Annotated in this window: 45 protein-coding genes and 1 pseudogene (1 of these 46 only partly in view); 30 read left to right on the forward strand and 16 right to left on the reverse strand. The window is 62.9% G+C overall.

What is annotated here, in order from left to right:
• A protein-coding gene (gene parC / locus FJ934_RS12700) for a DNA topoisomerase IV subunit A (protein ID WP_140609962.1) crosses the window boundary here: on the forward strand, window positions 1-248 show its 3' end. The gene continues 2,005 nt to the left of window position 1, outside the view; the window shows 248 of its 2,253 coding nt (coding positions 2,006-2,253); the start codon falls outside the window, past its left edge; the stop codon is at window positions 246-248.
• Window positions 249-486: 238 nt separating this feature from the next.
• On the forward strand, window positions 487-1,701 hold the full coding sequence (locus tag FJ934_RS12705; protein WP_140609963.1) for an AI-2E family transporter: 1,215 nt from the start codon (window positions 487-489) through the stop codon (window positions 1,699-1,701).
• Window positions 1,702-1,737: 36 nt separating this feature from the next.
• Here FJ934_RS12705 and FJ934_RS12710 read toward each other — a convergent pair whose 3' ends face one another.
• The 3 genes from FJ934_RS12710 to FJ934_RS12720 all read right to left on the reverse strand — a co-directional run bounded on the left by FJ934_RS12710 (window position 1,738) and on the right by FJ934_RS12720 (window position 4,136).
• A complete protein-coding gene (locus tag FJ934_RS12710) occupies window positions 1,738-2,634 on the reverse strand; it encodes a DMT family transporter (protein ID WP_140609964.1) in 897 nt (298 codons plus the stop codon).
• 128 nt (window positions 2,635-2,762) lie between these two features.
• Window positions 2,763-3,527 carry an arginyltransferase gene (locus FJ934_RS12715; RefSeq protein ID WP_140609965.1) on the reverse strand — a complete coding sequence of 255 codons (765 nt, stop codon included), beginning with the start codon at window positions 3,525-3,527 and terminating at the stop codon, window positions 2,763-2,765.
• A gap of 138 nt (window positions 3,528-3,665) precedes the next feature.
• Window positions 3,666-4,136, reverse strand: coding sequence for an RDD family protein (locus FJ934_RS12720; RefSeq protein WP_140609966.1), 471 nt, complete (start codon window positions 4,134-4,136; stop codon window positions 3,666-3,668).
• A 217-nt stretch (window positions 4,137-4,353) separates the two neighbouring features.
• On the opposite strand from FJ934_RS12720, the gene sthA reads away from it, so the two are divergent.
• Window positions 4,354-5,739: a Si-specific NAD(P)(+) transhydrogenase gene (sthA, locus tag FJ934_RS12725; protein WP_140609967.1), complete on the forward strand. Its 1,386-nt coding sequence runs from the start codon at window positions 4,354-4,356 to the stop codon at window positions 5,737-5,739.
• A 3-nt stretch (window positions 5,740-5,742) separates the two neighbouring features.
• Here the strand turns inward: sthA and FJ934_RS12730 are convergent, their stop codons facing one another.
• From FJ934_RS12730 to FJ934_RS12750, 5 genes are all read right to left on the reverse strand, one after another.
• On the reverse strand, window positions 5,743-6,849 hold the full coding sequence (locus FJ934_RS12730; RefSeq protein ID WP_140609968.1) for a substrate-binding domain-containing protein: 1,107 nt from the start codon (window positions 6,847-6,849) through the stop codon (window positions 5,743-5,745).
• Complete coding sequence (locus FJ934_RS12735; RefSeq protein WP_140609969.1) at window positions 6,849-7,463, reverse strand: 5-bromo-4-chloroindolyl phosphate hydrolysis family protein; 615 nt, start codon at window positions 7,461-7,463, stop codon at window positions 6,849-6,851. Before FJ934_RS12735 ends, FJ934_RS12730 begins: the two co-directional genes overlap by 1 nt.
• An 8-nt stretch (window positions 7,464-7,471) precedes the next feature.
• The gene (locus FJ934_RS12740; protein ID WP_140609970.1) at window positions 7,472-9,043 is read right to left on the reverse strand and encodes a substrate-binding domain-containing protein; all 1,572 of its coding nucleotides are present in this window, start codon (window positions 9,041-9,043) and stop codon (window positions 7,472-7,474) included.
• A 10-nt stretch (window positions 9,044-9,053) separates the two neighbouring features.
• Window positions 9,054-10,133: a toxic anion resistance protein gene (locus FJ934_RS12745; protein WP_140609971.1), complete on the reverse strand. Its 1,080-nt coding sequence runs from the start codon at window positions 10,131-10,133 to the stop codon at window positions 9,054-9,056.
• 124 nt (window positions 10,134-10,257) lie between these two features.
• The gene (locus FJ934_RS12750; RefSeq protein WP_140609972.1) at window positions 10,258-10,926 is read right to left on the reverse strand and encodes an alpha/beta hydrolase; all 669 of its coding nucleotides are present in this window, start codon (window positions 10,924-10,926) and stop codon (window positions 10,258-10,260) included.
• A gap of 201 nt (window positions 10,927-11,127) precedes the next feature.
• Here FJ934_RS12750 and FJ934_RS12755 point away from each other — a divergent pair, with 201 nt between their 5' ends.
• Complete coding sequence (locus tag FJ934_RS12755; RefSeq protein WP_140609973.1) at window positions 11,128-12,306, forward strand: OpgC family protein; 1,179 nt, start codon at window positions 11,128-11,130, stop codon at window positions 12,304-12,306.
• A gap of 12 nt (window positions 12,307-12,318) precedes the next feature.
• On the opposite strand, the gene FJ934_RS12760 is transcribed toward FJ934_RS12755, so the two are convergent.
• Window positions 12,319-13,395, reverse strand: a complete 1,077-nt coding sequence (locus FJ934_RS12760; RefSeq protein WP_140609974.1) for a substrate-binding domain-containing protein — start codon at window positions 13,393-13,395, stop codon at window positions 12,319-12,321.
• A gap of 370 nt (window positions 13,396-13,765) precedes the next feature.
• On the opposite strand from FJ934_RS12760, the gene FJ934_RS27975 reads away from it, so the two are divergent.
• On the forward strand, window positions 13,766-13,915 hold the full coding sequence (locus FJ934_RS27975; protein ID WP_181165594.1) for a hypothetical protein: 150 nt from the start codon (window positions 13,766-13,768) through the stop codon (window positions 13,913-13,915).
• A gap of 15 nt (window positions 13,916-13,930) precedes the next feature.
• Here FJ934_RS27975 and FJ934_RS12765 read toward each other — a convergent pair whose 3' ends face one another.
• Together FJ934_RS12765 and FJ934_RS12770 are read right to left on the reverse strand one after the other, a co-directional pair.
• On the reverse strand, window positions 13,931-14,296 hold the full coding sequence (locus FJ934_RS12765) for a DUF423 domain-containing protein (protein ID WP_140609975.1): 366 nt from the start codon (window positions 14,294-14,296) through the stop codon (window positions 13,931-13,933).
• A 38-nt stretch (window positions 14,297-14,334) separates the two neighbouring features.
• Window positions 14,335-15,588: a multidrug efflux MFS transporter gene (locus tag FJ934_RS12770; protein WP_140609976.1), complete on the reverse strand. Its 1,254-nt coding sequence runs from the start codon at window positions 15,586-15,588 to the stop codon at window positions 14,335-14,337.
• 117 nt (window positions 15,589-15,705) lie between these two features.
• On the opposite strand from FJ934_RS12770, the gene FJ934_RS12775 reads away from it, so the two are divergent.
• A complete protein-coding gene (locus FJ934_RS12775) occupies window positions 15,706-16,371 on the forward strand; it encodes a GntR family transcriptional regulator (protein ID WP_140610006.1) in 666 nt (221 codons plus the stop codon).
• A 100-nt stretch (window positions 16,372-16,471) separates the two neighbouring features.
• Entirely contained in the window at window positions 16,472-16,732 is a 261-nt protein-coding gene (locus tag FJ934_RS12780; protein WP_140610007.1) for a DUF982 domain-containing protein, read from the forward strand.
• 51 nt (window positions 16,733-16,783) lie between these two features.
• Here FJ934_RS12780 and FJ934_RS12785 read toward each other — a convergent pair whose 3' ends face one another.
• On the reverse strand, window positions 16,784-16,930 hold the full coding sequence (locus tag FJ934_RS12785; protein ID WP_140609977.1) for a hypothetical protein: 147 nt from the start codon (window positions 16,928-16,930) through the stop codon (window positions 16,784-16,786).
• Window positions 16,931-17,125: 195 nt separating this feature from the next.
• Here FJ934_RS12785 and FJ934_RS12790 point away from each other — a divergent pair, with 195 nt between their 5' ends.
• From FJ934_RS12790 to ppk2, 3 genes are all read left to right on the forward strand, one after another.
• Entirely contained in the window at window positions 17,126-18,097 is a 972-nt protein-coding gene (locus FJ934_RS12790; RefSeq protein ID WP_140609978.1) for a glycosyl transferase family 90, read from the forward strand.
• Between the two features lie 155 nt (window positions 18,098-18,252).
• Window positions 18,253-19,224 (forward strand): glycosyl transferase family 90, encoded by a 972-nt coding sequence (locus FJ934_RS12795; RefSeq protein ID WP_140609979.1) that lies wholly within the window; start codon window positions 18,253-18,255, stop codon window positions 19,222-19,224.
• A 169-nt stretch (window positions 19,225-19,393) separates the two neighbouring features.
• Window positions 19,394-20,314 (forward strand): polyphosphate kinase 2, encoded by a 921-nt coding sequence (ppk2, locus tag FJ934_RS12800; RefSeq protein WP_140609980.1) that lies wholly within the window; start codon window positions 19,394-19,396, stop codon window positions 20,312-20,314.
• Window positions 20,315-20,396: 82 nt separating this feature from the next.
• Here the strand turns inward: ppk2 and FJ934_RS12805 are convergent, their stop codons facing one another.
• The 4 genes from FJ934_RS12805 to FJ934_RS12820 all read right to left on the reverse strand — a co-directional run bounded on the left by FJ934_RS12805 (window position 20,397) and on the right by FJ934_RS12820 (window position 24,294).
• Window positions 20,397-21,041, reverse strand: a complete 645-nt coding sequence (locus tag FJ934_RS12805; protein WP_140609981.1) for a dihydrofolate reductase family protein — start codon at window positions 21,039-21,041, stop codon at window positions 20,397-20,399.
• Window positions 21,042-21,225: 184 nt separating this feature from the next.
• Window positions 21,226-21,768, reverse strand: a complete 543-nt coding sequence (locus tag FJ934_RS12810; protein WP_140609982.1) for a glyoxalase superfamily protein — start codon at window positions 21,766-21,768, stop codon at window positions 21,226-21,228.
• A gap of 270 nt (window positions 21,769-22,038) precedes the next feature.
• Window positions 22,039-23,070, reverse strand: coding sequence for a porphobilinogen synthase (gene hemB / locus FJ934_RS12815; RefSeq protein ID WP_140609983.1), 1,032 nt, complete (start codon window positions 23,068-23,070; stop codon window positions 22,039-22,041).
• 129 nt (window positions 23,071-23,199) lie between these two features.
• On the reverse strand, window positions 23,200-24,294 hold the full coding sequence (locus FJ934_RS12820; protein ID WP_246671500.1) for a DUF2066 domain-containing protein: 1,095 nt from the start codon (window positions 24,292-24,294) through the stop codon (window positions 23,200-23,202).
• On the opposite strand from FJ934_RS12820, the gene FJ934_RS12825 reads away from it, so the two are divergent.
• The 20 genes and pseudogenes from FJ934_RS12825 (at window position 24,209) to FJ934_RS12920 (ending at window position 43,995) form a co-directional block, all read left to right on the forward strand.
• Window positions 24,209-25,252 (forward strand): enoyl-CoA hydratase/isomerase family protein, encoded by a 1,044-nt coding sequence (locus FJ934_RS12825; RefSeq protein WP_140609985.1) that lies wholly within the window; start codon window positions 24,209-24,211, stop codon window positions 25,250-25,252. The genes FJ934_RS12820 and FJ934_RS12825 overlap by 86 nt on opposite strands.
• Complete coding sequence (locus FJ934_RS12830; protein WP_140609986.1) at window positions 25,249-25,671, forward strand: DUF6163 family protein; 423 nt, start codon at window positions 25,249-25,251, stop codon at window positions 25,669-25,671. The genes FJ934_RS12825 and FJ934_RS12830 overlap by 4 nt, the downstream gene beginning before the upstream one ends.
• A gap of 238 nt (window positions 25,672-25,909) precedes the next feature.
• Window positions 25,910-26,425: a winged helix DNA-binding protein gene (locus FJ934_RS12835; protein WP_013896002.1), complete on the forward strand. Its 516-nt coding sequence runs from the start codon at window positions 25,910-25,912 to the stop codon at window positions 26,423-26,425.
• Between the two features lie 351 nt (window positions 26,426-26,776).
• A complete protein-coding gene (locus tag FJ934_RS12840; RefSeq protein ID WP_140609987.1) occupies window positions 26,777-28,030 on the forward strand; it encodes a murein L,D-transpeptidase in 1,254 nt (417 codons plus the stop codon).
• A gap of 191 nt (window positions 28,031-28,221) precedes the next feature.
• The gene (locus FJ934_RS12845) at window positions 28,222-29,865 is read left to right on the forward strand and encodes a Na+/H+ antiporter (RefSeq protein WP_140609988.1); all 1,644 of its coding nucleotides are present in this window, start codon (window positions 28,222-28,224) and stop codon (window positions 29,863-29,865) included.
• A gap of 204 nt (window positions 29,866-30,069) precedes the next feature.
• Window positions 30,070-31,383, forward strand: coding sequence for a serine hydroxymethyltransferase (gene glyA, locus FJ934_RS12850; RefSeq protein ID WP_140609989.1), 1,314 nt, complete (start codon window positions 30,070-30,072; stop codon window positions 31,381-31,383).
• Window positions 31,384-31,462: 79 nt separating this feature from the next.
• Window positions 31,463-32,041 carry a hypothetical protein gene (locus FJ934_RS12855; protein ID WP_181165597.1) on the forward strand — a complete coding sequence of 193 codons (579 nt, stop codon included), beginning with the start codon at window positions 31,463-31,465 and terminating at the stop codon, window positions 32,039-32,041.
• 205 nt (window positions 32,042-32,246) lie between these two features.
• On the forward strand, window positions 32,247-32,726 hold the full coding sequence (nrdR, locus tag FJ934_RS12860) for a transcriptional regulator NrdR (protein WP_010915593.1): 480 nt from the start codon (window positions 32,247-32,249) through the stop codon (window positions 32,724-32,726).
• Between the two features lie 2 nt (window positions 32,727-32,728).
• Window positions 32,729-33,859: a bifunctional diaminohydroxyphosphoribosylaminopyrimidine deaminase/5-amino-6-(5-phosphoribosylamino)uracil reductase RibD gene (gene ribD / locus FJ934_RS12865; RefSeq protein WP_140609991.1), complete on the forward strand. Its 1,131-nt coding sequence runs from the start codon at window positions 32,729-32,731 to the stop codon at window positions 33,857-33,859.
• Window positions 33,859-34,476, forward strand: coding sequence for a riboflavin synthase (locus FJ934_RS12870; protein WP_140609992.1), 618 nt, complete (start codon window positions 33,859-33,861; stop codon window positions 34,474-34,476). Before ribD ends, FJ934_RS12870 begins: the two co-directional genes overlap by 1 nt.
• Before the next feature lie 74 nt (window positions 34,477-34,550).
• Window positions 34,551-34,805: a ribbon-helix-helix domain-containing protein gene (locus FJ934_RS12875; RefSeq protein ID WP_140609993.1), complete on the forward strand. Its 255-nt coding sequence runs from the start codon at window positions 34,551-34,553 to the stop codon at window positions 34,803-34,805.
• Window positions 34,805-35,079 (forward strand): annotated as a pseudogene (locus FJ934_RS12880) (type II toxin-antitoxin system RelE/ParE family toxin). The gene FJ934_RS12875 and the pseudogene FJ934_RS12880 overlap by 1 nt, the downstream one beginning before the upstream one ends.
• A gap of 81 nt (window positions 35,080-35,160) precedes the next feature.
• Window positions 35,161-35,655, forward strand: a complete 495-nt coding sequence (ribH, locus tag FJ934_RS12885; protein WP_140609994.1) for a 6,7-dimethyl-8-ribityllumazine synthase — start codon at window positions 35,161-35,163, stop codon at window positions 35,653-35,655.
• A complete protein-coding gene (gene nusB, locus FJ934_RS12890) occupies window positions 35,652-36,152 on the forward strand; it encodes a transcription antitermination factor NusB (protein ID WP_140609995.1) in 501 nt (166 codons plus the stop codon). The genes ribH and nusB overlap by 4 nt, the downstream gene beginning before the upstream one ends.
• A complete protein-coding gene (locus FJ934_RS12895; RefSeq protein WP_140609996.1) occupies window positions 36,149-37,387 on the forward strand; it encodes an MFS transporter in 1,239 nt (412 codons plus the stop codon). The genes nusB and FJ934_RS12895 overlap by 4 nt, the downstream gene beginning before the upstream one ends.
• A gap of 156 nt (window positions 37,388-37,543) precedes the next feature.
• A complete protein-coding gene (locus FJ934_RS12900) occupies window positions 37,544-38,455 on the forward strand; it encodes an ABC transporter substrate-binding protein (protein ID WP_140609997.1) in 912 nt (303 codons plus the stop codon).
• A gap of 312 nt (window positions 38,456-38,767) precedes the next feature.
• A complete protein-coding gene (locus tag FJ934_RS12905) occupies window positions 38,768-39,931 on the forward strand; it encodes an ABC transporter permease (protein WP_140609998.1) in 1,164 nt (387 codons plus the stop codon).
• Window positions 39,928-40,866, forward strand: coding sequence for an ABC transporter ATP-binding protein (locus FJ934_RS12910; RefSeq protein WP_140609999.1), 939 nt, complete (start codon window positions 39,928-39,930; stop codon window positions 40,864-40,866). The genes FJ934_RS12905 and FJ934_RS12910 overlap by 4 nt, the downstream gene beginning before the upstream one ends.
• Complete coding sequence (locus FJ934_RS12915) at window positions 40,863-41,612, forward strand: ABC transporter permease (protein WP_140610000.1); 750 nt, start codon at window positions 40,863-40,865, stop codon at window positions 41,610-41,612. The genes FJ934_RS12910 and FJ934_RS12915 overlap by 4 nt, the downstream gene beginning before the upstream one ends.
• A 241-nt stretch (window positions 41,613-41,853) precedes the next feature.
• The gene (locus FJ934_RS12920; protein WP_140610001.1) at window positions 41,854-43,995 is read left to right on the forward strand and encodes a sodium-translocating pyrophosphatase; all 2,142 of its coding nucleotides are present in this window, start codon (window positions 41,854-41,856) and stop codon (window positions 43,993-43,995) included.
• The last annotated feature ends 125 nt before the right edge of the window (window positions 43,996-44,120 follow it).

The following is a 44,120-nucleotide window of genomic DNA, read 5'->3' on the forward strand; positions in this document are numbered from 1 at the left end:
TGCTGGTGTTCCCGCTCTCCGAGATTCCGGAGATGGGCCGCGGCAAGGGCGTGCGGTTGCAGAAATACAAGGATGGCGGCTTGCTCGACCTCAAGCCGTTCACGCTGGAGACCGGCTTGTCCTGGCAGGATTCGGCTGACCGCACCTTCACCCGTTCGCGCGAGGAACTGGCCGAATGGATCGGCGCCCGTGCGTCGGCCGGGCGCATGGTGCCAAAGGGATTCCCGAGGACGGGCAAGTTCGGATGACGCGCTGATCTCCCCCCTCGAGGGGGAGATGTCGCCGAAGGCGACAGAGGGGGCCGGTACGACCTGCCGTGATGCCCTCTTTGTGGTAAAAGAACAGGCCAGCACTTCCGCGTGGCCCTATGGCCTGCCGGCCATCTCCGCCCCGACGGGGCGATTTCCAATCATTTTGGAGTATCGTCACGATTGCTGCACTATATCAGTGCATAACTGACCGGATGGGCCGGGGAGAGCAGGGCATTTGAAGGAAGCGAGAATCCAGAAACCGGAACGGCAGCAGCGCCTGTTCGGCCTGTCGACGCCGCTGCGGTCAGCTGTCATTCCGCCGCTGTCGGCGGCACGCTGGCTGCTGGTGCTGATCGTCGCCGCCGGCGTCTATTTCTTCCACGGCTTCCTGTTCCCAGTTCTGGCGGCGTTGGTCATCGCTTTCGCAAGTTGGCCGCTCTACCGACGCCTGCTGGCCGGCGTTGGCGGCAACCGCACCATAGCCGCCACCTTTGCCATCCTGTTCATCCTCGCCTTCCTGGTCATACCGATCGCCCTTGCCGGCACCTATGCCATCAACGAGGTGCGCGAATGGGTCGGCTGGGCCATCGAAACCAACCGCCATGGGGCCGTGACGCCGCACTGGATCGCCACCATGCCTGTCGTGGGCGAATGGCTGAACGAGCAGTGGACCACCAATTTGGGCCATCCCGGCGGCATCGGCGAACTGATCCAACTGGTCAGCGGCGCCAATATCGGCAGCATCTATCGCGGCGCGCTCGCCGCCGGCGGCAGTGCCTTCGGGCTGCTTTTGACGCTGCTGTTCATGATGATCGCGCTGTTCTTCGCCTACCGCGACGGCGAGCATTTTGCTGGCCAGGTCGACCGTCTGGGCGAGCGTATCTTGCCGACACGCTGGGAGCGGATTTCGCGCGTCGTGCCCGCGACCATCTCGTCGACCGTGACCGGCATGACCGTCATCGCCATCGGTGAGGGGCTGGTGCTGGGCATCGCCTACTGGCTGGCTGGCGTACCGTCGCCGGTCACGCTCGGCGCCTTGACCGGCGTCATGGCGCTGATCCCCGGCGGGGCCCCGCTGTCCTTCACCCTGGTGTCGATCTACCTCGCCGCCAGCGGCTCGCCGATGGCCGGCCTGGCGCTGTTCATATGGGGCACGGTCGAGCTGTTTATCGTCGACAAGACGTTGCGTCCGAAGCTCGTCGGTGGACCGATAAAACTACCCTTCCTGCCGACCTTTTTTGGCCTGATCGGCGGCGTCAAGACCATGGGCTTCCTGGGTCTCTTCATCGGCCCGGTGCTGATGGCGCTGCTGGTCGCGATCTGGCGCGAGTGGCTGCGCGAGGTGGAACTTTCCGACGAGATGGCCGCCGACTCGGCGGCCGAGATCGAGGCCGGTCCACAGATCGAGATCTTGCCGGAAGCTGGCGCGGCCAAGAAGGCCAGCGCCTGACCCAAAGCCAGATACCCTTATACTGGCCCGGTTCTCCTACACCGGATGGTGCACAGCGAAGTCTACGCGGCGCTTGCGGCCGTCATGCAGCTGCCAGAGCGAATGCGCGACCAGCGTGACGGTCAGGATTCCGCCGCCGATCAGGCTGTTGCGGGTCGGCGTCTCGGCAAAAATCATCCACACCCAGACTGGCGCCAGCACGGTTTCGAGCAGGTAGAACATCGCCACTTCCGGTCCTGAAATGTATTTCGGCCCGGCCGCGAGGCAGAAGAACGAGATCGGCATGATGACGGCGCCGTTGAAGATGATCCACCATGGCGCATTCACATGAAAGCCTTCGCCGGTGACCATGAAGGCTGCCAGCCCAAGCGGCAGAAGGACGCCGACGAGTGAGGTGAAACCCATGTCCTTGCCGCTGGCGCGCGAGATGGTGATGGCCACCGCGACGAAGAAAGCCGAGCAAAGCGCCATGAAATCGCCGAAGAGGTGACCGGTGCCGATCGAGCCGCCGACGATGACCAGCACGCCGAGGATCATGACAGCCATGGCAATGATCGTCGCCAGCCGCGGTGTTTCCCCGAGGAATATCCACGACAGCAGCGCCGCGAAGACCGTGTTGAAGGCCAGGATGAACACCAGGTCGGCGGTTGATGTGTGGTACACGGCAGTGATGAAGGTAACGCTGGTCAGCCCATAGCATATTGCCACGATCAGCCCCGACCAGCCGGGGATGAGCGGCGGGGCGTTCCGGCTCAGGGAGCGCCAGACCGACCAGATGATCATAGCCGCGACGAATGTGGTGCCGGTGCGCAGCAGCATGATCGTCCATGCGCCACCGTCGGCGAGGCGGATCAATGGTATGTCGACAGTCAGTGTCAGGCCGCCGATGGCGGTTATCAAAAGACCTTTCTGGTGATCGTAGGGAGAGGACATGCAGGAACTTTCGCAATGAAATACGGGCTGGTGGCTGGCCGGTGCAATGGCGCACTCTCTCCAGCCAACCGGCTGAAAGACCAGCATCGCCCGCGTTGAAACAGTTTAAGCGTGGATCGTGGAAAAACTCAGCGTGAAACCGCTTCGTTGGTGTAGCGTTCCCAGCCTTTCGGGCCGAGATGCTCCTGCGGCATGAAGCGCATCTTATAATTCATCTTGCGCGAGCCATTGACCCAGTAGCCGAGGTAGACATGGGGCAGGCCCATCGCCTTGGCGCGGGCAATGTGGTCGAGGATCATGAACGTGCCGAGCGAACGCTCCTCGAAATCGGGATTGAAGTAGGAATAGACCATCGACAGCCCGTCGGCCATCTTGTCCGTGAGCGCCACCGCGATGAGTTCGCCCTGACCCTTGCCGGTGATGAAGGTATCGGGTCCGCGCCGCCGGTATTCGATCACCTTGGTGTCGACATGGGTGTCCTCGACCATCATGGCGTAGTCGAGCACCGTCATGTCGGACATGCCGCCGCGGCGATGGCGGGCGTCGAGATAACTGCGGAACAGCGAATATTGTTCGGTCGAGGGCTCGGCATCGTGCATCGCGCCGACGAGATCGGAATTGTGCTGCAGCACGCGCTTCATGTTGCGGCTGGCAACGAATTCCTGGGCGAGGATGCGCACCGAAACGCAGGCGCGGCAGGTCTCGCAAGCCGGCCTGTAGGCGATGTTCTGCGAACGCCTGAAGCCACCTTGCGTCAGGAGGTCGTTCATTTCGGAGGCCTTGTCGCCGACCAGATGCGTGAACACCTTGCGCTCGAACTGGCCGTCGAGATAGGGGCACGGCGACGGCGCGGTCAGGAAGAACTGCGGCGACTGGGTCGGATGCTGCGTCATCGAGCCTTGGAAACACTCCTTCGAGTCGCTCTACCTTTGGCGCGGAAAGCGAAAAATTCAACAGGATTGTGAAGGCGCGGGCAAGCGGACGCCTTCACATTTGCGCTGACGCGACGGGAGCGCTTCCGAAAAATGCCTTTAACGGCCGGTGCGGCTGACCACCGTGCCGAGCAGAAGGTCATGTAGCGTGCGCTTACGATCAGCGACCAGGGTCACCAGCAGGACCAGCGGCGACAGGATGACGTTGCCGGCCCAGAACAGCACGGAGTGGACGACCGCGGTGAGGCCATCGATCGGCCTGCCGTCGAGTCGGTCGAGGCGAATGCCCATCATCTTCATGCCCGTGGTGGCTTGGTCGGCGCTGCCCAGCGTGTTCCAGATATAAAGGATGGCGACGGCCGGCACCAGGATGCCGAACAGCATCCAGCCAAGCCCGAGGGTCAAAAGTCCGAGGAAGAACACCAGTATGGCGAAGGGAATGGTGAGCAATGCGACAATGACGTAGTCGAGCACGAAGGCCAGCACGCGCCTCGTGCGCACGCCTTCATAGGCCCTGACATCGTCGAGCCGGGTATTGATGATTTCGCCGTCGAGAACGCGCGCGTTCATGTCATTTCCTCGTAACGAGGCCCGACATAGGGTGCGGGCCACTCAATGATGAGATGGTGAAGTTCTGTATCGGAATCAAGGCCAGGACTATCACCGGGGCGCAAGGCTCGAACCGCGACGAGCATAATCCGAACCGGTTGAATTTGGCACGCGGATGGCATTAGCTTGTTGCGGCGCAACAAAAGCACTCTGGGAAAGAGGCGAGGGACGGGGCGATATGGACTACGACATGCTGGTCATTGGCAGCGGCCCTTCCGGCCGCCGCGCGGCGGTGCAAGCGGCCAAGCTCGGCAAATCGGTGCTGGTGGTCGACCGTGGCCGGCGCCTGGGCGGCGTCTCCGTGCACACCGGCACAATCCCCTCGAAAACGCTGCGCGAAACGGTCCTTAACCTGTCAGGCTGGCGCGAGCGCGGCTTTTACGGGCGCGGCTACCGGGTCAAGCAGGACATCTCGGTCGGCGACCTGATCGAGCGCCTGCACAAGACGCTCGACCACGAGGTCGAGGTGCTGCAGCACCAGTTCATGCGCAACGCGGTCAAGAGCGCGCGTGCGGCGGTGAAGTTCCTCGGCCCCAACAAGGTCAGCCTGACATCGGACAATGGCGATTACAGCGAAGTCGGTTTCGCCAATGCGCTGATCGCGGTCGGCACCCGGCCGCACCGGCCGAGCGACGTGCCTTTCGACAAGACCCGTGTCTTCGACAGCGACGAGATGCTGGAGCTCCACCGCCTCCCCCGCACGCTGACCGTGATTGGCGCCGGCGTCATCGGCGTCGAATATGCCACGATCTTTTCCGCGCTCGATGTACCGGTGACACTGGTCGAGCCGCGCAACTCCATCCTCGATTTCGTCGACCGCGAGATCGTCGACGATTTCATCCACCAGATGCGCGATCGCGGCATGACGATCCGGCTGGGCAGCGCGGTGAAGGAAATCCGTTCCAGGCCCGAAGCCGCCGAGGTGGAATTGGCCGACGGCCGCACCATTCGTTCGGAGGTCGTGCTCTACGCCGCCGGCCGCACCGGGAATGTCGGCAGCCTGGGTCTCGACGTGGTCGGCATCGAGGCCGACTCCAGGGGCCGCATCAAGGTCGATCCGCAGACTTTCCAGACCAGTGTGCCGAACATCTACGCCGCCGGCGATGTCATCGGCTTTCCGAGTCTTGCCTCGACATCGATGGAGCAGGGTAGGGTGGCGGCCTGCCATGCTTTCGGCGTGACGTTGCCACCGCCGCCGGAAACCTTTCCGTATGGGATCTATGCGGTGCCGGAGATCTCCACGGTCGGCCATTCCGAGGAGCAGGTGCGCCAGAGCGGCGGTGCCTATGAGGTTGGTGTCGCGCGCTTCCGCGAGACGTCGCGCGGCCACATAATGGGCGTCGATACCGGCTTCCTGAAGCTCCTGTTCTCGATCGAGACGCGCCGCCTGCTCGGCGCGCATATTGTGGGCGAGGGCGCAACCGAGCTGATCCATATCGGCCAGGCCGTCATCAATCTCGGCGGCACCGTCGACTTCTTCGTCAACAACACCTTCAACTATCCGACGCTGGCGGAGGCTTACAAGATCGCCGGCCTCGACGCCTGGAACAGGATGGGGCGGTAGACTCTATCCGTCCAGCTGCGACAGCAGCGCCAGCATCACATCGGCCGAAGGCATGGGCAGCACTGCCTCGATTTCCGCCGGTCGCACACCGGCAATGGTGTCGCTGCCGGCCGCGACCGTGCCGAGCGGCCCACGGAAACCGTGCTTCGACCAGGCGAGCTCCTGCAGCTTCGGACTGGTCAGTGCTTCCAGCAACCTGTCGACGGTCGGGTCTATGGTGATCAGCGGGTGCGCCGAATAGACCGTCGGGCGCGGGTAGAGGATTTCAGGCTTGGCGCCGGCGCCGGCCTGCACGCGTTGCCAGCGGGCCGGGTCGGCAAGCGCCCATTCCACCAGCTGGTTCTCATAACCCACCACCATCGGCTCGGCACCAAGACCGCCGGCAATGTACTGGTCGAACAGTTTTCCCGACGATGAGGATTTCAACCCCATGCTACGGAAGATCGCCTTGGCCTTGTCGCCATGCTGGGCAAGCAGTTCCTGCGTCGCCACGTCGCCGCTCATCAGGCTCAGCACCAGACCGGCGAACATGAAGCCCGAATTCGAACGGTTCGGATCGGTGGAGACAATCCGGGTCCGGCCGTAGAGCTCGGCGATGCCCAGATCCGACCAGTTCTTGCCGGCAAGGATGGCCTCGAGCAGCGCCTTGAGGTCGAGCTGGTTATAACCGCCCTTGGCGGCGACGGTGACCAGCCCGCTCTTTTTCAGCCCCTCGACCACCGGTCCCCAGGTGTAGACGACGATCGGTGAATTGAGCACGACCTGGTCGTTGCGGATCGCCACGCCGCTTTTGCGCGCCAGATCGACCATGATCGACGAGGACGGCCACAGGAACTGCGGCTTCTGCGACAACAATACCTGTTCGCGGACCATCTCGACCGAGCCGGCGACGCGCGCGTCGAGCTCCAGCCCATATCCGCCGAGCGCATGGACGACATCCGGATCGGCGAGGAAGGCCTGCTTCTCGCCGCCGATGAAGCCGAACAGATGTGCCCGGTTGCCGAGATAGCCGCGAAATTCCGGCCGGTCTTTCAGCGTCAGATAGCCGCCGGTGCCGGCCGCGGCGGCACCCAGCAGTCCCAGTCCGAAAGCGCGGCGTGAAATGGCCATCAGCGACCGATATCCTCTTTGAGCGACTCCTGAATGAGTCGCAGGTCAACGTCGAGCGTACCGAGCTCACTGTCGGCGAGGCTGTCGGAATAATGGACGAAGGCGTCCTGCAGCTTGGCGATGACAGCACCGACATTCGCAAGCCGCGCCTGGCTTGGCGCCCGCCGGTTCGCCAGCGTCGCGTAGCCCTCCGCCACCTCCGCCGCTTGCGGCACATAATAGGTAAGGAAGCGCCGCACCGAAGGCGCGGTCTCCGGTTTTTGTTCGACCTTGGAAATCACGTCGGCGGCAATATCGGACAGGTTCTTCACCTTGGCCTTCATGTCCTTGTCGGCGATCGAACCGGCAGCTGCCGTGAGCCGGTCCGCAGCCGGCTGCGCCTGCGCCAGGAGTTCGCGGGCAAACGCAACGCGGCTGCCGCTGATCGAGCTGAGATCGAGCCCTTCGAACAGCTGACGCGGCGCCAGCACGAACACCAGCCCGGCGAAGACCAGCGCTGAGATCACCGCCGAGACCAGGAACGGGAACTGGGTGAGGGCGCTCAGACCGATCAGCAGCGCGGCGGAAACCAGGCCCGCCACAATCCAGTTCCAATCATTGCCAAAGCCGCGCATGTCCTGCCTTAATTGTAGCCGCGAGCGGCGCGGAAGGCGCCTGCCAGATCTCCGCTGCCATTGAAAACGCGCGCCGATGTCGCCTTGGCGAGGCTGTCGAGCTGGCTCTTGTCGGCGTCGCCGAAAGTGATGCCGAACACCGGCACGCGCACCGGCGCCTGATGCCATTGCTCGAGGAAGCGGTCGGCGCTGCCATCGGTGCGGCCGTCGGTCATGATGACGATCGCCGGTAGGTATTTCGCAAGCTCGGCGGTTGCGGTGATCTTCTGCAGCGCCTGTTCGGCACAGGCATACATGTCCGTGCCGCCGCCGGCATGCTGCTCCGCGACATCGCCGAGCAACTGGCTCTGCCCGGCCGGGTCGCCGCTCGCCTCGAAAACGGTGCGCACCGTGCCGTCGAAGGGCAGCACGAAGATGCGGTCCGCGGGCGTCCATTGCGCCAGGACCTCGCTCGCCTTCTCCGGTGTGAACAGGAACTGTGCGGCCGCTTGGAGCTGCTTCTCGCCTTCGTTCTCCATCGAGCCGGAGAAGTCGAAACAGAGCGCCGTCAGCGACGGCTTGCGCAAGGCCTGCTGGTAAAGATCCAGCGCCTTACGGATCACCGCCGGCTCCGGCATGCGGATCGAGGTCACCAGCTTGCCCGGATCGAAATTCCAGTCCGGTTCAGCCGCGGCCTGGATCGCCGAGCCGCCAAGCGGCAGCCGCCGGCCGGTGTCGGCGATGCGTTTGCGCACCGCGTCCGACTGCAGATAGGCGAGCAGATCGGTGAAGAATTTTTCGACATCCGGGCCGTGGCCATGGTCGATGAAGCCGAGCGGCGAATCGCCGACGGCGACCCCGTCGGCCGGATAGATCGCATAGAGCGGCTCGTCGCCCATCTGCTTTAACTTATTGTTGGCCTCCTTGAGCGTCGCTTCGTAGTTCCACATCGCGTCATAGAGCGTGCCCTGACGCGCGGACTCGACATAGAGGTCGGCGAGCCAGCCGGACGATCCGGAAGACCTCTCGACGCCCTGCAGCAGGGCGCTGACCGTGTCGTGCACGGCCGGATTGTCGAGATCGCCGGGCTCGATCACCTGCTTGCCGCCAAGCGCGCTGGACAGCATGGCGAGATAGGCGCTGGCGCCCGAATTCGACTGCGTGGCCGAGGTCATCAGGAATTTCAGCTTGCCATCCTTCACCGCGGCGAGGATGTCCTTCATGAACACTTGCTTGCCGACCCAACCGAGTTCGGCGGCCCTGGATTTGCGCACGCCCAAAATGACCGGCATCTGCGCGATCGAGGTCAGGTTGCGCACCTTGCGGCCGGAATCGAACAGGTCGACCCAGACGCTCGATGCCGGCCACACCGCGTCGTGCTCTAGGCCATCAGGCTTTTGCAGGCCGAGCCCGATGTCGAGCGACCCCTGGTAGGAGATGGTGCAGGTCGCACCCTGCTTGGCGCAGAACTCCTGCACGATCGGCTCCAGCACCGTGTTTTCGGAGCCGGAGACGATCGAGAATTTCACATTGCTGGAATTGCAGGCGGCCAGCAGCAGGGAGACCACAAGGACGAGAACCGACGTCAGCGTCTTCGGCATCAAGCCTCCGTCAGCCCTGGGTGAGCGCTTTCTTGAGATCGGCGGTCATCTGGTCCATCTGCTTCTCGGCGTCGGCCCGTTTTTGCCGGCCCTCCTGCTGGACCTTGAGCACGCCTTGCACGGTGTCGATGAGATCGCGGTTGGCCTGCGCCAGCGTTTCGACGTCGACGATGCCGCGCTGCGCCTGCTCCTCGATCGAGATCGCCTGATCCTTCATCATCTTCGATGTCTGGCGGATCATCTCGTTGGTGGCGTCCGTCACCGTCTTCTGCAGCTCAAGCGCCGATTTCTGGTTGGTCAGTCCGAGCAGGATGACCATTTTCTGCTTCCAGGCCGGCACGGTCAGCGCCGAAGTCGCCTGCAGATTCTCGATCAGCGTCTCGTCGCCCGACTGGACGATGCGGATCTGCGGCAGCTGCTGAATGCCGAGCTGGCGCGCCTGCACCAGGTAGAAGATACGTTTTTCAAGGCGATCCAGCGCTTGTACCGCGTCCTGATAGCCTTGCGCCTCCAATGTGCCGCCCGCGTCGCTGCCCTTGGCGTCGGCCGCCACCTTCAGCTTGGGCAGTTCGTTGGCGCGGTAGTCGTCGACGAATTTTTTGCCGGCCTGCACATAGGCATCGAGCTTGAGGATGGAGTCCTTCGTCTGCTCATGCAGGTCGTCGAGCACCGCGATGTCGCGCCGCAGCGTATCCTTGTGGCGGTCGAGTTCCAGGCCGATGCGGTCGATCTGTCCCGCCACGTCCTCGTATTTTTCCTTGAAGCGCTCCAGCCGCGCCTTGAACGAGGAGAACAGATTGCTGAGAAATCCCTGGTCTTTCAGCGAGGCCGGATCGAGGTTCTTGGCCTTCATGATGATGTCGGTCAGGAGGTCGCCGGTGTCGCCGAGATCGCGGTTGCGGATCTGCGACAGGATCTTGTCGGCATAGTCGCTGACGGATTGCTGGGCGCGGTCTCCAAAGACCGAAATCGCGGCGCGATCGCGCACGTCGATGCTGTCCTCGATCTTGGCGATTTCGGCTGGATTGGCTGCGATGACCGGCAATTGCGAAGTGTCGTCGAGCAGAGTGATGCTGTTCTTGTCGGCCATGCAGACCTCCCCCTCAGTGAACAGTATCTCGATAGACAGTCTGTAACAGAGATATGTCGCCGCTGTGGAGAAAGGAAGCCCCAGGCCACTTTCGGGGATAATTCGGGGTAAATAGCGTCACCTTTCAGCCTACGTGCGCCACGGCAGCCGGCCCCGCCAGCCATTGCCTGACGATCGCGGCGTCGGGATCACCGATTTCGTGGCCCGATGGGATGATCCGGGCCTCGATCTCGCTACCATGCCGGCTGAGCAGCGTCACCAGCGCCGGCGCGGAGGGTCCGTAGGTTTCGTCGACGGCCCCGGCGATGATCAGTGCGCGGGTTCCCTTCAGGTCCGTCGCCGGCGTTTGGTCGAGCACGGGCATTGGCCTCAGCAGCGCCGCCCTGCGCACGATACCGGGATGGAGCAGCATCAGGCTGGAAATCAGGTTGGCGCCATTCGAGTAGCCGAGGAAGGTCGCGCGATCGAGGTCGAGCCCATGGCGCTTGGCGGCCTGGCTTGCGAATGCCGCGAAGGCAGCCGTTTCCGCAAGAATACTCTTCTGTTCGAAACGCGTCGGGGTTACCCGCTCGAACCAGCGAAAACCGTCCTCCTGGGGGATACGGCCACGTGCCGCGACCAGCACGGCGCCGGGCGCGATCCGTCTTGCCAGCGGCACCAGGGTGGTCTCGTCGACGCCCGATCCATGCAGCAGGAAAAGGCACTCACAGCCGTCCCTGCCGGCCCCCAGGAGACGATAGCGAAAGGCCAGATCCATCCGCAGCGGGCTGTTTTCGACGCTGTCGCCAGTCATCCCGCATCCTCTTGATTATATGACGTCTCGCTCAATTTGCCGGCTTCAAAACGCAATATTTTCATGCTCCGCGAAAGTTGATTGAACCAGGCGCATTCCAGCCCGTTTCAGCGCCGATATACTCCCGATGGGAGGAATCGAAGCGGTGCGCCGGGGGTCGCATTGCTGGACATGAACAACCAGCTTTGAGGCCTTTTGTCGATGACTACCCCTATTTCGCCCGAACGCGACACGCGTATCGATGTACTGCGCGCGCTGGCGCTGCTCACCATTTTCATCGATCATGTGCCAGGCACGGCCTTCGAGACCCTGACCTACAAGAATTTCGGCTTCTCGGACGCGGCCGAGGGATTCGTGCTGATTTCGGGCATCTCGGTCGCGCTCGCCTATGGCACGAAGTTCCGGCCGGGCGGCCGACTTCTCGCGACATTGAAGATGTGGCGGCGGGCTGGCGTGCTCTATAGCGCCCACATCGTCACGACGATGATGGTGATGGCCCTGTTCTGCGCCGTGGCGGTGCTTGCCGGGCGGCCGGAACTGCTGAAGATGATCAATATCGAGCCGCTGATGAAGAACACGCCGGAAGTGCTGGTCGGCATCGTCACGCTTGGCCACCAGCTCGGCTACAACAACATCCTGCCGGTCTATGCCGCGCTGCTTTTGATGGCACCGGCCTTCGTCCTGTTCATCAGCTACAGGCCCGCCGTGGCACTTGCCGTGTCCGGTGCGCTGTGGCTCGTCGCCGGCATCTGGCAGATCGCCCCGCCCAACTATCCCGAGCCCGGCTTCTGGTTCCTGAACCCTCTGTCCTGGCAGTTCCTGTTCAACATCGGCGTGGCCGCCATGCTGCATGTCAGGCGCGGCGGTGTCATTCCGGTCAACCGCTGGCTGGTCGGCGCTGCCGCCGCCTATGTGCTGGCGGCACTGGTATGGGTGCACAGTCCGCTCTGGGGGCAGATAACGTGGTTCAACCTGCCCGTGGTGATCGGCGGCTTCGACAAGACCTTCCTGTCGCTGCCGCGGCTGGTGCACATCCTGGCGGTCAGCTATCTGATCGTCGTCTTGCCAGCGCTCTCCAACCTGTTCCGCACCAGCCCTGACCATCCGTTGGCGATATTGGGCAAACGCTCGCTGCCGGTCTTCATCGCCGGCACGGTGATCGCCATGGTCGCGCAGGTGATGAAACTGGTCAATCCGGGCGGGCTTGCCTATGACAGCCTGTTGCTATCAGCCGGCATCGCCATGCAGTTCGCGCTCGCCTTCTATCTCGAATGGCTGTCGACCATCGGCGGCTCCGGCAAGGTTCGCATGATGCAAAAGGATGTCACGCCGGTGCGTGCGCCTTTCGGTATCTCCGCCGTGGCAAGGGCCAATCGCTGAGGGGAATGCGGTTCAGCCGCGCGGCGGAGCCGACGAGCCTCGCACGATCAGTTCGACCGGCAGTTGCTGCCGGCTGACCGGCCCGTCGCTCTCCAGGATCGCCCTGACGGCAAGGCGGCCCATCTCGGCAATCGGCTGGGCGATGGTGGTCAAGGGCGGCTCGGACACCGATGCTTCCGGAACACCATCGAACCCAACGACGGAAACATCGTCGGGGACGTTGAGCCCGCGCGCGCTCAGCCATTCGAGCGTCACCAAGGCTATCCTGTCCGACATCGCCAGGATGGCTGTCGGCGGGTGGTCGGAAGCGAAGATGGTTTCGAGCCCCGCTTTCGTGCTCGCCGCATCGTTGCTGGTCTCGTAGACGGGCACTTTGGACGCGTCGACGCCAACGCGGGAAAGCTCCTGGAGATAGCCGGTGAGCCGGTCGCGCGTCCCCGCATAAGTCGCGGCTCGAACCTGCTCGGGTGAAACAAGACCTGTTCTGCCGTCAGCGAAAGGCAGCGCCAGAACCGCGAAGCGGCGATGTCCGAGATCGGTGAGATGGCGCGCCGCCATGCTGGCGCCGGCGATGTTGTCGACACCGATCGCCGCGACGGACCCATCCTCGGAATCCAGGTCGAGCGCCACAAAGGGCAGTTTGCGCTCACGCGCCAATTCCACCAGGCGCGAACCGCCTTCGATGCAGAAGACGATGAAGCCGTCGACCAGGGCGCTCTGGATGTTCCAGGCAAGCTGTTCGTTGTTGGCGGCCGAGACCAGGGAGATGCCGGCTCCGGTCGCATCGCAAGCCTGCGAGATGCCCGCCATCATGACGCGCGCAAAGGGATCGTCGAAGAAATAGGAGAGGGGCTCGGCGGTGGCAACGCCAATGGCGTTTACCTTGCCGGCCCGCAGCAGCCGACCCTTTGGATCAGGCCCGCCGTAGCCCATCGCTTCGGCTGCTGCCCGAACCCGTTCGCGGACTTCTTCGCGCACGATCTCGGGGCGGCTGAAAACATTGGATGCGGTGCCGTGCGAAACGCCGGCCGCTTTGGCGATGTCGGCCAGCCGGACGGGTCTTCGGTTGCCTGCGGTGAGTGACGCCATTGTGCGTGCCTCCTGACATGCATTTAGCACGTTCCGGATTTGCAGCCAGTACTTTCGTTGGATCGATTCAAATTCCCCTTGACTCGGCAAGGATTGCAAGTTTATGTTTGAATCGATCCAATCAAAGCGGATTCGCTTCTGTTTGATGGCTTGAGTGGAGCGTTATTGGCTCCCATCGTCTACCTGTTCGAAGACGTCTATCGCAACGATTGAAGCATCGGATCGACCGGCCACAATCCAGGCGCCGGGGTAGAACGGGCCTATGGATTCGCGACCTTCGCTTCCTGGTGAGCGCAGGCGGAGCTGATCGGCTCAGCTTTCTGCGCCCATTGATTGGATCGATTCAATTCAATTCAAAGGGAGAAAAGCTATGCATCCCATCAAGCATCTGTTCGAAGACATCTACCGCAACTATTGGGGCATCGCGCCGGCCGCGGAACGGCCGGAGGCGCAACGCCGGACAAAGCCCGCAACGCGCAGTCGCGAGGTGGTGGCCCGCCACGAACGTCGTCGGGACTGAGCCCTTCCTGGTTCCCTAAGGATGTGGGCGCGTCAGGGCAGAAATTGCTATCCCCAGCCAGCCTGCGATGAGCAGTGTGCCGCCGATCGGCGCCGACATCGGAAACAGTCTCGATCCGAGGAAATCGCGGGCGAGCAGATCGCCCGCGAAAAGCAGGAGCCCGGCAAGCAGGGCGAAGCTGGCGATCCGCAGAAAGCGATTCGCGCCGATGAGGCCGATGGCCAGGAACACCGGCGCGTGCATCAAAAGGAATGACGCGGCCGTGCCGGTGAAGGCGCCGCCGCGATGCGCGGCCGCTGCCGACAGCGCCACGCCCGCCGCGCCGACGAGACCGCCGGCAAACACAAGCATACGGCTGCCGTTCGGATCGGCGAAGGACATGTCGAGGCTCCTTCCTGCGGCGGCGGGCCAAGCCCGTCTCAGGGCTCGCCCGCCTCCAGCACCATATGCCGTGTCCGCCGCGACTGGACAATCCAGTTGTAGACGGCACCGCCGGCCATCAGCACCGATGTTCCGAGAAACACCGCCCGCATGCCGAAGTGACCGCCCACGAAGCCACCGGACAGCGGCCCCGCGACCTGCCCGACATATTGCGCCGAAATCGCCAGGCCAAGCACGTTGCCGCCCACGCCATCGGGGATGTTGTGGCGAATGACGCTGGTGATGCAGGGCAGCAGGCCGCCGAGCGCCAGGCCCATCAGGAAACGCAGACCGATCAATTGCCAGCCATCGGTGACGAAGGCCTGCGGGATGAGCAGCAGGGCCGAGGCGGCCAACGCCCCAACCACGACATTCCAGTGGCCGACACGGTCGGCAAGCTTGCCGAGCCACGACGCCGACAGGATCGTCCCAAGGGCCGCCGCCGACATCACCACGCCGGCGACCATCGTGACGCGGCTCTGATCCTCGATGAGCTGCTGGACATAGACAGTGATGATCGGCTCGATCGACATGGTGGCGAAGGCGAGCAGCATGCCGGTCGCCAGCATGGCCACCACCGGACGTTTGTCCGGGATCTGCGACCAGCCGCTTTTCGGCTTTGTGCCCGACGCCGGCTTGGCGGGCTTCGGGCGCGGGTTCTCCTTGATCAGGAAGGTCGTCGCCAGGAAGGCAAGGAAGATAACGCCGCCGGACAACAGGAAGGTGGCGCGAATGCCGATCACCGGCGGCAACGCGCCTCCGAGCAGGGGGCCGACCAGCGAGCCGGCCGTGATCCCGGCCGACAAGACGCCCAGCGCCCAGCCGGAGCGGTCCTTGGGTGTCTGCATGGCCACCAGAATGGTCGAACCCGAGGAATAGCCGCCGGCAAAGCCGATCAGCAGGCGCAGCAACACCAATTGCCAGACCGTCTCGACCATGCCCGTCAATGACATGCAGATCGCCATGCCGAAGCTGGCGCGCACCAGCATCACCTTGCGGCCATAGCGGTCGCCCAGCCGGCCCCACAACGGCGCGACAAGGGCGGCGGCGAAAAAGGTGGCGCCATAGGCGATGCCGGACCACTGCACGATCGCCGCATGGCCCTGTGCGCCGAGCTGTTCGACGTAAAGCGGCAGGAAGGGCAAAAGCAGAGTCATGGCGATGAGCGTGCTGAACGAGCCAGCGAAACAGACGGCAAGATTGCGCCGCCAGTGGATGCTGTAACCGCTTTGTTGAGCGTCTTCCTGTGTCATGCCCTGCCTGCTCGGTGTCGGCACTTGTTGCTGATACCACTTTGGGATACCAAATCGGCATCCGTCATGAACTCCGACCCGGCCGCTGTCAATGCGGCTTCAGAAAAGGGCAGCGCGATGTCGCAAATGCAGAATGTCGAACGACAATTGCGCGAAATGATCCTGGGGCTCGAGATCGGTCCCGGCGAGAAATTGACCGAGCGGTGGGTCGAAGGCCGCTTCGGCGCCTCGCGCACGCCGGTCAGGGCAGCACTGCTGCGGCTGGAGACCGAGGGTCTTGTCGGCAGGGACGGGCGCGGCTGGACGGTCTCGCCCATCAACCTGGCCGAGCTTGAGCAGATCGCGGTCTATCGCGAAGCGGTCGAGGTCGCGGCCCTGAGGCTGACATGCGCGCACGACGAAAGGAGCGCCCTCGACGTCATCGAGGCGATGCTCGATTCCTGCGACGAAAACACGCCGCGCGAGGAATGGCACCGTGTCGGCATGGATTTTCACATCGAGCTGGCGCGGCTGTCGGGCAACGAATTCCTGTTCAGGGCGGTGCGCGATGCCATGACGCGCCTGTCGCGTGCTCGCTGGCTGGAGGTGCGCGACGAAGCAGCCCTTGGCCGCGCCTGGGCCGAACATCGCGCCATTCTGGCGGCAACACGGCTTGGCGACGCCGATGAAGCGGCGCGCCGGCTTTCAGCCCACATCATCGGCAGCCGCGACCGGCTGGTGGCGTCGCTTGCCAACGATCGGCGCGGTCTTCGCGCCAGGGGATTTGCAGTCGTCGCCGCTTAGCGGCCTGACCGGCAGGGCACTCGCCGGGCAAAAAGCGGTGTCCGGACGCGGAGTGCACTTTCGGCCTCGCTTCATGGGCGCCGATGGCGTAAGAGCGGCGATGGAAAACAACCGATTTGAAACGCCGGTGACCGTCAAGTCCGTCACCGCAGGAAGCACTCAGCTCTTGCGTTCGGCGAGGGAGGCTTCCGATTACCTCCTCAACAGCTGGCCCGGCAAGCGCAGTCCCAAGCATCGCGCGGCACTTCAGGCCTGCCACGACGCGCTGGCCGGCGACAAGCCGGCCATGAATGCCCGGCGCGCCTTCATCGCCGCGGCGCGTGAAGTGGATGTATTCATCAGCGACAAGGCGCCCGCCTGACGCGGCGCGACATGCGTTAAGACGGAGCCGGCAATCGCGGGCCTGTTGCCGTCACTCCCCTGTGTCGGCTTCGACTTTGGCCTCGGGCTTCGACCGCTCCCGCGCGGCAACCTTGGCCGCCAGCTTCTCGGCCTTTTTGGCCGCTTTCTGCCGGTCGCGCTCCTTGCGTTCCTGATCGTAGTTCGGTGCTCGCGCCATATCGGCTCCCTTTGACCTGCCTTGCGGCTCTGAACCTGCCTAGGAGCATTAGCCGTCAAACACAACAGCTGAAACGATAGTGCGTGGGTGCTGACGTCGAAGATATGCCGGGGCCTTGCCAGATGGGCGCCACAATGATGTAGGAAACGCCAGGGCGCCAGCGTCTTGAGAGCTGCCCGTTTGATCAAGTGAACCATGGCCACAATTGCGCGGACGTCGGCAAAGGTCTTCTATTATGCGCGAAACGTTGCGCGCGATGCCGTTCCGCAAGCATTGTTCAGACGCAGGTTGGGCTTTCGCCTGGAAAAGGCGAGGCTTTCCGATGAGGCGGCGCGCCGGCGGTTGAACTACTACAACAAGCTGCAGGATGTTTTCACGCCAAGCGCGAATGCGGTACGCGTCGGCAAGCTGCCCTTCACGCCGACCATGTACTATTACGACCTGAAGGAATTTGCCCGCTACTTCGATCCCGGATTGCTCATCGACCTGGAGTTCGGCGACGTCAGGAATGTGCCGAAGGTGCCGTCGATCGTGAAGGACCGGCCGATCCGTGATGATGACAAGAACGCGGTCATCATGAAGCTCGACAAGTTTCGTCACTTCCAGATGCCGGCCGACGCCATTTCGTTTACCGACAAGCTGCCTGCGGTGGTCTGGCGCGGCGATCTCAACAATCCGATCAGGACAAGATTTCTGAAGGCTGTGTGCGAGCTGTCGTTCTGCGATGCCGGCTCGCACAAGCCGAACGCTCCGGCCGAATACGCCAAGCCCTTTCTCAGCATCAGCCAGCAGCAGCGCTATCGCTACATCGTCTCGCTCGAAGGCAATGACGTGGCGACCAATCTCAAATGGATCATGAACTCGAAGTCGCTCTGCCTGATGCCGCCGCCGACCTATGAGACGTGGTTCGCGGAACGGCTGCTCGAGCCCAATGTCCATTATGTACCGCTTGAAGCGGATTTCTCGAACCTGGCCGAACATGTGGCCTATTTCGAACGGCACCCGGCGAAGGCCGAGCGCATCATCGCGGCCGCGAACGCCTATTGCCGGATATTCGACAACGAACAGACGGAGCAGGCGATCTCGCTGCTGGTGCTCTACAAATATTTCGTGCTCAGCGGCCAGATCAAGCCCGATGCCGAGGTCTGGCGTTACATAACGGGCTAGTCGCCGGCGACATTTGGCGTCGGCGCCATTGGTCTCGCGTTTGGATGACACCGGGTTGCGAAATGCCTGGCACAATGACGTGTGAGCATGGCGCGGGAACTATCTCGGGCTGCCGGGTGTTTTGGTCGCGTTTGTCCTGATATCAACGTGGTACGATGGCCACCATAAAACGAACGACGCAGAAGGTTTTCTACTATGCGCGAAACGTCATGCGCGATATCGCCCCCCAGGTCCTCTTCCGACGACGGCTGGCGGCCCGCCTGGAGCAGGCCAGGCTCTCGGATGAGGCCGTGCACCGGCGGTTGAATGACTACAACAAGCTGCAGGGCACCTTTATGCCAAGCCCGGATGCGGTGCGCATCGACAAGATGCCGTTTGAGCCGAGCATGTACTATTACGACCTGAAGGAGTTCGCCCGTTATTTCGATCGGGCATTGCTCCTCGACCTGGAGTTTGGCGACGTCAGGCATGTGCCGAAGGTGCCGACACTCGTCAAGGATCGGCCGATCCGCGCCGACAACAGCAACGCGGTCATCCTGAAGTTCAACAAGTTCCGCCACTTTTACATGCCGGACGACGCGGTCGCCTTTGCCGACAAGCTGCCGGTCGTGATCTGGCGCGGCGATCTCAACAATCCGATCAGGACACGGTTTCTGGACGCAGCGCGCGACCTGCCTTTCTGCGACGTGGGTTCGCACAAGCGAAGTGCTCCGGCCGAATACAGCAAGCCCTTTCTCAGCATCAGCCAGCATCTGCGCTACCGCTACATCGTCTCGCTCGAGGGCAATGACGTGGCGACCAACCTCAAATGGATCATGAATTCGAACTCGCTCTGCCTGATGCCGCCGCCGACCTACGAGACATGGTTCGCGGAGAGCCAACTCGAAGCCAATGTCCACTATGTGCCACTCGATCCGGATTTCGCCGATCTCGGCGAAAAGGTGCGCTATTTCGAAGCGCACCCGGCGGCGGCGGAGCGCATCATCGCCGCAGCCAACGCCTATTGCCGCAAATTTTCCAATGAGCGAGACGAGCAGGCGATCTCCCTGCTCGTGCTCTACAAATATTTCGTGCTCAGCGGGCAGATCGAACCCGATCCCGAACTCTGGCGGTTCATCGAGGGTTAGGCGTCACGCGCCTTCGGTCAGCCGCAGTGGCTGCAATCACGCCTGGGTTGCAATAAAACCGTCACTGCCGGCCTATATTGAAGTCGGCTCAGGTGTTTCCATCAAGGCCGCTGGCCAGCAATGGGAACACCGTCCGGAACCGACAGGGTTTGCAAGCGGAGCAGCTGACATGACCGAGCTAAAACAGAATTCTCCCGCCAAGGACTGGCTCGAAGCCGAGCTCGCCGACACGCTCGACGAAGATTATGAACTCGAAATGTCGGAGCCGGCGCTGTCGATGGAGATCGCCAAGATCTACAAGAACTCGCATCCGCCTTCGATCGATCGCATGCAGTATTTTCGCGACCTGATCACCCTGCAATCCGAATTGATCAAACTCCAGTCCTGGGTCGCCTATCACAAGAAGAAGCTGGTGGTGATTTTCGAGGGCCGTGACTCCGCCGGCAAGGGCGGCGTCATCAAGCGCATCACCCAGCGGCTCAATCCGCGTATCTGCCGCGTTGTGGCACTTCCGGCGCCGACCGAGCGCGAGAAGTCGCAATGGTATTTCCAGCGTTATGTCCCGCACCTGCCGGCGGGCGGCGAGATCGTGCTGTTCGATCGCTCCTGGTACAATCGTTCCGGCGTCGAACGGGTGATGGGCTTTGCTTCGCACGAGCAGGTCGAGGAGTTCTTCCATGACGTGCCGGAGTTCGAGCGCATGCTGGTGCGCTCGGGCATCACCGTGGTCAAATACTGGTTCTCGATCACCGATGAGGAACAGCAGATGCGCTTCCTGATGCGCATCCACGATCCGATGAAGCAGTGGAAGCTGTCGCCCATGGATCTGCAGTCGCGTGTGCGGTGGGAGCAATACACCAAGGCCAAGGAAGAAACCTTCGCCCGCACCAACATTCCCGAAGCGCCCTGGTTCATCGTCGAGGGCAACGACAAGAAGCGCGCGCGGCTCAACTGCATCGATCATCTTTTGAAGCAGATGCCGTATGAAGATGTGCCGCACGAGGAGATCACACTGCCCGAGCGCGTGTTCAACCCGGAATACGAGCGCCAGGTTCTGCCGCGAGAACTTTACGTGCCGGAGAAATATTGAGGCGCATTTCCGTCTCTCCCCGTATAGTGACGGAGAGAAAGAGACTTGCACCTGCGGGTTTCGCCAATGACCGGAGTTGCGGCTATGCCCGTTTGATGACCACATGCATGGCGTGCGGCGAAGCGACCTGTTCGCTGCATTGATAGCCGAGTTTCGGAATGTCGAGGCCGGCCAGAAGGTTTTCGCCTGCGCCGATCAGCACGGGCGAGATCGCCAGATGCATCTCGTCGATAAGTTTCTGCTCCAGATATTGCCTGATTGTCGCGACGCCGCCACCGACCCGCACATCCTTTCCATCAGCCGCAGCCTTCGCTTGCTCAAGCGCCGAATGGATACCCTCGGTGACGAAGTAAAAGGTCGTGCCGCCTTCCATGACGACGGGCTCACGCGCATGGTGGGTCAGCACGAAGACCGGCACGTGATAGGGCGGGTTGTCGCCCCACCAGCCCTTCCAGCTCTCGTCCTTCCAGGGGCCGCGGATGGGTCCGAACATGTTGCGGCCCAGGATCCAGGCCCCAACATTTTCGAAGCTGCGCGCGGCGAAATCCTCGTCGACGCCGGTGGCGCCGCCTTCCTCGCCGAACATCTTGCGGAAGGTCCGGGTGGTGAACGCCCATTTGTGCAGCGATTTTCCGCCGACACCGAGCGGATTCTCCAAGTCCTGGCTGGGACCTGCCCCAAAGCCGTCGAGCGATAGGGAGAATGCATTGACACGCAGCTTGGACATGAAATCTCCTCGATAGTCAGTTGTGTTATGCAAGCAGTTTTTTGTAGCAAACCGATTGCAAATTGCAAGCGGTATCTTCGAGATGCGAATAATGCGTGTCCGGACCCGCGGTCAAGCGATGTCCGGACTTGTCTCGTGACGATTGATGATGGCAAGCCGCCGCCGGGACGGTTGCCACACCAACTCATTCGCTGACGAGCTCCATGAAGCGGATGTGGTTGCTGAACGGGTCGATGACCTCCACCGTCAGCCGCCCGTCCTCGTCTTCCAAGCCGGGTTTCATATAGCGGTAGTCCTTGCCCGCAAGCTCCTCATGGAAGTCGCGGATGCCCTTCATGTAGACAACCATGTTGCCGCCTGGCGTCGCGTCGCCGGCGTGTTCGGACAGGTGCAGGACAAGATTGCCACGCGAGACCTGCGTGTACAGCGGGAAATGGTCGCCGTAGCGGTGTTCCCAGTCCACGGTGAAACCGAGGAAGCCGAGGTAGAATTCGTGCGCCTTCGCGACGTCGAAGATGCGCACGATTGGCGCCGTCCGTTCGAAGATGATCGTCTCCTGCCTCGCGAGCGGCGCTTCGATCTTTGCCGACAGGATATTCCAGTTCGCCAGTCCGAACTGGCGCGCGACGATTTCCAGGGCCTCGCTGTGGCTGATCGTCAGGTCGTGGTCGGCAAGCGCGTCCCGCATGGCTTTCGCCATGGTCTTGGCATCGCGATAGGCAAGCATGTCCGTTTCCTCGGGGCACGGCGAAGTCTTCGTCAGTGCCCGCATTGCCGACGCCTTCGCCCGACGGTGAAACGGGTCAGGAAGCATCCTCTGGAGGCGTTCGCCATGCCTCTTGGCGAGGTGCGGGCTGCCGGCCGCCTCCGGCCATGCGGCATCATAGCCGCAACCAGCCCACCTTGTCAGCGGGAATTCGCCGAGATGACAGCCGGCTCCGAAGCGTGTCATGCAAGACCTGGAAGGGTCGCGGTGCGGTGGCTGAGGGGGGCGAAGTTACCCCTTCAGCATCACGGCCACTTCGGGCGCGAAATAGGTCAGGACGCCGTCGCAGCCTGCACGCTTGAAGGCAAGCAGCGATTCCAGCATCGCCTTCTCGCCATCGATCCAGCCATTGGCGCCCGCTGCCTTGATCATCGAATATTCGCCCGAGACCTGGTAGGCGAAGGTCGGCATCTGGAATTCGTCCTTCAGCCGGCGGATGATGTCGAGATAGGGCAGGCCGGGCTTGACCATCAGCATGTCGGCGCCCTCGGCGAGGTCCTGCTCGGCCTCGCGTACCGCCTCGTCCGAATTGGCGTGGTCGATATAGTAGGTCTTCTTGTCGCCCTTGAGCAGGCCGGCGGTGCCGACCGCCTCGCGATAAGGGCCATAGAAGGCCGACGCGAACTTGGTCGCGTAGGACATGATCGCCACGTCCTGAAAGCCGTTGGCGTCTAGCGCGTCGCGGATGGCACCGATGCGGCCATCCATCATGTCGGATGGCGCGATGATATCGGCGCCCGCCGCCGCCTGGATGACGGCCGCCGCCGCGACCTGTTCCACCGTTTCGTCGTTGACGATGATGCCGTCGCGCAGGATGCCATCATGGCCGTGGCTGGTGAACGGATCGAGCGCGGCGTCGGTGATGATGCCGATCTCGGGCACTGCGCTCTTTATGGCGCGGGTGGCGCGGTTGATGATGTTTTCCGGGTCGAGGATATGCGAGCCGGTCTGGTCGCGCAGGCCCAGCTCGACATTGGGGAAAGTGGCGAGTGCCGGTATGCCGAGCTTGGCCGCGCGTTCGGCCTCCTTGACGGCGAGATCGACCGACAGGCGGAAGACGCCTGGCATGGCGGCGATCGGCTCGCGCACATTACTGCCCTCGACGACGAAGATCGGCCAGATCAGGTCGTCGACCGAAAGCCGGTTCTCCTGCACGAGCCGGCGCGACCAGTCGGCCTTGCGCATGCGGCGCAGGCGGCGGCTGCCGGTGACGTCGTCGACGCTGCGCGCGCCGGCTGGCTTTGTCGGGGTGAATTTGTTCATTGCCAAAACTCCGGATAGCCGGCTTTTACCACGAGCGCTTGGCCCTGACCAATGCGACACGTTTGTGCCAGCTTTTCGTTTCTCCGTTCGCGGAGAAAGTGCCGGCGCTCAGATAAGGGCGCGGATCCCTCAAGGCTGCCCGTTTCCGGACAGAATCTGCGCCGCACCGCTGATGGCCACACGAAACGCCTCGTCGAAGCTGACGCCACGTACCTGCCAACGATAGGTCTTGCCGTGATCGGCCAGTCGCCAATCGGCGATCCAGCCGAGCTCTTTGTCGCTCCATACCATGCTGCCGGCGAGCGCTTGGGTGCCGCCGGTCTGTTTGGCCAGTCGGTCCAGCCTTGCCATATCGGCGGAGCCCAGCGCTGTTTCGTCCAGGCCGGCAAGCTGCGCAGCCTTCGGAAACACGACATGCATCAGCATCGGACCGGCGGCATCGGCGAAGGATTCGCGCATCGTCTCGCCACGCTTTTCCCCGGCGCTCAGCACGAAATGCCGAGCGCCCTGTTCGGTGGCGAGAAAGACGGTGAGTGTCGGCCGCTCACCAAGCCAGGGTTTGCTGCCAAGCGACGCCAGCACCTTGTCGAGGATATCAGGCTTGTAGAGACAGGTGAGATCGTGTGGCCGGTCATGCGTGCCTTGCTCGTCATGGATCGGAATGCCTTGCAGCCGGTCGCGGTAGCGGAAGGAATCGACGAAGCTGCCAGCCTTGTTGCGCAGATCCGCCATTTCTGGTTTTTTCAGCAGCCGCTGATCGCCTGAAACCCTGACTAGAACCCGATCCAGGCAGTCTCTGAAGCCTATCTGGCGGTTCGCTTCGCCCTGGCCGGTGACGATGGTCTTCGACTGGTAGAGTTCGTCGGCCGTGACGGCGTATGCGGCGCGCGGTACAAGGCCTGCGATCACAAGTCCGATCGTGAAAAGCGCGGTACGAAGAAATCCGGACATGCCCAACTGTCCCCCGATCCCGTCTGCGCGCTTGATATCGGCGCGTCGCTTTGAATGGCGGCGATCTTCGTAGCATCGGCTGCCGCCAGCCGCCAAGACCGCGGCGAAGAGGCTGCTGCCATTGACGCACCCATGCGCCGCCTTTAGCACTTCAGTCCCGCAGGCGCGGGGAAGGGATTCTCTGGCAATGGATTTTGGTGGAGGCGACGAAATTCGCTTCGAACGGTTGGGCAGAGCCGGTGTCGTGACGCTGACACGGCCGCAGGCGCTCAATGCCGTCACCCATCGCATGGTCAAGGCACTGGGCAAGGCGCTGCATGCCTGGGAGCGCGATGACGGCGTGGACGTCGTCGTCATCAAGGCAGAGGGCAGGGCGTTTTCGGCCGGAGGCGATATCCTCCACATCTACGAAGCCGGCCGGGCTGGAAAGCCGCCGGTCGAGTTCTTCGCCGATGAGTATCGGCTGAACGCCCGCATCAACAGCTTCCGCAAACCTTATGTGGCGCTCATCGACGGCATCGTCATGGGGGGCGGCGTCGGCATTTCCTTTCACGGTTCGCACCGGGTGATGACGGAGAATGCCCAGTTCGCCATGCCGGAGGTCGGCATAGGTTTTTTCCCCGATGTCGGCGCCAGCCATTTGCTGCCCGATCTTGGCGGCTCCTTCGGCATGTATCTGGCGCTGACCGGCAACCGCATCCGCTATGGCGATGCGCTGTGGTCGGGTCTGGCCACCCACACCATCAAGGCCGAGGACCAGGTAAGCTTCCTCGACCGGCTGGCGCTGACTGGCGATCCGGAATCGGTGCTGCGCGGTTTCCTTGTTCCGGCGAAGCGGGAGACCGAAAGGCCGATCCTGGGAGCGATATCGCGCCATTTCGCCCAGCCGTCGCTGCAGGATGTCATCGACAGCCTGGACCGCGCGGCAAGCACCGACGAATTCGCGGCAAAGACGCTGGCGACGATCCGCACGCGCTCGCCGACCAGCCTTCGCGTCGCCTGGCGGCAAATCAGCGCCGGGCTGACATTGTCGATGGACGACTGCATGAAGATGGAGTTCCGTATCCTCAACCGCATGCTTGCCGGCCACGATTTCTACGAAGGCATCCGCGCCGCCATCATCGACAAGGGATCGAAACCGCAATGGCGGCCGCCAAGTCTTGACGCGGTCCGTGAGGCCGATATCGATGCCTATTTCGCCCCGCTCGGTGAACGGGAACTCCTGACATGAGCGAAGTGACGTCGAGACGCGTCGTGCTTCAGCCCTCGACGGTCGAGGTGATCTTCGCCTGGTTCCAGCGCGTCATCGCGGGCTACTGCCTGCTCTTCGGCATACTGTACTGGATCAAGCTGATCGGCTTCTATCCAGGCTCGCTGTGGCGCTTCGATCTCATGCCGGTGCACTGGCAGGTGGCGACGGTGATGCTCGCCGTGTTTTTTCCCTTCGCCGCCGCGGGGCTGTGGATGCTGGCCTCCTGGGGCCCGGTGATCTGGTTCATCTGCGCGGTCACCGAGACCGTCATGTATGCCGGTTTTCCCGAGCTTTTCGGCCATCGGCTGCTGATCGTCGTCTCGCATGCGGCGGTGGCGCTGCTCTACATCGTCTTTCGCGTCGTCATCTACCTGCAGAAACGCCCCGTACGGCACTAAGCCTTTGCGGCCATTGATGACTTGGCGGCCGCCTGAATCCAGCCCCGCGATCATTGCCTAAATCTTTAGGTTAATCATCCTTGCTCGGGTGACCGTTCGTTAAGCCTCTTTCGAAACCTCTTACCGGTAAGCTCTTGTTAGCCCTAGCGTTTAAGTCGAATTTTATGAGTATTCGATAGTGTCGCGATCAAGGTGAAAAACAAAAAATCACCAGGGCGACAAACGAGAGGCAAAGACAATGATCAATTCGCGTCCGGCGGCGAAGACCGCCAACGTATCCGACGATCGCCGCGAGGCTATCCGTTCCCTGTACATGGAATCGCTGCAGCTGGTCGAGCGGCTGCACCGCCGTCTGCTTGACGTGATCAAGGACGAATTTGACCGCAACGGCCGTTCCGACATTAATGCCATCCAGGCGCTGCTGCTCTTCAACATCGGCAATTCCGAGCTGACCGCCGGCGAGTTGCGCTCGCGTGGCTACTATCTCGGCTCGAACGTGTCCTACAATCTGAAGAAGCTGGTCGATCTCGGCTTCATCAACCACCAGCGCTCGCGCATCGACCGCCGTTCGGTCCGCGTTTCTTTGACGCCGAAGGGCAACGAGGTGGCGGATGTGGTCGCCGGCCTCTATGAGCGCCATGTCGGCTCGATCGAACAGGTCGGCGGCATCAATACCGACGAGTTCAAGCAGATGAACCGCGCCCTGCAGCGGCTCGACCGCTTCTGGAACGACACCATCGCCTACCGGATGTAAGGCGCCACACAGATCTGGCCCGCGCCAAAGAAGCGCGGCCGAAACAGCGACCTCCAGTCAGGGCCGGTGCCGAAAAGCACCGGTCCCTTTCTTTTCAGAGCGAAGGCCGGTCCGATTTGGGCGCAAGGCCACGTTGCCGCCATATTCCAGTGGAACCGAGGATCGCAGTGATGCAGTGGTGAAGGCCTTGCGTCCACCCGCAACCGTGTCGCGCTCGTGCGTTTATCGCCAACGTGATACGGACCATGGTTGGCTAATTGTTAAGATTGCCAATTTTAGAGTGCGGGCGAGATCGCCCGATGATCAACGCAGCAAAGTGATCGAACCGCTACAAAAATGTCTGGAACGTCCATGATAACCAGCCGCCGTTTTTTCCTTTCCGGAGCATCGTTGCTCGCTGCCGCCATGGTGGCCGGGCGTGCGAATGCGCAGGATGTGATCGGGGATATCTTGAAATCCTCGGCGCGCGGCAATTGGGACGACCAGTTCGATGCCCGCGCCAGCGAAGGCGGCAAGGTGGCCTCGACGTTGCCGATTTTCAGCCCGCAGACGGTCGCCTTCACCGAGCAGGCCGTCGCGCAGTATCAGAACATCGTTGGCCAGGGTGGATGGCAGCCGGTGCCGGACACCAAGAAGCTGCAGCTCGGCGTCGACGACCCGGATGTGGTGCCGCTGCGCAAGCGCCTGATGATTGCGGGCGACCTGTCGCAGAATGCCGGCATCTCGACGGCTTTCGATTCCTATGTCGACTCGGCGGTGAAGCGCTTCCAGCTGCGCCACGGCCTTCCCGCCGATGGCTCGATGGGCAAGTACACCTATGCCGCGATGAACGTTTCGGCGCAGATCCGGCTTGGCCAGTTGCAGACCAATCTGCAAAGGCTGAAGGAGAAGGCCGGCACACTCGGCAATCGTTACGTGCTGGTCGACATTCCGGCGGCTCAGGTCGAGGCGGTCGAGAATGACCGTGTCGTGCTTCGCCACACGGCAATCGTCGGCAAGATCGATCGCCAGACGCCGATCGTCAATTCCAAGATCAACGAGATCATCGTCAATCCGTACTGGAACGCGCCGGTGTCGATCGTGCGCAAGGACATCATTCCGCTGATGCGGAAGGATCCCAATTATCTGAAGAACAGCCATATCCGCCTGTTCGCGCCGGATGGCAGCGAAGTCGATCCGATGAATGTGGACTGGTCGACGGATGATGCGGCCAAGTACCGGTTCCGCCAGGATCCGGGCTCGGAAAACGCCATGGCTTCGGTGAAGATCAATTTCCCCAGCCCGGATGGCGTCTATATGCATGACACGCCGCAGCAGAGCCTGTTCGGCAAGATGATGCGCTTCGATTCCTCGGGCTGCGTGCGCGTCCAGAACGTGCGCGACCTCGTCACCTGGATCCTGCGCGACACGCCCGGCTGGGACCGCCAGCATTTCGAGGCGGCGATCAAGACCGGCCAGAACACGCCGATCCAGGTCACCAATCCGGTGCCGGTGCACTTCCTCTATCTCTCGGCATGGTCGACGGGACCCGGCGTCGTGCAGTTCCGCGATGATATTTACGCGCTTGACGGTGCCAGCGAGCTGCAGATCACCTCTTCGCTCTAAGTGATTAATAATTTTACGAAAGGCCGCCTTCGAGGCGGCCTTTCGTTTTGCCGAGGACGTGTTCAAATCAATCTCTAGTCGACCAGCCGCACTGCCGCCTTGATGCGGTTGACGGTCATTGCCGCGCGGCGCCTTGTCTGGACGCGAGACCGACGATTGCGCATGGTTCGTGAAACAGCCGGAATCGCGCCATGCAAGCCGCTATCTTTGTCCTCCTGGTGCTCGTCTTCGTCGCCGTTTCCGGCGCATTGGTGCGCCTGGTGCGCGTGCCGCTGCCGGTGCTGCAGATCGCGATAGGCGCCGCGCTTGCCTGGCCGGTGCGCGGCATCCATATCGAGATCGATCCGGAACTGTTCCTGCTGGTGTTCATTCCGCCGCTGCTGTTCAGCGATGCCTTTGGTGCGCCCAAGCGCGAGCTGGTGGCATTGCGCTGGCCGATCCTTGCCCTTGCCATAGGCCTCGTCTTCTTCACCATCGTCGGCTTCGGCTATGCCTTGCACTGGCTGGTGCCCAGCATCCCGCTGGTCGTTGCATTCGCTCTTGCCGCGGTGCTGTCGCCGACGGACGCGGTGGCTGTCTCCTCGATCGTCGACAGGAACGTCGTTCCGGCGCGGCTGATGCACATTCTGGAAGGCGAGTCGCTGCTCAACGACGCGTCGGGTCTGGTCATGTTCCGCTTTGCCGTCGCAGCAGCGCTTACCGGCAGTTTTTCCCTGGCCGCTGCCTCACTGAGTTTTCTCTATGCGGTGGTGGTCGGTATCCTGGCCGGGGTGGCGGCATTGTTCATCGCCGCCAAGGCGCTGCAACTGCTCGATCGCATCGGCGGCGTGCCGGCCGAGGCGCAGGTGCTGATCACCATCCTGCTCCCCTTCGTCGCCTATCTCGGCGCCGAGCACTTCGAGGCCTCGGGCGTCCTGGCCGCCGTGACCGCTGGCCTCCTGATCGGGAGCACCGGCATATTCCGCTTTCTCGGTGTCTCGGCGCGCATGCAGACGATCTCGCTGTGGACGACGTTTTCCTTCGTCTTCAACGGCGCGCTGTTCATTGTGCTCGGCCTGCAGCTTCCCGAAATCATCCGCAAGGTGCCGCCGGAACTCACCGGCCACTATCCCGCCATCCAGCCGGTGCTGACCGTGGTGGCGCTGACCCTGTGCCTGATCGCGCTCCGTTTCGTCTGGATCTGGATCGGCGATATCGCGGCGGCGCTCGCCGCACGGCTCGGCAAGCGCAAGGCCGAGCCGTTCGGCCTGCGGGTGCGGCTCGCGGGATCGGTGGCCGGCGTGCGCGGGGCCATCACATTGGCCGGCATATTGTCGCTGCCGTTGGCCCTGCAGGATGGTTCGCCGTTCCCCGCACGGGACCTGGTCATCTTTCTCGCCGCCGGCGTTATCATCTGCTCCCTGGCGATCGCCAGCCTTGCCTTGCCGGTGATCGCGCGCGGGCTGATCGGGCCAGGCGAAGATTCCGGGGCGGCCGAGGAGCGCATGGCGCGTGTCGGCGCGGCGAAGGCGGCAATCGCCCATCTTGAAAGCATCGCGCAGACGGATGAAGGGGAGGGCGATGTGCCTGGCGCTAGGCTCGCCGCCGCCAACGGCATTGTCGCTGCCTACCGGCGACGTATCGCTGCGTCCGACGAGGCCGACGAAGCGCGCGCCGAAGTGCGGGAGGCAGGCAGGCTGGAGGTCGACCTGAGGCTCGCCGGCATCGCCGCCGAGCGTGACGCCTTGCGCGCCATGCTTCGCCGCGGCGAGATCAACGACCACACAGCGCAAGCGCTGTTCACCGAGACCACGCTTACGGAAGCTCTTTTGAACGGCAGGCAGATGCGGAAGTAGGACTGGCGACGCCCAGGTGCCGTGGATTCGCAGCCTCTGGCGCAAACCGGCCAGCAAATTTCGCGCTGCAAACGTGGCGGGCTGAAAACAACTGTGTTAATGGCGCGGCGAACTCTATGCATGTCGCCCAAAAGTGTGCAGCGGTTTTGGGACAACGACATACTCAGAACAAAAACTGACCTCGAACCCTGGGGAATTCAGGCCATGGCAACAGCAGCGGCAGCGTCGAACAAATTCGAATCCTTCTTCGAAACCACGCTGGAAGATGCCGATCCGGAGATTTTCGGCGCCATCCGCAACGAACTCGGTCGCCAGCGCCACGAGATCGAACTGATCGCCTCGGAAAACATCGTCTCGCGCGCCGTGCTCGAGGCGCAGGGGTCGATCATGACCAACAAATATGCCGAGGGTTATCCGGGCAAGCGCTATTATGGCGGCTGCCAGTTCGTCGACATCGCCGAGGAATTGGCCATCGAGCGGGCGAAAAAGCTGTTCGGCTGCAACTTCGCCAATGTCCAGCCGAACTCGGGCAGCCAGATGAACCAGGCGGTGTTCCTGGCGCTGCTGCAGCCTGGCGACACTTTTATGGGCCTCGATCTCAATTCCGGCGGCCATCTCACCCACGGTTCGCCGGTCAACATGAGCGGCAAGTGGTTCAAGGTCGTATCCTACGGCGTGCGCAAGGACGACCATCTGCTCGACATGGACGCGATCGAAAAGACCGCGCACGAGACCAAGCCGAAGCTGATCCTGGCCGGCGGCACCGCCTATTCGCGCATCTGGGACTGGAAGCGTTTCCGCGAGATCGCGGATGCGGTCGGCGCCTATCTGATGGTCGACATGGCGCACATTGCGGGGCTCGTCGCCGGTGGCGTGCATCCCTCGCCACTGCCGCACGCGCATGTGGTGACCACCACCACGCACAAGTCGCTGCGCGGCCCACGTGGCGGCATGATCCTGTGCAACGACGAAGACATTGCCAAGAAGATGAATTCGGCGGTGTTCCCCGGCCTGCAGGGCGGTCCGCTGATGCATGTCATCGCCGCCAAGGCAGTGGCCTTCGGCGAGGCGCTGAAGCCGAGCTTCAAGGTCTATGCCGAGAGCGTGGCCGCCAACGCCAAGGCGCTGGCCTCCAGCCTCAAGGAAACGGGTCTCGACATCGTTTCCGGCGGCACCGACAACCATCTGATGCTGGTCGACCTGCGTCCCAAGAACGCCACCGGCAAGCGGGCCGAGGCAGCCCTTGGCCGCGCCAACATCACCTGCAACAAGAACGGCATCCCGTTCGATCCGGAAAAGCCCTTCGTCACCTCGGGCGTGCGGCTGGGCACACCCGCCGGCACCACGCGCGGCTTCGGCCAGGCCGAGTTCCGGGAGGTCGGTAAGCTGATTGCAGAAGTGCTCGATGGCCTCAAGGTCGCCAATTCCGACGAGGGCAATGCCGCGGTCGAGGCGGCGGTCAAGGCCAAGGTGGTGGCGCTGACCGATCGCTTCCCGCTCTATCCTTATCTCGGTTGACCGGACGCGTAGCGTCATCTTTTATCCGCCGTGGTGCATCACCCTCGATCGGGTGATGCATGGAACCGGAGAATTGATGATGCGCGATTTTCGTTCTGGCTTGCTCGGCGTTGTCGGCTGGCTGGCCGTTTGCGGCGCCGCTTTGGCGCAGACCCAGCCCGCCCCGGACATGCCTGCCACCAGCACCTTCGGCCGATGGACAACCCTCGTCGATGCGCTCGACACCGGCCAGGACGCTCGCAAGACCTGCGCGGCTTCGACGGCGTTCTTCGATGCGAGTGGCAATTCGGGCACGCTGACATTGTCGATTTCGACCGGCGATGCCCTGCCACCAGACGCTTATCCGGCCGTAATGCTGACCATCGACAATCGCAACCTGCCGACCGGCGATAAGATCGCGGCGACTTTCGGCGACCCCGGCGTCAAGGTTTCGGCTACGGTCTCTTCCAGCGATGCCGTCAACGGCCGCCCGAGCTGGACGGTCGACAATCAGGCCAAGACCAGTCTCGCGCTGCTGCGTGCCATGCGCCAGGCCACCTCGCTCGATGTGGCTTTCGGCAAGGAGGCAGTCGCCAGCATCCCGATGGATGGCTTCACCAAGGCCTACCGCAACCTCGGAACATCCTGCGGCTTTCCAACCAAGGACGTCGCGCCGTGATGCGGACGGCCGGGTGGGAGTGGGGGCCGCGAATGGGCCTTGTCTGGAAGGGTGTGGTCGGCGGGCTGGTTGCCGCGCTGGCAATCTTGCTTGCGCCTCGTTATCTCTGATGCGGCGGGCCGTCGAAGAAACGGAACTGCTTCAATCCAGACCGGAAAGGCTCTAAGCCTTTCGCCTCATCAGATTCGCGAACCCAAGGCTTTTTATGCGCTGTCCCTATTGCCAGTCCGAAGATACGCAGGTGAAGGATTCGCGCCCCGCCGAGGATGGCGCGGCGATCCGCCGGCGGCGTGTCTGCCCCGACTGCGGTGGCCGTTTCACCACCTTCGAACGCGTGCAATTGCGCGATCTGGTCGTGGTCAAGAAATCAGGCCGGAAAGTGCCGTTCGACCGCGACAAGCTGTTACGCTCGGTCGAGATCGCGGTGCGCAAGCGCAATGTCGATCCTGAACGCATCGACCGTGCGGTGACCGGCATCGTGCGCCAGCTCGAAAGCTCGGGCGAGACGGAAGTGGCTTCCGGCGAGGTCGGCCGGCTGGTCATGGAAGCGCTGAAGTCGCTCGACGACGTCGCCTATGTCCGCTTCGCTTCGGTCTACCGCAATTTTCGCGAGGCCAAGGACTTCCATGAACTGCTGGGTGAACTGAAGGGTGACGAAGACAAGAGCGAAGAGGACGCCGGCTGACCATGGCAGCACCGCAACGCAGCGAGGCCGAACAGGCGGCCCTTGATCGCCGTTTCATAGCCGCCGCTCTGCGGCTTTCGCGCCGGAATGCGGGCAGAACCTCGACCAATCCTTCCGTGGGCACGCTGGTCGTGCGCGACGATGGCGCGGTGCCGATGATCATCGGCACCGGTGTCACCGCGATCGGCGGCCGCCCGCATGCCGAGACCGAGGCGCTGGCCGAGGCCGGCGAATTGGCGCGCGGTGCCACCGCCTATGTGACACTGGAACCCTGCGCCCATCACGGCCGCACGCCGCCTTGCGCCAATGCGCTGGTCAATGCCGGCATCGCGCGGGTCGTTGGCGCGGCCAGCGATCCCGATCCGCGCGTTTCCGGCAAGGGCTACGCCATTCTGCGCGCCGCCGGTGTCGAGGTGGTCGAAAAGGTACTGGCGGCGGAAGCCGCCGAGCAGATGGCAGGCTATCTCATTCGCTCGCTCAACAAGCGTCCGGAAGTGACTCTTAAGCTTGCGCTTTCCAGCGATGGCAAGATCGGCAGGGAAGGCGCCGGTCAGGTCGCGATAACAGGCGATATTGCGCGCCGCGAAGTCTACATGATGCGGGCCGAGGCCGACGCCATCCTGGTCGGCATCGGCACGGCGCTGGAGGATGATCCGGCGCTGACCGTGCGTTTGCCGGGGCTGGAGAATCGCTCGCCGGCTCGTATCGTCCTCGATCGTCAGATCAGGCTCCCGGAGAGCTCGAAACTGGTCTCGGGCGTGGATCGCGTGCCGCTCTATGTCGCCGCTTGCCTGGAGGCCGATCCGCGGCGCCGGGCGGCGCTCGAACGGGCCGGCGTGCGCTTCATCGGCACCGAGACGCACGAGGGCGGCGTAGCATTGCCGGAACTGCTCGAGGATCTGGCGGCGCTCGGCATGGCTACCGTGCTGGTCGAGGGGGGCGCCAAGGTAGCCAGCGCTTTCCTGGCCGATGGGCTGGTCGACCGCGTCGTGCTGTTCCAGGGGCCGGAAGCGATCGGCGATGACGGCATTGCATCGCCCATCGATGCTGACCATATCCCGGCTGGGTTTCGCAAGTTGCGCGAGATGCGGTTCGGCGAAGACAGCTATGCCGAGTGGATAAGGGATTTCTGATGTTTACCGGAATTGTCACTGACGTGGGCGCGGTTGCCGCCGTGAAACCGCTTAGCGAAGGCGTCGGCTTGCGCATCGATACCGCCTATGATCCCGCGACCATCGGAATTGGCGCCTCGATCTCCTGCGGTGGCGTCTGCCTGACAGTCACGGCTCTGCCCGAGAGCGGCTCGAACGCACGCTGGTTCGAGGTCGAGGCCTGGGAAGAAGCCTTGCGGCTGACCACGGCCTCGGGCTGGAGACCCGGCACGCGGATCAATCTGGAGCGGGCGCTGAAGATCGGTGACGAACTCGGCGGTCATATTGTCTCAGGCCATGTCGACGGCACCGCCGAGATCGTCGAGCGCAAGGACGAAGGTGATGCGGTGCGCTTCACGCTGGAAGCGCCGGGCCATTTGGCCAAGTTCATCGCGCCGAAAGGCTCCATCGCGCTCGACGGCACCTCGCTCACCGTCAACAAGGTCGATGGCACCCGCTTCGACGTGCTGTTGATCCACCATTCGCTGACCGTCACCACCTGGGGCGAGCGCAAAATCGGCGACCACGTCAATCTTGAAATCGACACCATGGCCCGCTACGCGGCGCGGCTGGCGGAAGCGGCCAAAGAGGGGCTATGAACGTCGCCGGCCTGACCCTCTACTTCGACTTAATCGGATTTAATCGCTACGATTAAATCTGATTGTGAGGTTAGATGGACACAAAAGTAATCACCGCTCACGTTCCGCTGCCGCTGGCGGAAAAAGTAGACCAACTGGCTGCTCGCCTTGAGCGCCCGCGCGGCTGGATTGTCAAACAAGCTCTTTCTGCGTGGGTGGAGGAGGAGCGCCAACGGCTCACGCTTGAAGCACTGGCCGATGTGGACGCAGGACGGGTCATCGATCACCAGGCCGTGCAGGCATGGGCTGAGAGTCTTGGCACCGAAAAGCCGCTGCCGGTGCCACGCTGATGGAGTTGAAATGGACCAGTAAGGCTTTGTCCGATCTGGTCCGGCTCCATGACTTCTAGCGCCGGCAAATGGTCCGGCTGCCGCACGAGCCGTACAGTCGCTTGCCGCCGCGCCGGCACGGCTGGTTGAGTATCCACGCATAGGTGAGAGACTGGAAGAGTTCGAACCACGCGAGGTGCGCCGCATTTTGGTAGGCAGCTACGAAATTCGTTACGAAATACAGAGCACGACAATCTTCGTGTTGCGCCTATGGCATACGCGGGAGGATCGATAGAGCAGGCGTCCATCGAGCAATCTTCTGCTTGCGATCAACCCGGCTTCGGCCTAAGTCACCGGCAACCCCCCGGAGATATCTATGGCTGGCACATCCCAACACGGCAGAGCCTTCATTCGTCCGAAGGCGAAGGCGCATCTGCTCATCGTCGAAGCGCGCTTTCACGACGATCTTGCCGACGCGCTGCTGGAAGGCGCGACAAGCGCGCTCGATGAAGCGGACGCAACCTATGACGTTGTCACCGTTCCCGGCTCGCTGGAGATTCCCGCGGTGATCACCTTCGCGCTGGACGGTGCCGCCGAGGGCGGCACGCACTATGACGGCTTCGTTGCGCTCGGCACCATCATCCGCGGCGATACCTATCATTTCGACATCGTCGCCAATGAATCCAGCCGCGCGCTCATGGACCTGTCCGTGCAGGACTCCGTCTGTGTCGGCAACGGTATCCTGACCACCGAGAATGACGCGCAGGCGTGGACCCGGGCAAAGCGCTCGGAAGGCGACAAGGGTGGTTTCGCCGCGCGTGCGGCATTGACGATGATTGCCCTCAAGGAACAACTGGGAGCGCGATCGTGAGCGAACCTGCTTCACCCGGCCAGCCCGCGGCACGCCAGGCCAACAAGCGCGGCGCTGCTCGGCTCGCCGCCGTGCAGGCTCTCTACCAGATGGACGTGGCCGGTAGTGGTGTCTTCGAGATCACTGCCGAATATGAGGCGTTTCGCCTCGGCAAGGAAGTCGACGGCGCGCTCTATCGCGAGGCCGACGCGCAATGGTTTCGCGCCATCCTTACGGGGGTCGTCGAGAATCAGAAGACCATCGATCCGATCATCCGCCAGGCGCTGACGGATGACTGGCCGTTGTCCAGGCTCGATTCGACGCTTCGCGCCATGCTGCGTGCCGGCGTCTATGAGTTGATGAAGCGCGAGGATGTGCCCGTCGCCGTCGTCGTCACCGAATATGTCGACATCGCCAAGGCCTTCTACGAGGAAGACGAACCGAAGCTGGTCAATGCCGTGCTCGACCGCGTATCGCGCCGGGTGCGCGGCGAGGGACGTGGCAAGGACGCATCGTGACGGCCATCGCTGTCGAGACGGGCAGGGAAGGGCGACGCACCGCGTTGATCCTCGCCGCCTCGCAGGCGGTTATCGGATCGGCGGCACCCATCGCCATCTCCATGGGGGCGCTGGCCGGGCAATATCTGCTCGGCGCCGACAAATCACTGGCGACAGCGCCAATCACCGGCTTCAACCTTGGCGTGGCGCTCGGCGCTTTGCCCGCCGCGGCTATTATCCGCCGGATGGGCCAGCGCGGCGGCTTCATGACCGGGACCGTCGTCACCGCGCTTGGTGGCCTGATAGCGACACTGGCGCTTTTCCACGGCAGTTTCTGGATTTTCGCGTTCGCGCTGCTCGTGATCGGCATCGGTGGTGCCTTCGTGCAGCAGTTCCGCTTCGCCGCCGCCGATAACGCGCCGCCGGAGTTCAAGGCGCGCGCCATCTCCTTCGTACTGGCCGGCGGCATCGTCACCGCCATCCTTGGGCCGCAGATTGTCATCTTCACCCGGGAATTGTTCGCGCCGGTGATGTTTGCCGGTTCGTTTGCATCCATCCTTGTGCTGGCGGCCGTCGGCGCCGCGATCCTGTCGCTGCTGAGATTGCCGGCAAAGACCGCCGCCAAGGTCGACGTTGCCGACAGCGATGCCAGGCCATTGGTCGAAATCATCACGAAGCCGCGCTTTATCGCCGCGTTGTCTTGCGAGGTCGGCAGTTACGCGCTGATGAGCTTCGTCATGACTGGCGCACCACTGGCCATGGTCGGCTGCGGCCTGTCGGAGGATAATGCGACGCTCGGCATTTCCTGGCATGTCATGGCGATGTTCGCGCCGAGCTTTTTTACCGGCTCGCTGATTCATCGCTTCGGCGCCGAGCGCATCGTGGCGGCAGGTCTGGTCCTGCTCATCGGCTGCGCCATCGTCGCCTTGTCGGGCTTGGCGCTATGGCAATTCTGGACGGCGCTGATCCTGCTCGGGCTTGGCTGGAATTTCAGTTTCATCGGCGCCACCGCCATGGTCGCGGCCAGTTACCGGCCCTCTGAAAAGAGCAAGGTGCAGGGTTTCCACGATTTCGTCCTATTCGGCTCGGTCGCCTGCGCGTCGCTGCTCTCGGGCATGGTCTATAACGCCTGGGGTTGGACGATGCTCAACTGGATGATCTTTCCGGTCACAGTGCTGTGCTTCGTCGCGCTCGGTGCGCTCAAGCTGACGAATTCACGCAAGGCCAACGCCCGGTCCAGATCGCTGTCGCCCTGACAGGATGCTGTCGGCATGCTTCGGGTCGAACGCGCCGCGCCGAACAAAAATATTGCGCCTGTGCCTGTTGTTATGAAACCGTATGCCCCGACGGGCCGTTCGAGCCATGCTCATATTCGGCTGCCGAATCTCGGTGGATAACAAGGGGTTTTCAAAATGTTTTCAGTCAAGATTTTGGCCAGCGCGGCATTGGCTCTGGCCGTCACGGCGGCTTCTGCCAGTGCACAGGTGGTTGTCTCCTCCAAGATCGACACCGAGGGCGGCGTGCTGGGCAACATCATCCAGCTCGTTCTCAACGCCAACAACATCAAGACCACGGACCGCATCCAGCTCGGCGGCACGCCGGTGGTGCGCAAAGCGATCACCGCCGGCGAGATCGACATCTATCCCGAATACACCGGCAACGCGGCTTTCTTCTTCGAAAAGGCGGACGACCCGGTATGGAAGGATGCCGCCAAGGCCTATGAGACGGCCAAGAAACTTGACTATGACGCCAACAAGATCGTCTGGCTGTCGCCTGCGCCGGCCAACAACACCTGGGCGATCGCGCTGCGCAAGGAAGTGGCCGACACCAACAAGCTCGCCACGCTTTCCGACTTCGGCAAATATGTTGCCGGCGGCGGCCAGGTTGTGTTGGCGGCTTCGGCCGAGTTCGTCAACTCGGCCGCGGCCCTGCCGGCCTTCCAGACCACCTATGGCTTCAAGCTGAAACCGGAGCAACTGATCACGCTGTCGGGCGGCGATACAGCGGCGACCATTGCCGCGGCCGCCAACCAGACCAGCGGCGCCAACGCCGCCATGGTTTACGGCACCGACGGCGGCATCGCGCCCTCCGGCCTGGTCGTGCTTGACGACGACAAGGGTGTGCAGCCGGTCTACCAGCCGGCGCCGATCATCCGCGAATCCGTCCTGAAGGAACATCCGGAGATCGAGACGCTGCTGAAGCCGGTCTTCGCCAAGCTCGACCTCGTCACGCTGCAGGAACTGAACGGCCGCGTGCAGGTCGGCGGCGAGCCGGTCAAGGGCGTCGCCGAGGACTTCCTGAAGAAGAACGGGTTCTTGAAGTAACGACCAAAAGGTCGCGACGCAGGTGCGAGTAGTGCGGTCGGCGGAGCTGCCAATCTCCCCCTTTGCGGGGGAGATGGCCGGCAGGACAGAGGGGGGTGCTGTCCCGTCAGCTTTTCGGCGCATCACAATTACCTTCCTCGGCAGGTTTGCTTCTAGACACGCCAGGGCTCGAACGCCGACGATCCTTCACACCCCCCTCTGTCCTGCCGGCCATCTCCCCCGCAAGGGGGGAGATCGGATCTCACGCCGGATTTCGCCAATCACCGATGGAGGCCACAGGAAGCGGAAAATCGCCTGTCCTGAGGGACATCGATGACCCTGCGTTTCGACAAGCTCGGCGTGGTCATCGCCGCGATCGTCGCCTATGCGGCTTTCGTCGCCCCCTTCGCCGCGTTCCGCGCCAACCGCATCGTCCCCGGCCAGGCGCGCTCGATCCTAGAGGCGCTGCCGCCAACGACCGGGCCATTGCTTTTGGGAATCGTGATCGTGGCGGCGCTCATCGCATTGTTCAGGACGCCGCTTATGCTGCGCCTTGCCGCCAGCGTGGCGGCACTTGCCGCACTTGCGCTGCTGATCGGCGTCGCCGGCACATTTCTGACGCCGGCCGGCAACACCTTTGCCAGGGTGTCGCCGGCCTCCGGTTTCTGGATTCTCATCTTCGCCTTCACGCTTTTGCTGGCGGACGTGCTGACGCGCCTGAACTTGTCGCCATTGGCTCGTGTCGGCGTCCTGGCCGCGGCTGCCATGGCCATTGGCCTGCTTTTGACATCGGGAAATTGGAACGATCTTTCCATCCTCAAGGAATACGCCAACCGCGCCGACAGTTTCTGGGCCGAAGGCTCCAAGCACGTCACGCTGGCGCTCGGCTCTCTGCTTGCCGCGGTAGTCGTCGGCCTGCCGCTCGGGATTCTGTGCCATCGTGTTGAACGGTTGCGCGCCGGCGTGCTCAACGTGCTCAACATCATCCAGACCATTCCTTCGATCGCGCTGTTCGGCCTGCTGATCGCGCCGCTCGGCTGGGTGGCCACGCACGTCCCGGGGGCTGCCGTGCTCGGCATTCGCGGCATCGGCACGGCGCCCGCTTTCGTCGCGCTGTTCCTCTATTCACTGCTGCCGGTGGTGGCCAACACGCTGGTCGGGCTCGCCGGCGTGCCGCGTGCCGCCAACGACGCGGCGCGCGGCATGGGCATGACCGATCGCCAGCGCCTGTTCGGCGTCGAGTTTCCGCTGGCCTTTCCGGTCATCCTCACCGGCATCCGCATCGTACTGGTACAGAATATCGGGCTTGCCACGATCGCCGCGCTTATCGGTGGCGGCGGCTTTGGCGTGTTCGTCTTCCAGGGCGTCGGCCAGACGGCGATGGACCTGGTGCTGCTTGGCGCGGTGCCGACGGTGGCCTTGGCCTTCGCCGCCGCTATCATCCTCGACGCGGCGATCGAAATGACTGCCACCAAGCGCAGGGTTGAAACGGCATGATCCAGATCGAAGGCATTACCAAGCGCTATGATACGACAACGGTGGTCGACGACGTATCGATGGTCATCGAGCCGCGCACCATTGCCGTCATTGTCGGCACCTCAGGCTCCGGCAAGACGACGCTGCTTCGCATGATCAACCGGCTGGTGGAACCAACCGCCGGCGTGATCAAGCTCGACGGCGCCGACAATCGCTCGGTGCCAGGTTACGAACTGCGCCGCAGCATCGGCTACGCCATCCAGGGCCACGGCCTGTTTCCGCATCGCACCGTGGCGCAGAACATCGCCACGGTGCCGGTGCTGCTTGGCTGGGACAAGGCACGCATCAAGACCCGCGTTGATGAACTGATGACGCTTTACCAGCTTGACCCCCGGGAATTCGGGCCGCGCTATCCGCATGAATTGTCCGGTGGCCAACAGCAGCGCGTCGGCGTGGCCCGCGCGCTTGCCGCCGAGCCCAACGTGCTGTTGATGGACGAGCCGTTCGGCGCGCTCGACCCGATCATCCGCACCAAGGCGCAGGAGGATCTGCTGGCGATCCAGAAGCGCTTCGGCACCACCATCATCCTCGTCACCCATGACATGGAGGAAGCCGTTCACATGGGCGACAAGATCGCCGTCATGAACGCCGGCAAGCTCGTTCAATACGCCAAGCCCGCCGAGATCCTGGCGAACCCGGCTAGCAGCTTCGTCGAGACCTTGGTTGGTGCAAGCGAAAGGCCGTTCAGGCTGTTGTCGCTCGGACGAGTGCGCGACGCGGTGGAGACCGGCGATGCCGATGGCGAAGCGATCCCCGGCGATGCCAGCCAGCGCGATGCGTTGGCCGAACTCCTGTGGTCGGGCCGGTCGGCGCTGCCGGTGAAGGGCGCCGACGGCAAGCCGCTTGGCCGTGTCACCGTGGACGGGCTGGCCAAGCGGGCGGCGAGGCCGGCATGAAAGCCTGGCTGCCTCTGCTGCTCAGGCTTGTGCTGGTGATGTTGCTCGTGGCCTTCGTCACCAGCCCAGGCTGGTTCGAGCCGCTGCTGAAGCCGCTGACCGAGAACAACGCTCCCGCGATCTACAATCAGGGCAGCCTGCTGACTTTGACGCTGCTGCATCTGCGCACCGTGCTGATCGCTACCGTCGCCGCGACCATGGTCGCGGTGGCTTTGGCCATCCTTGTCACCAGGCCGGCTGGTGCCGAATTCCTGCCGCTGTCGCGCAGCCTGGTCAATATCGGCCAGACTTTTCCGCCGGTGGCGGTGCTGGCGCTCGCCGTGCCGGCGGTCGGCTTTGGTGAGAAGCCGACGCTGATCGCCCTGTTTCTCTATGGCCTGCTGCCGATCTTCGAAAATGCGCTGACCGGGCTGACAACGCTTCCAGCAAACGTCGTCGAGGCGGCGCGCGGCGCCGGGATGACCGGCTGGCAAAGGCTCACCAAGGTCGAACTGCCGCTCAGCGCACCGATCATCCTGGGCGGCATCAGGCTCTCGGTGGTTATCAGCCTGGCCACCGCCACGATCGGCTCGACGGTGGCCGCCAAGACGCTGGGCGAGGTGATCATCGCCGGCCTGTTGTCCAATAACCTTGCTTTCATCCTACAAGGCGGCCTGATCGTGGCGGCGCTTGCCGTGCTGATCTATGACGGTCTGTCGGCGGTCGAGCGCTACGCGGCACACCGGATGGGGAGGGAGGCCGAGTAGCGCGCGCCTTTTGTCCTCCTTGATTTCAATCGATCTAATTGGACGATGCCGACGGCGGCTTACCTCACGGCCCATGCCTTTTGGGGCGAAAGCCGGGCAAAAACCGAACAATATCTTGACGTTCGCAGCCCTGTTTCGCATACACCGGTACGAAGAGGTGGATTCCGTGCGCGGAATCCGATCTTGTCTCAACGGCCCAGGGAGGGGTTCTTTTGGGCCAGCAATCGAGGAAAATTCGGCAATGACCATACTTTACGCCGTCATCGCCTGCGGCCTGCTTTCTGTCCTCTACGCCATATGGGCGACACGTTCGGTCCTCGCGTCCGATCAAGGCAATGCACGCATGCAGGAAATCTCCGCCGCCATTCGCGAAGGCGCGCAGGCCTATCTGGCGCGCCAGTACACGACCATCGCCATCGTCGGCGTTGTGGTGCTTCTGCTCGCCTGGTGGCTGCTTTCGATCACCGCCGCCATCGGCTTCCTGATCGGCGCCGTCCTGTCTGGCGCCGCCGGCTTCATAGGCATGCATGTTTCGGTGCGCGCCAACGTGCGCACGGCTCAGGCGGCTTCCAACAGCCTCGCCGCCGGTCTCGACATCGCCTTCAAATCGGGTGCCATCACCGGCATGCTGGTTGCCGGTCTGGCGCTGCTCGGCGTCTCGATCTATTACCTTATCCTCACCCATTTCATGGGCCTTCAGCCAAACGACCGCGTCGTCATCGATTCTCTGGTCGCGCTTGGCTTCGGCGCCTCGCTGATCTCGATCTTCGCCCGTCTCGGCGGCGGCATCTTCACCAAGGGTGCTGATGTCGGCGGCGATCTGGTCGGCAAGGTCGAAGCCGGGATTCCCGAGGACGATCCGCGCAATCCGGCCACCATCGCCGACAATGTCGGCGACAATGTCGGTGACTGCGCCGGCATGGCCGCCGACCTGTTCGAGACCTATGCGGTGACCGTTGTTGCCACCATGGTTCTCGCTGCCATCTTCTTCGGCGGCACCGCCGTGCTCGGTGCGGCGATGCTCTATCCGCTGGCCATCTGCGGCGCCTGCATCCTGACTTCGATCGTCGGCACCTTCTTCGTCAAGCTCGGCTCCAACGGCTCGATCATGGGCGCGCTCTACAAGGGCCTGATCGTCACCGGCCTGCTGTCCATCGTCGGCCTTGGCGTCGCCACGTCGGCCACGCTTGGTTGGGGAGAGGTCGGCACGGTCGCCGGCATCACCATCACCGGCAAGAACCTGTTCATCTGCGGCCTGATCGGCCTCGTGGTGACCGGTTTGATCGTGGTGATCACCGAATACTATACCGGCACCAACAAGCGCCCGGTCAACTCGATCGCCCAGGCTTCGGTGACCGGCCACGGCACCAACGTCATCCAGGGCCTCGCGGTTTCGCTGGAATCGACGGCGCTGCCGGCCATCGTCATCGTCGGCGGCATCATCGCCACCTATCAGCTCGGCGGTCTCTTCGGCACGGCGATTGCCGTCACCACCATGCTCGGCCTTGCCGGCATGATCGTGGCGCTCGACGCCTTCGGCCCGGTCACCGACAATGCCGGCGGCATCGCCGAAATGGCAGGCCTGCCCAAGGAAGTGCGCCATTCCACCGATGCGCTCGACGCGGTCGGCAACACCACCAAGGCGGTGACCAAGGGCTATGCCATCGGCTCGGCTGGCCTGGGCGCGCTGGTGCTGTTCGCCGCCTATTCGAACGATCTTAGGTTCTTTGCCGCCAATGGCGACAAATATCCCTACTTCCAGGGCATGGGCGAGATCTCCTTCGACCTCTCCAATCCTTACGTCGTCGCCGGTCTGATCTTTGGTGGCCTGATCCCCTATCTGTTCGGCGGCATCGCCATGACAGCCGTCGGTCGTGCCGCGGGCTCGATCGTCGAGGAAGTACGCAAGCAGTTCCGCGAAGATCCGGGCATCATGGCCGGCACCTCCAAGCCGAACTATGCCCGCGCGGTCGATCTCCTGACCAGGGCGGCGATCCGGGAAATGATCATCCCCTCGCTACTGCCGGTTCTGGCGCCGCTTGTCGTCTATTTCGGCGTGCTTTTGATCTCTGGCTCGAAGGCGTCCGCCTTCGCGGCACTCGGCGCCTCGCTGCTCGGCGTTATCGTCAACGGCCTGTTCGTGGCCATCTCGATGACTTCGGGCGGCGGCGCCTGGGACAACGCGAAGAAATCGTTCGAGGACGGTTTCACCGACAAGGACGGCGTCAAGCATCTCAAGGGCTCCGAGGCGCACAAGGCCTCGGTGACCGGCGACACGGTCGGCGATCCCTACAAGGACACCGCGGGTCCTGCGGTCAACCCGGCGATCAAGATCACCAACATCGTGGCGCTCCTGCTGCTTGCGGTGCTCGCGCACGGCTGAGCAAGAGCTGTTGAAAAAGCGAAACCCGCGGGGAGCGATCCCCGCGGGTCAGACTGCTGACAAACCCCTGGCATTTGCCGGGGGTTTTTGATTCACTGGGTCATGTTGAAGCGACCCGCCCCTGA

It is taken from the genome of Mesorhizobium sp. B2-4-12 (genome assembly GCF_006441575.1).
Lineage (GTDB): Bacteria > Pseudomonadota > Alphaproteobacteria > Rhizobiales > Rhizobiaceae > Mesorhizobium.

Coding starts and splice junctions, on each gene's coding strand:
- FJ934_RS12710 (WP_140609964.1), bottom strand. CDS start 2,634: ATGTCCTCTCCCTACGATCACCAGAAAGGTCTTTTGATAACCGCCATC.
- FJ934_RS12715 (WP_140609965.1), bottom strand. CDS start 3,527: ATGACGCAGCATCCGACCCAGTCGCCGCAGTTCTTCCTGACCGCGCCG.
- FJ934_RS12720 (WP_140609966.1), bottom strand. CDS start 4,136: ATGAACGCGCGCGTTCTCGACGGCGAAATCATCAATACCCGGCTCGAC.
- sthA (WP_140609967.1), top strand. CDS start 4,354: ATGGACTACGACATGCTGGTCATTGGCAGCGGCCCTTCCGGCCGCCGC.
- FJ934_RS12730 (WP_140609968.1), bottom strand. CDS start 6,849: ATGGCCATTTCACGCCGCGCTTTCGGACTGGGACTGCTGGGTGCCGCC.
- FJ934_RS12735 (WP_140609969.1), bottom strand. CDS start 7,463: ATGCGCGGCTTTGGCAATGATTGGAACTGGATTGTGGCGGGCCTGGTT.
- FJ934_RS12740 (WP_140609970.1), bottom strand. CDS start 9,043: ATGCCGAAGACGCTGACGTCGGTTCTCGTCCTTGTGGTCTCCCTGCTG.
- FJ934_RS12745 (WP_140609971.1), bottom strand. CDS start 10,133: ATGGCCGACAAGAACAGCATCACTCTGCTCGACGACACTTCGCAATTG.
- FJ934_RS12750 (WP_140609972.1), bottom strand. CDS start 10,926: ATGACTGGCGACAGCGTCGAAAACAGCCCGCTGCGGATGGATCTGGCC.
- FJ934_RS12755 (WP_140609973.1), top strand. CDS start 11,128: ATGACTACCCCTATTTCGCCCGAACGCGACACGCGTATCGATGTACTG.
- FJ934_RS12760 (WP_140609974.1), bottom strand. CDS start 13,395: ATGGCGTCACTCACCGCAGGCAACCGAAGACCCGTCCGGCTGGCCGAC.
- FJ934_RS27975 (WP_181165594.1), top strand. CDS start 13,766: ATGCATCCCATCAAGCATCTGTTCGAAGACATCTACCGCAACTATTGG.
- FJ934_RS12765 (WP_140609975.1), bottom strand. CDS start 14,296: ATGTCCTTCGCCGATCCGAACGGCAGCCGTATGCTTGTGTTTGCCGGC.
- FJ934_RS12770 (WP_140609976.1), bottom strand. CDS start 15,588: ATGACACAGGAAGACGCTCAACAAAGCGGTTACAGCATCCACTGGCGG.
- FJ934_RS12775 (WP_140610006.1), top strand. CDS start 15,706: ATGTCGCAAATGCAGAATGTCGAACGACAATTGCGCGAAATGATCCTG.
- FJ934_RS12780 (WP_140610007.1), top strand. CDS start 16,472: ATGGAAAACAACCGATTTGAAACGCCGGTGACCGTCAAGTCCGTCACC.
- FJ934_RS12785 (WP_140609977.1), bottom strand. CDS start 16,930: ATGGCGCGAGCACCGAACTACGATCAGGAACGCAAGGAGCGCGACCGG.
- FJ934_RS12790 (WP_140609978.1), top strand. CDS start 17,126: ATGGCCACAATTGCGCGGACGTCGGCAAAGGTCTTCTATTATGCGCGA.
- FJ934_RS12795 (WP_140609979.1), top strand. CDS start 18,253: ATGGCCACCATAAAACGAACGACGCAGAAGGTTTTCTACTATGCGCGA.
- ppk2 (WP_140609980.1), top strand. CDS start 19,394: ATGACCGAGCTAAAACAGAATTCTCCCGCCAAGGACTGGCTCGAAGCC.
- FJ934_RS12805 (WP_140609981.1), bottom strand. CDS start 21,041: ATGTCCAAGCTGCGTGTCAATGCATTCTCCCTATCGCTCGACGGCTTT.
- FJ934_RS12810 (WP_140609982.1), bottom strand. CDS start 21,768: ATGCTTGCCTATCGCGATGCCAAGACCATGGCGAAAGCCATGCGGGAC.
- hemB (WP_140609983.1), bottom strand. CDS start 23,070: ATGAACAAATTCACCCCGACAAAGCCAGCCGGCGCGCGCAGCGTCGAC.
- FJ934_RS12825 (WP_140609985.1), top strand. CDS start 24,209: ATGGATTTTGGTGGAGGCGACGAAATTCGCTTCGAACGGTTGGGCAGA.
- FJ934_RS12830 (WP_140609986.1), top strand. CDS start 25,249: ATGAGCGAAGTGACGTCGAGACGCGTCGTGCTTCAGCCCTCGACGGTC.
- FJ934_RS12835 (WP_013896002.1), top strand. CDS start 25,910: ATGATCAATTCGCGTCCGGCGGCGAAGACCGCCAACGTATCCGACGAT.
- FJ934_RS12840 (WP_140609987.1), top strand. CDS start 26,777: ATGATAACCAGCCGCCGTTTTTTCCTTTCCGGAGCATCGTTGCTCGCT.
- FJ934_RS12845 (WP_140609988.1), top strand. CDS start 28,222: ATGCAAGCCGCTATCTTTGTCCTCCTGGTGCTCGTCTTCGTCGCCGTT.
- glyA (WP_140609989.1), top strand. CDS start 30,070: ATGGCAACAGCAGCGGCAGCGTCGAACAAATTCGAATCCTTCTTCGAA.
- FJ934_RS12855 (WP_181165597.1), top strand. CDS start 31,463: ATGCGCGATTTTCGTTCTGGCTTGCTCGGCGTTGTCGGCTGGCTGGCC.
- nrdR (WP_010915593.1), top strand. CDS start 32,247: ATGCGCTGTCCCTATTGCCAGTCCGAAGATACGCAGGTGAAGGATTCG.
- ribD (WP_140609991.1), top strand. CDS start 32,729: ATGGCAGCACCGCAACGCAGCGAGGCCGAACAGGCGGCCCTTGATCGC.
- FJ934_RS12870 (WP_140609992.1), top strand. CDS start 33,859: ATGTTTACCGGAATTGTCACTGACGTGGGCGCGGTTGCCGCCGTGAAA.
- FJ934_RS12875 (WP_140609993.1), top strand. CDS start 34,551: ATGGACACAAAAGTAATCACCGCTCACGTTCCGCTGCCGCTGGCGGAA.
- ribH (WP_140609994.1), top strand. CDS start 35,161: ATGGCTGGCACATCCCAACACGGCAGAGCCTTCATTCGTCCGAAGGCG.
- FJ934_RS12900 (WP_140609997.1), top strand. CDS start 37,544: ATGTTTTCAGTCAAGATTTTGGCCAGCGCGGCATTGGCTCTGGCCGTC.
- FJ934_RS12905 (WP_140609998.1), top strand. CDS start 38,768: ATGACCCTGCGTTTCGACAAGCTCGGCGTGGTCATCGCCGCGATCGTC.
- FJ934_RS12910 (WP_140609999.1), top strand. CDS start 39,928: ATGATCCAGATCGAAGGCATTACCAAGCGCTATGATACGACAACGGTG.
- FJ934_RS12915 (WP_140610000.1), top strand. CDS start 40,863: ATGAAAGCCTGGCTGCCTCTGCTGCTCAGGCTTGTGCTGGTGATGTTG.
- FJ934_RS12920 (WP_140610001.1), top strand. CDS start 41,854: ATGACCATACTTTACGCCGTCATCGCCTGCGGCCTGCTTTCTGTCCTC.